The sequence below is a fragment of the Streptomyces sp. NPDC020731 genome, from assembly GCF_044334705.1.
In the GTDB taxonomy this organism is placed as follows: Bacteria; Actinomycetota; Actinomycetes; order Streptomycetales; family Streptomycetaceae; genus Streptomyces.
The window spans coordinates 113,108-168,878 of sequence record NZ_JBIRTN010000018.1 but is presented as its reverse complement, the minus strand read 5'-3'; the positions used below and the strand labels follow the sequence as shown (position 1 = coordinate 168,878).

General features: G+C 72.6%; 53 protein-coding genes (1 of these 53 only partly in view). 27 read left to right on the top strand and 26 right to left on the bottom strand.

The genetic code is table 11. The features are described 5' to 3' along the window. Positions 1–630, top strand: partial view of an AzlC family ABC transporter permease gene (locus ACH4VX_RS26595; protein WP_398370696.1) — the 3' portion only. It extends 120 nt beyond the left edge of the window; only the last 630 of its 750 coding nucleotides appear in the window; its start codon lies off the left edge, out of view; its stop codon occupies positions 628–630. After that, positions 627–935, top strand: coding sequence for an AzlD domain-containing protein (locus ACH4VX_RS26590; RefSeq protein WP_398370694.1), 309 nt, complete (start codon positions 627–629; stop codon positions 933–935). Before ACH4VX_RS26595 ends, ACH4VX_RS26590 begins: the two co-directional genes overlap by 4 nt. A 228-nt stretch (positions 936–1,163) precedes the next feature. On the opposite strand, the gene ACH4VX_RS26585 is transcribed toward ACH4VX_RS26590, so the two are convergent. After that, entirely contained in the window at positions 1,164–2,108 is a 945-nt protein-coding gene (locus tag ACH4VX_RS26585; RefSeq protein WP_398370692.1) for a hypothetical protein, read from the bottom strand. Between the two features lie 78 nt (positions 2,109–2,186). Between ACH4VX_RS26585 and ACH4VX_RS26580 the strand changes: the two genes are divergently transcribed. The 4 genes from ACH4VX_RS26580 (at position 2,187) to recX (ending at position 5,851) form a co-directional block, all read left to right on the top strand. Further along, entirely contained in the window at positions 2,187–2,381 is a 195-nt protein-coding gene (locus tag ACH4VX_RS26580) for a DUF3046 domain-containing protein (RefSeq protein WP_398370691.1), read from the top strand. Between the two features lie 59 nt (positions 2,382–2,440). Further along, on the top strand, positions 2,441–3,703 hold the full coding sequence (locus ACH4VX_RS26575) for an AI-2E family transporter (protein ID WP_398370689.1): 1,263 nt from the start codon (positions 2,441–2,443) through the stop codon (positions 3,701–3,703). 240 nt (positions 3,704–3,943) lie between these two features. Further along, positions 3,944–5,062, top strand: coding sequence for a recombinase RecA (recA, locus tag ACH4VX_RS26570; RefSeq protein ID WP_398370687.1), 1,119 nt, complete (start codon positions 3,944–3,946; stop codon positions 5,060–5,062). Positions 5,063–5,065: 3 nt separating this feature from the next. Continuing rightward, a complete protein-coding gene (recX, locus tag ACH4VX_RS26565; protein WP_398370685.1) occupies positions 5,066–5,851 on the top strand; it encodes a recombination regulator RecX in 786 nt (261 codons plus the stop codon). Positions 5,852–6,134: 283 nt separating this feature from the next. Here the strand turns inward: recX and ACH4VX_RS26560 are convergent, their stop codons facing one another. From ACH4VX_RS26560 to ACH4VX_RS26525, 8 genes are all read right to left on the bottom strand, one after another. Next, on the bottom strand, positions 6,135–6,554 hold the full coding sequence (locus ACH4VX_RS26560) for a rhodanese-like domain-containing protein (RefSeq protein WP_398370683.1): 420 nt from the start codon (positions 6,552–6,554) through the stop codon (positions 6,135–6,137). Further along, a complete protein-coding gene (locus ACH4VX_RS26555; RefSeq protein WP_398370682.1) occupies positions 6,551–7,078 on the bottom strand; it encodes a cysteine dioxygenase in 528 nt (175 codons plus the stop codon). The genes ACH4VX_RS26560 and ACH4VX_RS26555 overlap by 4 nt, the downstream gene beginning before the upstream one ends. A gap of 88 nt (positions 7,079–7,166) precedes the next feature. Then, positions 7,167–7,367, bottom strand: a complete 201-nt coding sequence (locus ACH4VX_RS26550; RefSeq protein WP_398370680.1) for a putative leader peptide — start codon at positions 7,365–7,367, stop codon at positions 7,167–7,169. Further along, positions 7,345–8,958 (bottom strand): FAD-dependent monooxygenase, encoded by a 1,614-nt coding sequence (locus ACH4VX_RS26545; RefSeq protein ID WP_398370678.1) that lies wholly within the window; start codon positions 8,956–8,958, stop codon positions 7,345–7,347. The genes ACH4VX_RS26550 and ACH4VX_RS26545 overlap by 23 nt, the downstream gene beginning before the upstream one ends. Positions 8,959–9,251: 293 nt before the next feature. Beyond that, the gene (locus tag ACH4VX_RS26540; protein ID WP_398370677.1) at positions 9,252–10,154 is read right to left on the bottom strand and encodes an amino acid ABC transporter permease; all 903 of its coding nucleotides are present in this window, start codon (positions 10,152–10,154) and stop codon (positions 9,252–9,254) included. Beyond that, complete coding sequence (locus ACH4VX_RS26535; protein ID WP_365896195.1) at positions 10,151–10,828, bottom strand: amino acid ABC transporter permease; 678 nt, start codon at positions 10,826–10,828, stop codon at positions 10,151–10,153. The genes ACH4VX_RS26540 and ACH4VX_RS26535 overlap by 4 nt, the downstream gene beginning before the upstream one ends. Positions 10,829–10,960: 132 nt before the next feature. Then, positions 10,961–11,806: a glutamate ABC transporter substrate-binding protein gene (locus tag ACH4VX_RS26530; protein ID WP_398370675.1), complete on the bottom strand. Its 846-nt coding sequence runs from the start codon at positions 11,804–11,806 to the stop codon at positions 10,961–10,963. Between the two features lie 80 nt (positions 11,807–11,886). Next, on the bottom strand, positions 11,887–12,663 hold the full coding sequence (locus ACH4VX_RS26525) for an amino acid ABC transporter ATP-binding protein (RefSeq protein ID WP_398370673.1): 777 nt from the start codon (positions 12,661–12,663) through the stop codon (positions 11,887–11,889). Between the two features lie 285 nt (positions 12,664–12,948). On the opposite strand from ACH4VX_RS26525, the gene ACH4VX_RS26520 reads away from it, so the two are divergent. Continuing rightward, positions 12,949–13,635 (top strand): response regulator transcription factor, encoded by a 687-nt coding sequence (locus ACH4VX_RS26520; protein ID WP_398370672.1) that lies wholly within the window; start codon positions 12,949–12,951, stop codon positions 13,633–13,635. 9 nt (positions 13,636–13,644) lie between these two features. Then, a complete protein-coding gene (locus ACH4VX_RS26515; RefSeq protein ID WP_398370670.1) occupies positions 13,645–15,078 on the top strand; it encodes a sensor histidine kinase in 1,434 nt (477 codons plus the stop codon). On the opposite strand, the gene ACH4VX_RS26510 is transcribed toward ACH4VX_RS26515, so the two are convergent. Next, complete coding sequence (locus ACH4VX_RS26510; RefSeq protein WP_398370668.1) at positions 15,057–16,052, bottom strand: TAXI family TRAP transporter solute-binding subunit; 996 nt, start codon at positions 16,050–16,052, stop codon at positions 15,057–15,059. The genes ACH4VX_RS26515 and ACH4VX_RS26510 overlap by 22 nt on opposite strands. Before the next feature lie 85 nt (positions 16,053–16,137). Here ACH4VX_RS26510 and ACH4VX_RS26505 point away from each other — a divergent pair, with 85 nt between their 5' ends. Then, entirely contained in the window at positions 16,138–16,545 is a 408-nt protein-coding gene (locus tag ACH4VX_RS26505; RefSeq protein WP_398370667.1) for a hypothetical protein, read from the top strand. Between the two features lie 182 nt (positions 16,546–16,727). Here the strand turns inward: ACH4VX_RS26505 and ACH4VX_RS26500 are convergent, their stop codons facing one another. After that, positions 16,728–18,008, bottom strand: a complete 1,281-nt coding sequence (locus tag ACH4VX_RS26500; protein ID WP_398370665.1) for an FAD-dependent monooxygenase — start codon at positions 18,006–18,008, stop codon at positions 16,728–16,730. Between the two features lie 299 nt (positions 18,009–18,307). On the opposite strand from ACH4VX_RS26500, the gene ACH4VX_RS26495 reads away from it, so the two are divergent. The 3 genes from ACH4VX_RS26495 to ACH4VX_RS26485 all read left to right on the top strand — a co-directional run bounded on the left by ACH4VX_RS26495 (position 18,308) and on the right by ACH4VX_RS26485 (position 20,769). Continuing rightward, complete coding sequence (locus ACH4VX_RS26495) at positions 18,308–19,306, top strand: ABC transporter ATP-binding protein (RefSeq protein ID WP_398370663.1); 999 nt, start codon at positions 18,308–18,310, stop codon at positions 19,304–19,306. Next, positions 19,303–20,136, top strand: coding sequence for an ABC transporter permease (locus ACH4VX_RS26490; RefSeq protein WP_398370661.1), 834 nt, complete (start codon positions 19,303–19,305; stop codon positions 20,134–20,136). The genes ACH4VX_RS26495 and ACH4VX_RS26490 overlap by 4 nt, the downstream gene beginning before the upstream one ends. 108 nt (positions 20,137–20,244) lie before the next feature. Then, positions 20,245–20,769 carry a YceI family protein gene (locus tag ACH4VX_RS26485; RefSeq protein ID WP_398370659.1) on the top strand — a complete coding sequence of 175 codons (525 nt, stop codon included), beginning with the start codon at positions 20,245–20,247 and terminating at the stop codon, positions 20,767–20,769. A gap of 87 nt (positions 20,770–20,856) precedes the next feature. Here the strand turns inward: ACH4VX_RS26485 and ACH4VX_RS26480 are convergent, their stop codons facing one another. Genes ACH4VX_RS26480 through ACH4VX_RS26455 form a run of 6 tightly spaced genes read right to left on the bottom strand, consistent with a single transcriptional unit; the run spans position 20,857 to position 30,846 of the window. Then, positions 20,857–21,786 (bottom strand): thiopeptide-type bacteriocin biosynthesis protein, encoded by a 930-nt coding sequence (locus ACH4VX_RS26480; RefSeq protein WP_398370657.1) that lies wholly within the window; start codon positions 21,784–21,786, stop codon positions 20,857–20,859. 44 nt (positions 21,787–21,830) lie between these two features. Then, positions 21,831–23,333 (bottom strand): nitroreductase family protein, encoded by a 1,503-nt coding sequence (locus ACH4VX_RS26475; RefSeq protein WP_398370656.1) that lies wholly within the window; start codon positions 23,331–23,333, stop codon positions 21,831–21,833. Further along, the gene (locus ACH4VX_RS26470) at positions 23,330–25,249 is read right to left on the bottom strand and encodes a TOMM precursor leader peptide-binding protein (protein WP_398370654.1); all 1,920 of its coding nucleotides are present in this window, start codon (positions 25,247–25,249) and stop codon (positions 23,330–23,332) included. The genes ACH4VX_RS26475 and ACH4VX_RS26470 overlap by 4 nt, the downstream gene beginning before the upstream one ends. Beyond that, on the bottom strand, positions 25,236–27,164 hold the full coding sequence (locus tag ACH4VX_RS26465) for a hypothetical protein (protein WP_398370652.1): 1,929 nt from the start codon (positions 27,162–27,164) through the stop codon (positions 25,236–25,238). The genes ACH4VX_RS26470 and ACH4VX_RS26465 overlap by 14 nt, the downstream gene beginning before the upstream one ends. Next, the gene (locus ACH4VX_RS26460; RefSeq protein ID WP_398370650.1) at positions 27,161–29,770 is read right to left on the bottom strand and encodes a hypothetical protein; all 2,610 of its coding nucleotides are present in this window, start codon (positions 29,768–29,770) and stop codon (positions 27,161–27,163) included. The genes ACH4VX_RS26465 and ACH4VX_RS26460 overlap by 4 nt, the downstream gene beginning before the upstream one ends. Beyond that, on the bottom strand, positions 29,767–30,846 hold the full coding sequence (locus ACH4VX_RS26455; RefSeq protein ID WP_398370648.1) for a hypothetical protein: 1,080 nt from the start codon (positions 30,844–30,846) through the stop codon (positions 29,767–29,769). Before ACH4VX_RS26455 ends, ACH4VX_RS26460 begins: the two co-directional genes overlap by 4 nt. A gap of 355 nt (positions 30,847–31,201) precedes the next feature. Here ACH4VX_RS26455 and ACH4VX_RS26450 point away from each other — a divergent pair, with 355 nt between their 5' ends. Then, entirely contained in the window at positions 31,202–31,798 is a 597-nt protein-coding gene (locus tag ACH4VX_RS26450) for a DUF7010 family protein (protein ID WP_398370647.1), read from the top strand. Between the two features lie 102 nt (positions 31,799–31,900). Here the strand turns inward: ACH4VX_RS26450 and ACH4VX_RS26445 are convergent, their stop codons facing one another. The 3 genes from ACH4VX_RS26445 to ACH4VX_RS26435 form a co-directional block, all read right to left on the bottom strand. Beyond that, positions 31,901–32,071: a thiazolylpeptide-type bacteriocin gene (locus ACH4VX_RS26445; protein WP_366483035.1), complete on the bottom strand. Its 171-nt coding sequence runs from the start codon at positions 32,069–32,071 to the stop codon at positions 31,901–31,903. 34 nt (positions 32,072–32,105) lie between these two features. After that, positions 32,106–32,276 (bottom strand): thiazolylpeptide-type bacteriocin, encoded by a 171-nt coding sequence (locus ACH4VX_RS26440; protein WP_366483035.1) that lies wholly within the window; start codon positions 32,274–32,276, stop codon positions 32,106–32,108. Between the two features lie 174 nt (positions 32,277–32,450). Beyond that, positions 32,451–34,007, bottom strand: a complete 1,557-nt coding sequence (locus ACH4VX_RS26435) for a SagB family peptide dehydrogenase (RefSeq protein WP_398370646.1) — start codon at positions 34,005–34,007, stop codon at positions 32,451–32,453. Positions 34,008–34,251: 244 nt separating this feature from the next. Here ACH4VX_RS26435 and ACH4VX_RS26430 point away from each other — a divergent pair, with 244 nt between their 5' ends. The 4 genes from ACH4VX_RS26430 (at position 34,252) to ACH4VX_RS26415 (ending at position 39,527) form a co-directional block, all read left to right on the top strand. Next, on the top strand, positions 34,252–35,727 hold the full coding sequence (locus tag ACH4VX_RS26430) for a multicopper oxidase family protein (RefSeq protein WP_398370644.1): 1,476 nt from the start codon (positions 34,252–34,254) through the stop codon (positions 35,725–35,727). A gap of 71 nt (positions 35,728–35,798) precedes the next feature. Further along, complete coding sequence (locus ACH4VX_RS26425; protein WP_398370642.1) at positions 35,799–37,469, top strand: class I adenylate-forming enzyme family protein; 1,671 nt, start codon at positions 35,799–35,801, stop codon at positions 37,467–37,469. Beyond that, on the top strand, positions 37,466–38,440 hold the full coding sequence (locus ACH4VX_RS26420) for a 2-amino-3,7-dideoxy-D-threo-hept-6-ulosonate synthase (RefSeq protein WP_398370641.1): 975 nt from the start codon (positions 37,466–37,468) through the stop codon (positions 38,438–38,440). The genes ACH4VX_RS26425 and ACH4VX_RS26420 overlap by 4 nt, the downstream gene beginning before the upstream one ends. Further along, complete coding sequence (locus ACH4VX_RS26415; protein ID WP_398370639.1) at positions 38,412–39,527, top strand: 3-dehydroquinate synthase II family protein; 1,116 nt, start codon at positions 38,412–38,414, stop codon at positions 39,525–39,527. Before ACH4VX_RS26420 ends, ACH4VX_RS26415 begins: the two co-directional genes overlap by 29 nt. A gap of 113 nt (positions 39,528–39,640) precedes the next feature. Here ACH4VX_RS26415 and ACH4VX_RS26410 read toward each other — a convergent pair whose 3' ends face one another. Together ACH4VX_RS26410 and ACH4VX_RS26405 are read right to left on the bottom strand one after the other, a co-directional pair. Continuing rightward, positions 39,641–40,246: a response regulator transcription factor gene (locus tag ACH4VX_RS26410; RefSeq protein WP_398370637.1), complete on the bottom strand. Its 606-nt coding sequence runs from the start codon at positions 40,244–40,246 to the stop codon at positions 39,641–39,643. Between the two features lie 80 nt (positions 40,247–40,326). Continuing rightward, positions 40,327–40,842, bottom strand: a complete 516-nt coding sequence (locus tag ACH4VX_RS26405; RefSeq protein WP_398370635.1) for a hypothetical protein — start codon at positions 40,840–40,842, stop codon at positions 40,327–40,329. A 151-nt stretch (positions 40,843–40,993) separates the two neighbouring features. Here ACH4VX_RS26405 and ACH4VX_RS26400 point away from each other — a divergent pair, with 151 nt between their 5' ends. Then, complete coding sequence (locus ACH4VX_RS26400) at positions 40,994–41,980, top strand: LuxR C-terminal-related transcriptional regulator (protein WP_398370633.1); 987 nt, start codon at positions 40,994–40,996, stop codon at positions 41,978–41,980. 34 nt (positions 41,981–42,014) lie between these two features. Here the strand turns inward: ACH4VX_RS26400 and ACH4VX_RS26395 are convergent, their stop codons facing one another. Beyond that, the gene (locus ACH4VX_RS26395; protein WP_398370631.1) at positions 42,015–42,293 is read right to left on the bottom strand and encodes a hypothetical protein; all 279 of its coding nucleotides are present in this window, start codon (positions 42,291–42,293) and stop codon (positions 42,015–42,017) included. Between the two features lie 228 nt (positions 42,294–42,521). Between ACH4VX_RS26395 and miaB the strand changes: the two genes are divergently transcribed. The 3 genes from miaB to ACH4VX_RS26380 are packed head-to-tail and all read left to right on the top strand — an operon-like array spanning position 42,522 to position 45,081. Further along, positions 42,522–44,039, top strand: coding sequence for a tRNA (N6-isopentenyl adenosine(37)-C2)-methylthiotransferase MiaB (gene miaB / locus ACH4VX_RS26390; protein WP_398370629.1), 1,518 nt, complete (start codon positions 42,522–42,524; stop codon positions 44,037–44,039). 22 nt (positions 44,040–44,061) lie between these two features. Next, positions 44,062–44,322, top strand: a complete 261-nt coding sequence (locus ACH4VX_RS26385; RefSeq protein ID WP_398370627.1) for a hypothetical protein — start codon at positions 44,062–44,064, stop codon at positions 44,320–44,322. A 42-nt stretch (positions 44,323–44,364) separates the two neighbouring features. Continuing rightward, on the top strand, positions 44,365–45,081 hold the full coding sequence (locus ACH4VX_RS26380; protein WP_398370625.1) for a class III extradiol dioxygenase subunit B-like domain-containing protein: 717 nt from the start codon (positions 44,365–44,367) through the stop codon (positions 45,079–45,081). Between the two features lie 75 nt (positions 45,082–45,156). Here ACH4VX_RS26380 and ACH4VX_RS26375 read toward each other — a convergent pair whose 3' ends face one another. Continuing rightward, entirely contained in the window at positions 45,157–45,429 is a 273-nt protein-coding gene (locus ACH4VX_RS26375; RefSeq protein WP_398370623.1) for an antitoxin, read from the bottom strand. Positions 45,430–45,452: 23 nt separating this feature from the next. Continuing rightward, complete coding sequence (locus ACH4VX_RS26370) at positions 45,453–45,722, bottom strand: hypothetical protein (RefSeq protein WP_398370622.1); 270 nt, start codon at positions 45,720–45,722, stop codon at positions 45,453–45,455. A 182-nt stretch (positions 45,723–45,904) separates the two neighbouring features. On the opposite strand from ACH4VX_RS26370, the gene miaA reads away from it, so the two are divergent. The 6 genes from miaA to hflX all read left to right on the top strand — a co-directional run bounded on the left by miaA (position 45,905) and on the right by hflX (position 54,396). Further along, entirely contained in the window at positions 45,905–46,843 is a 939-nt protein-coding gene (gene miaA / locus ACH4VX_RS26365; protein WP_398370621.1) for a tRNA (adenosine(37)-N6)-dimethylallyltransferase MiaA, read from the top strand. Between the two features lie 108 nt (positions 46,844–46,951). Continuing rightward, entirely contained in the window at positions 46,952–47,458 is a 507-nt protein-coding gene (locus tag ACH4VX_RS26360; protein ID WP_398370727.1) for a hypothetical protein, read from the top strand. A 153-nt stretch (positions 47,459–47,611) separates the two neighbouring features. Beyond that, complete coding sequence (dapF, locus tag ACH4VX_RS26355) at positions 47,612–48,481, top strand: diaminopimelate epimerase (protein WP_398370619.1); 870 nt, start codon at positions 47,612–47,614, stop codon at positions 48,479–48,481. Between the two features lie 298 nt (positions 48,482–48,779). After that, positions 48,780–50,942 carry a RelA/SpoT family protein gene (locus tag ACH4VX_RS26350; protein WP_398370617.1) on the top strand — a complete coding sequence of 721 codons (2,163 nt, stop codon included), beginning with the start codon at positions 48,780–48,782 and terminating at the stop codon, positions 50,940–50,942. Between the two features lie 100 nt (positions 50,943–51,042). Then, positions 51,043–52,743 carry a M1 family metallopeptidase gene (locus ACH4VX_RS26345; RefSeq protein ID WP_398370615.1) on the top strand — a complete coding sequence of 567 codons (1,701 nt, stop codon included), beginning with the start codon at positions 51,043–51,045 and terminating at the stop codon, positions 52,741–52,743. A 159-nt stretch (positions 52,744–52,902) separates the two neighbouring features. Continuing rightward, positions 52,903–54,396 carry a GTPase HflX gene (hflX, locus tag ACH4VX_RS26340; protein WP_398370613.1) on the top strand — a complete coding sequence of 498 codons (1,494 nt, stop codon included), beginning with the start codon at positions 52,903–52,905 and terminating at the stop codon, positions 54,394–54,396. A 63-nt stretch (positions 54,397–54,459) separates the two neighbouring features. Here hflX and ACH4VX_RS26335 read toward each other — a convergent pair whose 3' ends face one another. Further along, entirely contained in the window at positions 54,460–55,668 is a 1,209-nt protein-coding gene (locus ACH4VX_RS26335; protein ID WP_398370612.1) for a trypsin-like serine peptidase, read from the bottom strand. Between the last annotated feature and the right edge of the window lie 103 nt (positions 55,669–55,771).

Below are 55,771 nucleotides of genomic sequence, written 5' to 3'. Positions count from 1 at the left end.
GCCTTCGGCGTGACCTCGGCGGGCAGTGGGCTCACCCTGCTCCAGACCTGTGCGCTCAGCCTCCTGGTGTTCACCGGCGCCTCCCAGTTCGCGCTGGTGGGGGCGCTGGCGGTCGGCGGGAGTCCGTTCACCGCGGCCGCGGGGGCGTTCTTTCTGGGGGTGCGCAACGCGTTCTACGGGCTGCGGCTGTCACAGTTGCTCGCGCTGCCCCGCGCGGTGCGGCCGTTCGCCGCCCAGTGGGTGATCGACGAGACGACCGCCGTCTCGCTCGCCCAACCCACTCGGCGCGGCGCGCGCATCGGGTTCCTGGTGACCGGGCTCAGCCTGTACCTCCTGTGGAACCTCACCACGCTGCTCGGCGCACTGGGCGCCGACGCGATCGGGGACACCGACGCGTGGGGGCTGGACGCGGCCGGCCCCGCGGTCTTTCTGGCGCTCCTCGCGCCGATGCTGCGCACCGGTACCGAGCGGACCGTCGCCGGGCTCGCCGTTCTCCTGGGGCTGGGTCTGCTGCCCGTGCTGCCGGCCGGTGTGCCGGTCCTGGTGGCCGCGCTCGCGGCACCGGCCGTCCTGTGGGCGCAGGGCCGGAAGAGCGCCTCGCGCGGTGACATGGCGGAGGAGGACCGTTGAACATCTGGATCGCGATCGGTGTGACCGCCCTCGGCTGCTACGCCGTCAAGCTCGTGGGGCTGCTGGTGCCCGCCGGGGTCCTGGAACGGCCCCTCGTCCGGCGTCTCGCCGCGCTCCTCCCGGTCGCCCTGCTCGCCGCCCTGACCGCCCAGCAGACCTTCTCCGAAGGCCAGGCCCTGGCCTTCGACGCACGGGCGGCCGGCGTGGCGGCGGCCGCCGTGGCGCTGGTTCTGCGCGCCCCGTTCCTGCTCGTCGTCGGAGCGGCCGTCGTGGTGACGGCGGGGGTGCGGGCACTGGGTGGGTGAGGCGCCGGGCACGGTGCCCGGCGGTGCCACAGTTCCGTCTCCGTGCCCGGAGAACGGCTGCCGTCCACGAAACGGGATGCGATGCGGCCACCTGGGCGGCGTGACCGCTGACCGGGGGTGGGTTTCGCTCGCTCGCCCGCGCTCGCGGGGTGCCGCTGCGCCCACCCGTGCCACCCCAGCGGCACGATTGCCCGCAGCTACCGCAGCAGCGGTCGTCACGCAGTTTGCTCAGTCGACGGTGCGGCCGTACGCCGTCAGGGTGTGGAGGGCCTCGATCGTCACCATGGGGCGGGCCTCCAGGGAAGGGCCCGGGGCCCACTGGCGCCGGCGGACGGGCCAGCCGCCGTCCTCCTGTTGCTCGGCCGCGAGGAAGTCCAGGGAGCGCGCCGTCTCCTCGTCCGTGAACCACGCGCGCGCCAGGGAGTGCGGCGTCCGCGCGTAGTCGTGCGGGAAGTGGTGCTCGCCCGGGGCGTAGCCGGGGGCGACCGGGTACGCGGCGAGGTCCTCCGGATCGAGCGCCGCCAGCCGCTGCCCGCGTACCAGACGGCCCAGCCGGTCCGCGGCGGCCTCCGCGCGGGGACGGTCGGGGGCGTGGTCCAGGAAGGCCACGGCGGCCTGGACCTCGTAGGGGTGGGACTTCTCCAGCGACTCCGCGGCCTGCCAGCAGAAGTCGGTCGCACGGAACAACCACGCGTGCCACACCTCGTTGCGGTGCAGCAGGCCCGCCACCGGTCCGGTGGCCGACAGCTCGCCGGGCGGGTCGTCCACGACCGGTACGAAGGGTGCCGCCGGGTAACCGCGCTGGCCGGGCGAGATCCCCGGAAGCGCGCCCTCCACCGTGGAGACGGACGTCAGATAGCGGCACACGTCCTCCGCGCGGCGGCCGCCGCAACGCCCCACGGCGTCCAGCACGCGCAGGGCGCGGGTGGTGTGCAGCGGCTGGCTGACCGGACCCCGCAGATCGGGTTCCAGCGCGTGACCGTAACCGCCGTCGTCGTTGCGGTAGGCGTTCAGTGCCGCCTCCACCGGACCGGCGCCGCCGCCCCGGAAGCGGTGGGCGAAGAGGTGCTGTTCGAGCACCCGCGCGGTGAGCCAGACGAACCGCTCCGCCCGCGCGAGCGGGCCCTGGGACAGGGATGTCGGGGGCGGTGGGGCAGCTCCGGTGTCGGCCATGGGTCCGACCGTAGGCGGAAGGCGGTGCCGGCGGGCGGCCCGGCTCGGGGCCACCCCCGCAGGCGGGATACTGGGTGCATGCGGTTGACGGTTTTCTGGGAGCGGATGGCGGAGCACTTCGGCGCGGGCCATGCCGAGACCTTCGCGCACGACCATGTCATGTCCGAGCTCGGCGGGCGCACCGTGCACGAGGCGCTGGCAGCCGGCTGGAACGCCAAGGACGTCTGGCAGGTGGTCTGCGCGGTGATGGACGTCCCCGCGGAAAAGCGTTGATCGTCACAGAGACCGTCGTGGGGTGCGTGGCTGCCGCCGACGTGGGCGAGACTTGATCCGTGGCACCCACTGACGAGACCGGGCAGGCAGCCCAGCATCCCACCACGCCCGGCGCGCCGCCGCCCGCCGGGCCCCCGGTGGCCCCCATGTCCGGGCCGGGCGCCCGCATGCCGCGCTGGCTGCCGCGCGCCATGGTGCTCGCCCTCGCGTTGTTCGCCGTGTTCCAGTTGGGCAGCTGGGCCTTCCACCAGCTCATCGGCCTGCTGGTCAACATCCTCATCGCGTTCTTCCTGGCACTCGCCATCGAGCCCGCGGTGAGCTGGATGGCCGCGCGCGGGGTGCGTCGGGGCCTGAGCACCTTCCTCGTCTTCCTGGGCGTGCTGATCGTGGCGGCGGGCTTCGTCACGCTGCTCGGGTCGATGCTGGCGGGACAGATCATCAAGATCGTCGAGGACTTTCCGGACTACCTCGACTCCGTGATCAACTGGATCAACACGCACTTCAAGACGGAGCTGCGGCGGGTGGACATCCAGGAGGGCCTGCTGCGCTCCGACTGGCTGCGCAACTACGTCCAGAACAGCGCCACCGGTGTCCTGGACGTCTCCGCGCAGGTCCTCGGCGGTCTCTTCCAGTTGCTGACCGTCGGTCTGTTCTCGTTCTACTTCGCCGCCGACGGCCCGCGGCTGCGGCGCACCGTCTGCTCCCTGCTGCCGCCCGCCCGGCAGGCCGAGGTGCTGCGCGCGTGGGAGATCGCGGTGAACAAGACGGGCGGCTACATCTACTCGCGCGGGCTGATGGCCCTGGTCTCCGGCCTGGCGCACTACGTCCTGCTGGAGTTCCTCGAGGTGCCCTACGCGCCCGTCCTCGCCGTGTGGGTGGGCCTGGTGTCGCAGTTCATCCCCACCATCGGCACCTATCTCGCGGGCGCCCTGCCCATGCTGATCGCCTTCACGGTCGACCCCTGGTACGCGCTGTGGGTGCTGATCTTCGTGGTGATCTACCAGCAGTTCGAGAACTACGTGCTGCAGCCCAAGCTGACCTCCAAGACCGTCGACATCCATCCGGCGGTCGCCTTCGGCTCGGTCGTCGCGGGCACCGCCCTGCTCGGTGCCGTGGGCGCACTGATCGCCATCCCCGCCGTCGCCACCCTCCAGGCGTTCCTGGGTGCGTACGTGCGGCGGTACGACGTCACGGACGACCCCCGTGTGCTCGGGCACCGCGGCCCAGGCGGCGGGCCGGGCGCCCTCACCCGCGTCCGTCGTCTGTGGGCCCGCCGGCCGGGTGCGGAGCGGCCCCGCGGCGGAGACACCGGGGCCTCCTGAGGGCGGGCGTCCCGCGCGACACACAGGGCTGTGGTGCCGTGTGTGTCGCTTGACACAAAAATCGAACATCCATTCTTATGGAAGTGCCGGTGAGGCTCGACGGCAGGTGCTATGTCCCGGTTCGGGTAGGAATGCACCCGCGTTATCCACAGGCCGGAGGTGCGTCGGGGCGCGTTGTCAGTGGCAGGCGTTAGCGTCTTTGACGTGAAGCGATCGACTCAAGCAAATCGGGTGGAACCCATGGCAGGAACCGACCGCGAGAAGGCGCTCGACGCCGCGCTCGCACAAATTGAACGGCAATTCGGCAAGGGCGCGGTCATGCGCATGGGCGACCGCTCGAAGGAACCCATCGAGGTCATCCCGACCGGGTCGACCGCGCTCGACGTGGCCCTCGGCGTCGGCGGCCTGCCGCGCGGCCGTGTCATCGAGGTCTACGGCCCCGAGTCCTCGGGCAAGACGACCCTGACCCTGCACGCGGTGGCGAACGCGCAGAAGGCCGGCGGCCAGGTCGCGTTCGTGGACGCGGAGCACGCCCTCGACCCCGAGTACGCGCAGAAGCTCGGCGTCGACATCGACAACCTGATCCTCTCCCAGCCGGACAACGGTGAGCAGGCCCTGGAGATCGTGGACATGCTGGTCCGCTCCGGCGCCCTCGACCTCATCGTCATCGACTCCGTCGCCGCGCTCGTCCCGCGCGCGGAGATCGAGGGCGAGATGGGTGACAGCCACGTCGGTCTGCAGGCCCGCCTGATGAGCCAGGCCCTGCGGAAGATCACCAGCGCGCTCAACCAGTCCAAGACCACCGCGATCTTCATCAACCAGCTCCGCGAGAAGATCGGCGTGATGTTCGGCTCCCCGGAGACCACGACCGGTGGCCGGGCGCTGAAGTTCTACGCCTCGGTGCGACTCGACATCCGACGCATCGAGACGCTGAAGGACGGCACCGACGCGGTCGGCAACCGTACCCGTGTCAAGGTCGTCAAGAACAAGGTCGCGCCGCCCTTCAAGCAGGCCGAGTTCGACATCCTCTACGGCCAGGGCATCAGCCGCGAGGGCGGCCTGATCGACATGGGCGTGGAGCACGGCTTCGTCCGCAAGGCCGGCGCCTGGTACACGTACGAGGGCGACCAGCTCGGCCAGGGCAAGGAGAACGCCCGCAACTTCCTGAAGGACAACCCCGACCTCGCCAACGAGATCGAGAAGAAGATCAAGGAGAAGCTGGGCGTCGGCGTACGACCGGAGGAGCCCGCCGCCGAGCCGGGCGCGGACGCCACGAGCACCGCTCCGGCCGAGCCGGCCGCAGTACCGGCCCCGGTGGCCAAGGCCACCAAGTCCAAGGCCGCGGCGGCCAAGAGCTGACCCGTGACGCGACGAACCGACTGGGCCGAGTACGAGTTCGCCGCCTCCGGTGCCCCACGGGGGAGGGGCACCGGAGGCGACGACGGCTCAGCCGTGGACGGTGACGCGGTGTACGACGACATCACCGGCGGGGACGGCCCCCGCGACGGGGGTGGCGCACGGGCGGGCGGCTCGCGTGACGGCGGGCCGCGCGGTGGACGCGGGCGCAGACGCCGGATCTTCGGCGAGGCGGCCGCGGAGGACGGGGGCGCCTCCTCCTCGTCGAGGGCCGAGCGGGAGGAACCTCCGGCGGACCCGGTCGAGCGGGCGCGGGCGATCTGCCTGCGCCTGCTCACCGGGACCCCGCGCACCCGGAAGCAGCTCGCCGACGCCCTCCGCAAGCGGGAGATCCCGGACGAGGTCGCCGAGGAGGTGTTGTCCCGGTTCGAAGAGGTCGGACTGATCAACGACAGCGCCTTCGCGGACGCCTGGGTGGAGTCCCGGCACCACGGCCGGGGACTCGCCCGGCGTGCGCTCGCCCGGGAGTTGCGCACCAAGGGGGTCGACCCCACACTGATCGACGCCGCCGTCTCCCGGCTCGACTCCGAGCAGGAGGAGGAGACCGCCCGGGAGCTGGTGGCCCGCAAGCTGCGCGCCACCCGCGGACTCGACCGCGACAAGCGGCTCCGCCGCCTCGCGGGCATGCTCGCTCGCAAGGGCTACCCCGAGGGCCTCGCCCTGCGGGTCGTCCGGCAGGCGCTGGAGGAGGAGGGCGAGGACACGGAGTTCCTCGGCGACGAGGGGTTCTGAGCCGACGGGGAGACGCCGCCCCGCCCCGGCTGCTCCCGGTACCACGCCCTGCGCGGGCGTCGGCGTCACCGGCAGCCCCCGGCCTCCCGCAGGCCCGGAAACCGCTCACCCGGATCCGTGGCCCGGCGGGGCCCCGGCACCCGGTCGCCGCCCGCGCGACGCCTGTGCGGCCGTGGGCGCCACCGGCGGTCCAGCGTTTCGCCAGGCCTGGAAGCCGCCGATCAGGGCGGTGGCCCCGCCCGTCTCGACGGCGGCACCGGACGGACCGCTCCCGGCGCGATGTCTACGCGGGCGCGGACACCACCGGCAGGCCCGCCGTCCGCCAGGCCTGGAAGCCGCCGATCAGATCGGTGGCCCGGTGCAGGCCCAGGCGGTGGAGGGACTCCGCCGCCAGGCTGGAGGCGTAGCCCTCGTCGCAGATCACCACGACCCGCAGGTCGTGACCCGTGGCCTCCGGGAGGCGGTGGCTGCCCCGCGGGTCCAGGCGCCACTCCAGTTCGTTGCGTTCGACCACGAGGGCCCCCGGAACGAGCCCGTCCCGGTCCCGCAGTGCGGCGTAGCGGATGTCCACCAGCAGCGCCCCACCGGTCCGTGCGGCCTCGTACGCGTCCCGGGGGCCGACGCGCTCGTAACCGGCGCGCACCCGCTCCAGCAGCCCGTCGATGCCCACGGCACCACCGGCCGGTTCGTTCGTCCCGCTCATTGCCAGTCCTCGGGGCGTTCGACCTGCTCCAGCCGGAGAATGCGGCCGCTGCGGCTGTAGCGGCGGATCCGCGGCAACGGCGGATAGTAGGCGTGCACGGAGATCGCGTGCCGGTCCGGGGACTCGTTGAGCACCTCGTGGACGTGGTGCCGCCCGAAGGCACGCCCCTGCCCGGCCCCCAGCCGCCGTTCCCGGTCCACGCCGTCCGTGAGTTCCAGGGTCTTCCAGCCGTCGGTGGGCAGCCGCGCGGCGAGCGAGTTCTCCTTCAGCTCGCCCGACGCGGTCATGAAGGCACCGACGGAGTCGGCGTGGTCGTGCCAGCCGGTACTGGTGCCGGGCGGCCAGCCGATCAGCCAGGCCTCGCTGCCACCGGGCCCGTCGAGCCGCACCCAGGTGCGTCCCTCGGGATCGAGCGGAAGGGAGGAGACCAGTGCGGCGTCGGCGACGGCACGCCGTACGAAGTCGAGAAGGTCCGCCTGCGTGGGTGCGGAGACGGGAGCCGGAACGGGGGAGGAGACAGACATGTGCACCGTCCTGGAGAAGGTTCGCGGAGACGCGCGGCCACTCGGACGAGACGGCGGGCGGCGCGCGGGGAAGGGTGAGGGACGCGAATCAGCAGGACGGGCGACACACGCAGCCCGCATAGCGGACGAGGTCCATGTGGACCCTCCGCCACAGGTGCACGCAGGTGTCGGTCACGAGCGGAGTACACCACGGGGCCGTACACCGATTCAACTCGTCGTCACCATGCGGACCGCAGGATGACGACGACTCGACGGGACCGGGGCTTTCAGCGCGACCCGGCCCCCGCATCGGCCCTGGCCTCCGCCTCCACCGCGGCGGGCCCGCCGAGCGCCGCTTCCGCCGCCGCGTACAGATCCGCCGGGCGGACCCCGCTCAGCGCCGTCACCAGGTGACCGTCGGGGCGCACCAGCAGCACGGTGTGGGCGGCCGCTCCCGGATAGCTCTCGGCGACCAGCAGTTCGGCCCGGTGCGGCAGCGCGGAGACGGCCGCCGCCAGCCGGGGCATGATCCCGGCGGACATCCAGTGCCGGCGCTCCCACACACCCGTACCGGGCGCGATCAGCACCACCAGCAGCGCGCCCCGGCCGAGCCGGTCCCGCAGCCGGACGAAGGTGCCGTCCTCCGCCGTGACCCGTACGTCCGTCACCGCCGACCCGGGGGCCGTACGGAGGGGCGCCTCGCCCTCGAGGGGGCCGGGCGTGAGCGGTGAGTCGACGTACGTCCCCGGCGCGCCCAGCGCGCCCCGCCCCAGATGACCGTCCATCAGCAGCGTGTCGTGCCCCCGCGCGGCCCCGGGAACGTAGGAACGCAGCCCTCCGCCGCTGCGCACCAGCGGCAGCGCCTGGTCGGCGGCGCGCAGCCGGGCGGCGACGATCGCCCGGCGCTCGGTCTGGTAGCTGTCGAGCAGCGCCTCGTGCGGGCCGTGGTGCCAGGCCAGTGCCAGCTTCCAGGCGAGGTTGTCGGCGTCGCGGAGCCCTTCCTCCAGCCCGTGCGTGCCCAGCGCGCCGAGCAGGTGGGCGGCGTCCCCGGCGAGGAACACCCGGTCGGCCCGCCAGCGCCGGGCCAGCCGGTGGTGGACGGTGTGCACCCCGGTGTCCAGCAGTTCGTAGGGCGGGGTCGGACCGTCGGTCCAGCCGGCCAGGGTCTCCCGGACCCGGCCCAGCAGCAGTTCGGGCGTGACCAGGTCCTTGCCCGGCGGCAGCAGCCAGTCCAGGCGCCACACCCCGTCCGGCAGCGGGCGCGCGGTGATCTCCCCGGCCGAGGGGCCGGACGTACGCCACGGCGGCGTGCGGTGCAGCAGCGCCTCGTCGTGCCAGGGGAGTTCGGTGCGCAGCGCGGCCACGGCGTGACGTTCCACCGCGGTGCGGCCGGGGAAGCGGATGTCCTGGAGCTTGCGCACGGTCGAGCGCGGACCGTCGCAGCCGACCAGGTAGCTGCCGCGCCACCAGGTGCCGGTGTCGCCGCGGGTATGGGCGGTGACGCCCGAGGGCTCCTGCTCCATGGCGTCCAGCCGGCTGTTCACGGCGACCTTGACGAGCCGTTCGCCGGCGAGGGCCGCGCGCAGGACACCCGTCAGGACGTGCTGGGCGATGTGCAGGGGTGCGGGCTCGGCGTCGCCGAAGGCGATCTCGGCCGTCACCTGCTTGCGCCGCATCGACCGCCATCCGGCCCAACGGACACCGGCGTGGGCGAGCGGCACGCCGGTCAGTCGCTCCATGAGCGCGGCGGTGTCCTCGCGCAGGACGACGGTGCGCGCCGGGCGGGGTTCGTCCTTGCCCGGTCCTTCGTCGAGGACCACGCACGGTACTTCCTGGCGTGCCAGCGCCAGTGCGAGCGTGAGCCCGACGGGTCCCGCTCCGACGATGATCACCGGGTCCACGGCGCGGCGCCCCCTGCCCGAAGTGACGTCTGAAGGGACGTGGAGGAACAGGAAGATGGAGCAGGGTGCACGATCACAGAACGTATGCAACCTATTGCCGGTGCTTGCGTCAAGTGACCGAAGGGCAGTGGCGATCATGAAGTGGGGAGGGGCCGGTCACACCACTTGACTGTTCATCACACGAGTCCGGGGCGTACGACTCCTCCGCACCGCCGACGGCAGTCGGCAACTCGACATGACTGTGGCCCGCCGGAATCCGGCGGGCCACAGTCATGTCGTACGTCAGGCCGGTGTCACTTCTCCGCACCGGTCCCGAACGTGCCACCGATCTCGGCCGCGTTGAGGTCGTCGACGTCCTCCGGGCCGAGCACCGCGCCCGTACTGCGCTTGCTGCGGCGCAGGCGTCCCTCGAGCCAGGAGGCGAACGAGGTGAGGAGGAAGTTGAGGACGATGAAGATGACCGCCACCACGATGAAGCTCGGGATGACGTTGGCGTAGTTGGCCGCCAGCGTGCCGCGCGAGTTCAGCAGCTCGGTGAAGCCGAGCATCACGCCGCCCAGTGCGGTGTCCTTCACGATGACGACCAGCTGGCTGACGATCGCCGGGAGCATCACCGTGACCGCCTGCGGCAGCAGGATGCTGCTCATCGTCTGGCTCTTGCGCAGGCCGATCGCCTGGGCCGCCTCCGACTGTCCCTTGGGCAGGGCGAGGATGCCGGCCCGGACCACCTCGGCGAGGACGGAGGCGTTGTAGAGCACCAGGCCCGTGACGACCGCGTACAGCGGCCGGTCGGAACTGGCGACGCCCGTGGAACGGGCGAAGAACTCGTTGGCGAACAGCATCAGCAGCAGCACCGGGATGGCGCGGAAGAACTCCACCACCGCACCGGCCGGGACACGCACCCAGCGGTGGTCGGACATGCGTGCGATGCCGAGGACCGCGCCCAGCGGGAGGGCGATGACCATGGCCAGCGCCGCCGCCTTCAGGGTGTCGGCGAGGCCCGGCAGCAGGTACGTCGTCCAGGCGTCGGCCGTGGTGAAGGGCTTCCACAGGGACCATTCGAGCTGGCCCTTGTCGTCCAGTACCTGCCAGACCCACCACAGCAGCAGGGCGAGCAGGGCGACGAAGACGACCGAGAAGACCAGGTTGCGCCGCTTGGCCTTCGGGCCGGGGGCGTCGTAGAGAACAGAAGTCATCGCTTCACCGCCAGGCGCTTGCTCAGCCAGTTGAGGAACAGGCCGGTGGGCAGGGTCAGTACCACGAACCCGAAGGCGAAGACCGCGCCGATGAGCAGCGTCTGTGCCTCGTTCTCGATCATTTCCTTCATCAGGAAAGCGGCCTCCGCGACACCGATGGTGGCCGCCACGGTGGTGTTCTTGGTCAGTGCGATCAGCACGTTGGCCAGCGGGCCGATCACCGAGCGGAACGCCTGCGGCAGCACCACGAGCCTGAGCACCTGGCTGAAGCTGAGCCCGAGGGCCCGAGCCGCCTCCGCCTGCCCGACGGGCACCGTGTTGATGCCGGAGCGGATCGCCTCGCACACGAAGGCCGCCGTGTAGGCGACGAGACCGAGGACGGCGAGCCGGAAGTACTTGAGTTCGAAGTCGTCCGGCGCGCCCATCGTCACGCCGAAGATGTCGGCGAGGCCGAGCGACGTGAAGACGATGATGACGGTCAGGGGAATGTTCCGGACGATGTTCACATAAGCGGTGCCGAAGCCGCGCATCAGAGGCACAGGGCTGACCCGCATGGCTGCCAGCAGGGTGCCCCAGATCAGCGATCCGATGGCCGAGAAGACGGTGAGCTGCACCGTGACCCAGAAGGCGCCCAGCAGGGACGGGTCGTCATAGTTTGAAAGAAAGTCGAACACGATCTCCCGCGCTTCCGGGTGTGTGACGTACGTGGCGGACGTGACGCGCCGCCGCCGGAGAGATGGTGGGCGGCGGCACGCCGGCGGATCCCCGCGGAGACCGCGGGGATCCTGCGTCGGCGGAGTCCCGCGTTACTTGACGAGCTGGCCGATCTTCGGGGCCGGCTCGTTCTTGTAGTTCGCCGGGCCGAAGTTGTCGTCGACGGCCTTCTGCCACGCACCGTCGCTGACCATCTTCTCCAGCGCGTCGTTGACCTTGTTCACGGTCTCGGTGTCGCCCTTCTTGACACCGATGCCGTAGTTCTCGTTGCTCAGCTTCAGGCCGGCGAGCTTGAACTTGCCCTTGTACGCGTCCTGCGCCGCGTAACCGGCGAGGATCGAGTCATCGGTGGTCAGCGCGTCGACCTGGCCGTTCTGCAGAGCGGAGAGGCACTCCGAGTAGCCGCCGCGGTTGCTCAGCTGGGCCTTCGGCGCGAAGTCCTTCTTCACGTTCTGCGCGGAGGTGGAGCCGGTCACGGAGCAGAGCTTCTTGTCGTTCAGGTCCGTGGCCTCGCTGATGTCCGCGTCGGACTTGATCAGCAGGTCCTGGTGGGCCAGCAGGTACGGGCCCGCGAAGTCGACCTTCTGCTTGCGCTCGTCGGTGATCGAGTACGTCGCGGCGATGAGCTTCACGTCGCCGCGGGCGAGGGCGGTCTCGCGGTCGGCGCTCTTGGTCTCGACCCACTCGATCTGGTTCGGCTCGTAACCGAGCTCCTTGGCGACGTAGGTCGCCACGTCCACGTCGAAACCGGTGAAGGAACCGTCCGGCGTCTTCAGGCCGAGACCGGGCTGGTCGTACTTGATGCCGATCTTGATCTTCTCGCCACCGCCCGAGGAGGACGAGCCGTTGTCCTTGCTGTCGTCGCCGCCACAGGCGGTCGCGGTCAGGGCAAGAGCGAACACGACGGCCGAGGCGGCGGTGACCTTGCGGAGCTTCATGGTGCACATCCTTTGACTGGTGAAGTGATGCGGCCCGGCCGGTGTCCGGTGACGCAAGTCGTCAGGGCGCGAGGTGCGCCTCAGTGGTGAAGGATCTTCGACAGGAAGTCCTTGGCGCGATCGCTGCGCGGATTGCTGAAGAACTGGTCCGGCGCAGCTTCTTCGACGATTCGACCGTCTGCCATGAACACCACGCGATTTGCGGCCGAACGGGCGAATCCCATCTCGTGGGTGACGACGATCATGGTCATGCCGTCGCGGGCGAGCTGCTGCATGACCTCCAGCACCTCGTTGATCATCTCCGGGTCGAGAGCCGACGTCGGCTCGTCGAAGAGCATGACCTTGGGTTCCATCGCCAGGGCCCGCGCGATGGCGACACGCTGCTGCTGGCCACCGGAGAGCTGCGCGGGGTACTTCTCGGCCTGCGCGCCCACGCCGACCCGGTCGAGCAGGGCACGGGCCCGCTCCTCGGCCTTCTTCTTGTCGGCCTTGCGGACCTTGACCTGGCCCAGCATCACGTTCTCGAGCACGGTCTTGTGCGCGAAGAGGTTGAAGGACTGGAAGACCATCCCGACGTCGGCCCGCAGCCGGGCGAGCTCCTTGCCCTCGTGGGGCAGGGGCTTGCCGTCGATCGAGATCGACCCGGAGTCGATCGTCTCCAGACGGTTGATGGTGCGGCACAGGGTGGACTTCCCGGACCCGGAGGGTCCGATGACCACGACGACTTCGCCGCGGGCGATCGTCAGGTCGATGTCCTGGAGTACGTGCAACGCGCCGAAGTGCTTGTTGACGCTCTTCAGGACGACCAGATCGCCGGTCGCGGCCACATCTTCCTTGGCCACCGATACTTCGGTCATCGCTCTCAGGCTCCGTCCTCCTCGGTTTCGGAGGACAGTAGTAATCCTTCAGACCTGCGTCATTACATCTGAGGGGAATCTGAGCATCACGATCCGATAGCAATCGGACACCTGTCGTAGCACTTGTGAGCAGGGGTGATTTCGGCCGGGTAACGGTACGAAAGAGCAACCGGAACCCTCTTGACGCCGTCCTCGTTCATCGGCGTCACTGCAAGGTGCACGCGCGCGTGCACGCGTTTTTGTACACATGGAGAGCGTACGGCCGATGAACCGAAGGGGGCCCTGGTGAGACTGCTTCTCGTCGAGGACGACAACCACGTGGCCGCCGCCCTGTCGGCGATCCTGGTGCGGCACGGGTTCGACGTCACCCACGCGCGCAGCGGCGAGGAGGCGCTCCAGGCACTCGTCCCCGAGGGCGACGGCTTCGGCGTCGTCCTGCTCGACCTGGGGCTGCCCGACCAGGACGGCTACGAGGTCTGCGGCAAGATCCGCAAGCGCACCAGCACGCCGGTGATCATGGTCACCGCGCGGTCCGACGTGCGCTCCCGCATCCACGGCCTCAACCTCGGCGCCGACGACTACGTGGTCAAGCCGTACGACACGGGGGAACTGCTCGCGCGGATCCACGCCGTCAGCCGGCGCACCGTCCACGAGGAGGCCACGGGCAGTACGGAGACCGAGCTGCGGCTCGGCCCGGTCCGCATCGAGCTGCCGACCCGCCAGGTCAGCGTGAACGGTTCGGTCGTCCAGCTGACCCGCAAGGAGTTCGATCTGCTCGCCCTGCTCGCCCAGCGGCCGGGGGTCGTCTTCCGCCGGGAACAGATCATCAGCGAGGTGTGGCGGACCAGCTGGGAGGGGACCGGGCGCACCCTGGAAGTGCACGTCGCCTCCCTGCGCGCCAAGCTCCGCATGCCCGCCCTCATCGAGACCGTGCGCGGCGTCGGCTACCGGCTCGTCGCGCCCGCGGCGTAGCGGGGCCGGGTGCACACGCGTCTGCTTCCGCTGCTCATCGTCCTGATGGCGGCCGTCCTGCTCGCGCTCGGCGTCCCGCTGGCCGTCAGCCTGGCCGGCGCGGAGCAGCAGCGGGTCGTCGTCGACCGGATCGACGACACCGCGCGCTTCGCGGCCCTCGCCCAGTTCGTCACCGAGCCCACCGACCCGGCCGGCGCGGACATCAACGAACGCCGCGAGACGCTCCGCAGTGAGCTCCGCAGCTACCACACGGTCTACGGCATCCGCGCGGGCGTCTTCTACCGCAATGACTCGCCCATGGCGCACGCCCCGGACGACTGGTTCCTGCCCCGCGCGGGCGAGGTGCGCGACGCCTTCGAGGAGGCGCTGCTCAGCCGCCGCAGCCACGACCCCGAGCAGGTGTGGCCGTGGCAGCGGCACAGCCTGGTGGTGGCCTCGCCGGTCATCCGGGACGGCGACGTCGTCGCGGTCGTGGTCACCGACTCGCCGACCGGACAGATGCGCTCCCGCATCCTCCAGGGCTGGCTGGTCATCGCCGCGGGCGAGGCGGCCGCGATGCTGCTCGCGGTCGGCGCGGCCCTGCGGCTGACCGGCTGGGTGCTCAGGCCCGTACGGATCCTGGACGCCACCACCCACGACATCGCCACCGGACGGCTGAAGTCCCGGGTCGCGGCGGCCGGCGGGCCGCCGGAACTCAGACGGCTCGCCCGGTCGTTCAACGAGATGGCCGACAACGTCGAGAGCGTGCTGGAGCAGCAGCGCGCCTTCGTCGCCGACGCCTCGCACCAGCTGCGCAACCCGCTCTCGGCGTTGCTGCTGCGCATCGAGCTGCTCGCCCTGGAGCTGCCCGAGGGCAACGAGGAGATCGCCTCCGTGCAGGCGGAGGGCAAGCGTCTGGCGCAGGTCCTGGACGACCTGCTCGGCCTGGCGCTCGCCGAGCACAGCGAGGCCGACCTCCAGGTCGCCGACATCGGCGCCCTGGCCGCCGAACGCGTGGCGGCCTGGTCGCCCACCGCCGAGGCCAAGGGGGTCCGGCTGACCGGCAGCTGTCCGCCGACCACCGCGTGGGCCGACCCCGTGGCGCTGTCCAGCGCCCTGGACGCGGTCATCGACAACGCGGTGAAGTTCACGCCCGAGGACGAGACCGTCGAGGTCACCGTCGCCTCCAACGGCGACACCTCCACCGTCGTCGTCACCGACAACGGTCCGGGCCTGACCGACGAGGAGCTGACCCGTGTCGGCGACCGCTTCTGGCGCAGCGGCCGGCACCAGAACGTCAAGGGCTCGGGCCTCGGCCTGTCCATCTCCCGGGCGCTGCTCGCGGCGGGCGGCGGCTCGATCGCGTACGAGCGTCACGAGCCGCACGGGCTGCGGGTGACCGTGACGGTGCCGAGGAACGCCCCCACGGGTGAGGCGACGGGTCAGGGCTTGACGGACCTGTAGTACCGGCGGGCGCCCTCGTGCAGCCGGAGCGGGTCGGTGTAGATCGCGGTGCGTACGTCGACCAGCTGCGCGGAGTGGACGTGCGCGCCGATGCCGTCCCTGCTCTTGAGCACGATGCGGGTGAGCCACTCGGTGAGGCGGGGGTCGGCGTCAGCCCGGGTGATCAGGAGGTTGGACACCGCCATCGTCGGGACGGCCGAGCCGAGCTGACTGCCCGGGTACGCCGACTCCGGCATGTTGGTGGCGCGGTAGTAGCGCGTGGCGCCGCCCTGTTTGTGCAGCTCGGAGACGAGGTCGGCGCCGATCGGCACGAACCGAAGCGCGGACCGCTCGGCGAGCGTCTTCAGGCCGTCCGTGGGCAGTCCGCCCGACCAGAAGAAGGCGTCCAGACCGTGTCCGAGCCGCTCCGGGCCGGTGTCGATGCCGTCGGAGGAGGGCCTGATGTCCGTCTCCGGGTCGATGCCGGCCGCCCGGAGCACGCGGTTGGCGATGAGCCGGACGCCCGACTTGGGCGGCCCTATGGCGACCCGCCTGCCCCGCAGGTCCGCGACGGAGCGGATGCCCGAGTCGGGTGCGACGGCGAGCTGCACGTAGTCGTCGTACAGGCGTGCCACCCCGCGCAGCCGGTCGGCGCCCGGCCGGTCGCTCAGCCGGTACGTCTCCACCGCGTCGGCCGCGGCGATCGCGAAGTCGGCCTCCCCGGTCGCCACGCGGCGCACGTTCTCCTGCGACCCGTCACTCGTCTCCAGGCGTACGTCGAGGTCGGGCATGTACTTGCCGAGCGAGCTGCGCAGGAGCACGCCGTACTTCTGGTAGACCCCCGCGCGGGTGCCCGTGCTCAGCGTGATCGTCCCGCCCGGCGGCTCCTCCTCCCAGGGCGCCAGCCACCACAGCAGCAGTCCGAGCACCACGAAACCGGCGGCCGTGCCCCGCAGGGCCCGTCGCCTGCCGATCCGGGACAGCGTGTGGGACATGCGCGCGATCCTGCCAGTCGGGGTGCCCGCTGACCAGGGCGGAGCTCACAACGGGGATGTCTGGGGTGGCCGCTACAGTCACGGCATGAGTGCTTCGCCCGCCGACCTGGTCCGTGACTTCCACCGTGCCTTCGGGCTGGACGCCTGCGACATACCGTCCGAGGTCTCGCCGGAACTCGCCGCGCACCGCGGTGAGCTGCTGGCCGAGGAGGCACGGGAGGTGGGCGAGGTGTCGGTGACGGGGCCGCTCGACCGGCTCGCGCACGAGCTGGCGGATGTGGTGTACGTCGCGTACGGGACGGCGCTGGTCCACGGGATCGACCTCGATGCGGTGATCGCGGAGATCCATCGGTCCAACATGACGAAGCTGGGGCCCGAGGGGCAGGTCAGTCGTCGCGCCGACGGCAAGGTGCTCAAGGGGGAGCACTACGAGGCGCCGGATGTGGCGGGGGTGCTGCGGCGGCAGGGGTGGAAGCGGGATACGGAGGCCTGAGCAGCGCGGGGCGGCGTGACTGCCGGCCGGGGGTGGGTCGCGCTGCCCGGCGCCGACCGGGTGCCTCCCCCAGAGGGGGTACCCCCAGCCCACCCGTGCCGCCCTGGGGGCGCCACCCGGGCCCTTGAGGCACTGGGGGTGGCACGACTGCCCGCAGTGGCGGCGGCACGGCTGGAGTGGGGTCAGCCGATCCTGGCCGGTTCCGGGGCCGGGTGTGCGACGACGTTGCGGCCTGTTTCGTGGGCGTAGAGGGGCGTGCGGTCGTGGAGGGCGGCGTGGACCGCCATGTGGGCGTCCCTGCGACGCTGGGCGGGGCCGTCCGGGAGGTGGAGGATGCCCGCGTTGCCCCGTGAGCCGCGCTGGATCTCGGCGGTGCGCGGGACGCGCAGGGACTCGTAGCGGGCCAGGCGCTGCGGGATCGCGGGAGCGGGAGTGTCCGCCAGACACGCGGCCAGGTCCATCGCGTCCTCGATCGCCTGGTTGGCGCCCTGCGCCATGAACGGCAGCATCGGGTGCGCCGCGTCCCCGAGGAGCGTGATGCGGTTCGTGGACCAGGTGCGCAGCGGCGGACGGTCGTACAGGGCCCACAGGTGGGTCGAGTCGACCGCCGCGACGACGTCCGCGACGAGCCCCGTCCAGCCGCCGAAGACCGCGCGCAGCGCGTCCGGGTCGCCCGGCCGGGACCAGGACTCGCGCGGCGGGGCGCCGGTGGTCAGCGGCACGGTCGCGGCGTAGCTGAGATACGCGCCGGACGCCACGGGATAGCACACGAAGTGCCCGCCCGGCCCGAGCCACAGCCGTACCAGCCGCTCGCGGGCCCCCGCCGGCAGCGCCTCCGCCGGGACCAGGCCGCGGTAGATGCCCAGCCCCGAGAAGACCGGCGCGTCGGTGCGCAGGGTCTCGCGGACCGTGGAGTGGATGCCGTCCGCGCCGATCACCACGTCCGCCTCGCGGACCGTGCCGTCGTCGAAGGTGAGCCGTACGCCCGTTTCGTCCGGGTGTTCCTCCGCCGCCCGCAGCCGTTCGCCGAGACGCAGGCGGTCCCGGTCGGTCAGGGAGAGCAGCGCCTCGTGCAGATGCGCCCGGTGGATCGTCAGATACGGCGCCGCGAACATGCGCTCGCACTCCGCGCCGAGCGGTGTGCGCGCGATGGGCCGTCCGTTCCAGCCGCGCACCTCCATCGCCTCGACGCGCACCCCGTGCTCGTCCAGCGCGGGGCCGAGGCCCAGGCGCTGCAGCGGGCGGACCGCGTTGGGCGAGAGCTGCACGCCCGCGCCCACCTCGGACAGCACGCGGGTCTGCTCGTGGACCACGTACGGCGTGCCGTTCGCGGCCAGCGCGCCGGCCAGGGCCAGTCCGCCGATTCCGGCGCCGACGACGGCGACCCGTGGCCGCTCCCGGTCCGCGGCGCTTCCGGAGTCGCCGGGCCGTCGCTGCGCTCCGTTCTTGCTCCCCAACCGCACGTCTGGGACCGCCTTCCGCGTCGTCGCTGCACGCCCGTTCACCGTCGCGATGGGTGCGCGGCGTGAGCGCACTGTCATCGGTCGTGTGCCGAGCATGTGCAGCGCCGCACGGCGCGGCAACGGTCCGCCGGTCCGTCACTGACAACTGTCGCCGCTTGCGTGACGGACGTCATCGGTTCCCCCGCCATCCCTGCTGCAGCACCCCCGGCCGGCCCTAACGTCCTGGAGGAGACAGCCGGTTACGCACGACACCCTTGGAGGCACGCGGTGACAGGTGAACGACGACGGGAGCGACCGCGGTGACCGCGGTGGCCGTTGACGGCCTGCTCAAGAGGTACGGGGACCACGAGGCCGTCCGGGGCGTGGACTTCGCCGTCGAGGAGGGCGAGATCTTCGCGCTCCTCGGACCGAACGGCGCCGGGAAGACCACCACCATGGAGATCCTGGAGGGCTTCCGGCAGCGGGACGGCGGCAGCGTGCGCGTCCTCGGCCGCGACCCCGGCGACAAGGCCGACGGACGGTGGTTGCGCGGGCACATCGGGCTCGTGCTCCAGGACATCGCCGTGGAGCCGTACCTGTCGGTGCGCGAGACCGTCGCCCGCAACGCGGGCTACTACCCCGCCCCGCGCGACACCGACGAGGTCATCGACCTGGTGGGGCTCCGGGAGAAGGAGGGCGCGAAGGTCAAGGACCTGTCCGGAGGGCAGAAGCGGCGGCTCGACCTCGCCCTGGGCGTGATCGGGGACCCGAAGCTGCTGTTCCTGGACGAGCCGACCACCGGCTTCGATCCCAATGCCCGCCGCGGCGCCTGGGAGGTCGTACGCAACCTGCGCGACGCCGGTACGACCATCATGCTGACCACGCACTACATGGACGAGGCGCAGGCGCTCGCCGACTCGGTCGCCGTCATCGCCGGCGGGCGGATCGTCGCCTCCGGCACACCGGACACCCTGGGCGGCCGGGACAGCGCGCTGGCCCGGATCAGGTTCGCGCTGCCGGCCGGTGCCGCCATCGGGGACCTGCCGATCCCGGTCAGCGACGCCGAGGACGGCCTGGTCACGGCGGAGGCGGAGGAGCCGACGGCGGTCCTGCACCGGCTCACCTCCTGGGCGCTGGAGCGCGGCACGCCGCTGGAGCGGCTGACCGTGGAACAGCCCACCCTGGAGGACGTCTACCTGGGGCTGACCAGCTCGTACGCCCAGCAGGACGCCTCGTCCCCGTCCGCCGAACGGAGCCAGGCCCCGGCCCCGGCGGCCCGCGGGCGCCAGGGGCGCCGACCCGGACGGAGCAGCCGATGACCAGTACCCTCCCTCCTACGACCAGCACACCCGGCCGGCGCTCCGCGCGCCCCGGTGCCGAACGGCCGGACGAACGGGGCGCGTTCGCCCTGCTCGCCCACCAGATCCGCTACGAACAGCTGTCGTTCTGGCGCAACCCGCAGTCGATGGTGTTCACCTTCGTCCTGCCCGTCGTGATCATCGCGATCTTCGGCGCCGTGTTCGGCGGCGGCCAGGGCGAGGACTTCTTCTTCGGCATGAGCGGCATGCAGTACTACACGCCGACCATCGCCGCCGTGTCCGTACTGGGCGCCTGCTACGGTCAGTTGGCGATCGTGCTCGCCATGCGCAGGCAGACCGGCGTCCTCAAGCGGCTGCACGCCACCCCGCTGCCCGCCTGGGTGTACTTCGCGGGCCTGCTGGTGCACTGCGTCGTCGTGAGCATCGTCGACGTCGCTCTCGTCATCGGCATCGGCCGCCTGTACGGGGTGCCGTGGCCCGTCCACTGGGCCGCGCTCGCGGTCACCCTGCTGTTCGGCGCGGCCAGCTTCTGCGCGCTCGGTGTCGGGGTCGCCTCGCTCATCCGCAACTCCGAGGCGGCGCCCGCGGTCGTGCAGTTCATCCAGTTCCCGCTGGTGTTCATCTCCGGCAGCTACTTCCCCATCCACTCCGGCGTCCTCAACGAGATCTCCGGGCTGCTTCCGGTGAAGCCCTTCAACGACGCCATGCTGGCGTCCTTCGCGCACGGCGCCGGCTTCCAGTGGAAGGAACTCGCGGTGCTCGCGGCCTGGGGCGTCGTCGGCGCTCTGATCGCGGTGCGGCGCTTCCGCTGGGACCCGCGCCCCGAGTAGACCGGACGACCCGTCCGGAACCACCACATCGAGGGGGCCTCGCGGAGGCCCCCTCGCGGTTCTCCCGCCCCACCGGAAAACCCCCACGGCACCGAAAGGACCCCCACCATGTCCACGAACCACACCGCCCACCCGCAGACCGTCGACGCCCCGGCCGGCAGCTGGGACCTCGAACCCGTCGGCTCCACCGTGGAGTTCACCGGCCGCCACTTCTTCTTCCTGCCCGTACGGGGCTCACTGCCCGTGCGTTCCGGCCGCGCCGAGATCGCCGCCGACGGCACCCTGGCCGGCCTGGACGCCGCGGTGGGCGTCGCGGGTTTCGAGAGCGGCGACCCGCGGCGGGACACGGCGGTGCGCGGCCCGCGGTTCCTCGACGCGGAGCGCTTCCCGGAACTGCGCTTCACCGGCGAGCGTCTCACCGTCGGCCCGAGCGTCACCGGACTGCTGGAGGTCAAGGGCCGCAGGACGCCGGTGACGTTCACGGCCGAGGAGCTGACCGTCGACGGCGAGCGGGTCACCGTACGGGCCACCGCGCGCGTCGACCGGCACGCGTGCGGTGTCGGCGCGCTGCGCGGCCTGGTCGGAGCGGAGCTCCTGGTGAGGGTGCGGGCCGTCTTCGTACGGCGGTCATGAGCCGCCCGGCGGACGCACGCGGAACGAGGCCCGGCCGGAGGGGGAATCCGGCCGGGCCTCTGCGTCGGCACCCACAGGGTGCGGGGGTCACCCCGCGGGTGCCGGGTCGGGTGCCGGCTCGCGCACCGGGAAGACGTGGGACAGCCAGGCGTAGGTGCGCAGCTCCTCCAGCAGGCTCAGGCCCAGCCGGTTGTGCAGCATGTGGGCGTGGGAGAAGAGGATCATGCCGGGGTGGGTCGGCGCGTGCCGCCGGACGGCGTCGGCGTGGGCCGCCAGCTCCTCGTACCAGCCGGTGAACGGGCCGTGTGCCTCGGGCGTGACCCGCACCGCGTCCGGGTCCTGGCCGACGTGGGTGATCCGGTCGAGCAGGGCGTCGGGACGGCCCGCGTCGGACGCCCAGGCCCGCCAGGCGCCCAGGCCCCGCGCGAAGTAGTGGGCACGCTCGACGGGACCGCCGAGGGCGACGGCGGCGGACAGGGTGCCGCGCAGCGCCAGCCGGGCGCGCCGCGCCTCCCCGGTGATGCCCGGGGCGAGCCGCAGCACGAGTTCGCTGGACAGGTGGAACAGGGACTCGGCGGCCGGCATGAGGGCGTGACCGCCGTAGCGTTCGAACTCGGGGTCGTAGTCGGCACGGTGCACACCGGGCGGCAGCAGCGCCCGGACGGAGGAGTTGACGCCGGTCTCCCCGGCGGCGGCGAGCCGGGCCGCGCCCTCCTGGTAGGCGTCGGCGGCCAGCGGTTCCTCCCCGGGTGCGAGCCGGCCCGCCCCGGCGAGCCGGTCGCGCAGGGCGTGCGCGACGCGCGCGCGGGCGTCCGGGGCGAGGTCCGCGATCCGCAGCCGCAGATGAGGACCCGACTGCCAGTAGCGGATGAAGAACCACTCGGTGCCGGGCGGCAGTTCGCGGACCGTGGGCCCGATGACGTCGGTGAGGACGCGGTCGTGGGCGCTGCGGGCAGTGGTGGCGAGGTGGAGGTGCCAGGCGCTCCAGCGATGCGGTGTGGTGGCGGGTGTGGGCATGGGCGGGCTTCCTTGTCGTCCGGGCGGCGTGCGGAGAAGTGGGTTCAGGTGCGCAGGTCGAGCTGGTCGCCCCCGGTCTCGCGCGGTACCCCCACCACCGCCGACAGGACGATCGTCTCGTCCTCGGCCAGGCCGATGACCTCCTTCGTGGGGATCTCCTTGAACGCCCGGACGGGCCGCGCGAAGAGACCGGCCGCCGCCGCCGCCAGGCACAGTCCGTGGACGGCCCAGCCGCAGGCGAGCTGCGCGGCGCCCCAGCCGGTGGGGCCGAAGCGGGCGAACAGCTCGCGGGGGCGTACCGAGAAGAAGACGGTGAGCGGGGCCTTGGCGATGCCGCAGCCGTTGACGGGTGACAACCCGTAGCCGTAGTTCGCCTCAAGACCCGCGGGGGCGGTCGGATCGGCCTTCCGCAGGTGCGCCGCGCCCCGCTCGAAGCGGTGCACCCCGGCCGGGTACCCCTCGACGTGCTGCACCACGGCGGTGACCGTGACCGCGTCGAAGGCGGCGGCGAGCACCGGGTGCGGTGGCGGGACACCGAGCCAGGCGAGGGCGGCGGCCAGGTGCCGGGCCGGGACCGGGGCGGGGCGCGGTGCCGAGTCCATGCCGTGCAGGGCGCGGGGCATACGGCCGGAGTGGCGCCGCCACAGCAGCTCCGCCCAGTCGGGCACGACCGGGCCGTCCGGCAGGCCGGCCGGGACGGCGGTGGTGAGCGGTGCCGGGCCCGCCGGGTACGTCTGCTCCCGGTCGACGCGTACGACGTGCGTCAGCGAGGGGTCGCCCGCGGGCACCGGCGCGTCTCGCCCGGCCCTCGCCACGGGACCGGGCCCGGCCACGTCGACGAACCAGGGCAGCGACCACTCCCAGGTCCGCTCAAGACCCAGCTCGCGCAGCGGCCCCGCCCCGCCGCCGGAGGGCGGGGTGAGTGTCGCCGGCACCCCGAACAGTTCGAGACCGAGGCTCAACGCCCGCAGCACCATGCCGAGTTCGATGGAGACGAGCGACCCGCGGAACCACTGGTACGCCACCGGGATCGCGGTGTAGCGGCCGGTGAGCGCGATGCGGGTGGGCGCTTCGGTGTCCGGTCCTGTGAGAGCGTGGCGGGCCGGCTCCAGCAGCCGCCACGCCGCCCCGTCGCCCACGAAGGCGTGGACGGGGAAGAGGCAGCGCGGCGAGGCGTACGGGCGGTGCTCGTTGTACGGGTTCTCCGGTTCACGGCGCACGGGACCGAACGTCGCCGCCAGGGCGTGCAGCAGGGCGTCCGGCGCCGCCGGTCCGGCGGCCGGGACCCGCGGATACGCGAGCGCCGACAACCGGTCGGTGGTGCCCGTCGGCAGCACCCTGCTCGGCCCCGCGGGGCGCGGCGGCCCCGGCGGTACGTGGCTGTCGGGCGGGGGCGTGCTCGCCCAGGTCCAGGGCGGCGGCTCCGGGCGGTCGTCACCCCGGCCGTAGGCGTACCAGAGCGACTCGCGCGCGATGCTGTTGTCGCCCTCGGGGCCCGGCAGGTCGACCGGGGCGCGCCGGGTCCACTCCGGGGCGGGGGCGGTCACGGGAACGGGTGGGGGTCGTAGGGGACCGTCCGGTGCTCCTGGTCCGTGCCGCGCAGGGCGGCCCGGAGCCGGGGCAGTCCGTCCAGGCGCTGCTGGGCGTGGCCGAAGCACATCGGCAGGATGCCGGGGACGACCGCGCGGGCGACCGCGACACCGGCGTCCGCGTGCTCCCGGCTGGTCTGGTCGACGACGACGACGCGGTCCAGACCCGCGTCGGCGAACAGCGAGGCGACGTACTCGAGCGTGCCGCGCACATCGCCGTCCGCGGCGCGTTCGAGCCGGCCGGGCCAGTCGGGGAACGCCTCCTCGAGGGTGACGGCCGGGCCGCCGAGCCCCGCCAGGGCGCGGTCGCGGGTCTCGGGGATCGAGGAGAACCGGACATGGTCCTCCAGCTCCTCCACCAGCCACGGGTCCTCGGCCATCCGCTCGGCCTGCTCGCGGGTCCAGTCGACCGGGTTGGTGACCAGTTGGGCCACCTCGCGCAGCGCGCCCCGGACCGCCGACTCCGGGTCCGCCCCCGAACCGGCGGAGGAGAAGGTGGCGGGGAACGGGTTCTTCTCGTTGACGGCGACGACCCACACCACCGGAAGGCCGATGTCACGGGTGGCGACCAGCAGATGGACGTCGAAGCCGCGGGCCCGGATCAACTCGACCATGGCCCGGCTGGTCGGGTCGGCGAGGGTGGCGACGGGGATGTGCGGGAGCGGCGCCGCCCGGTACCAGGACGTCAGGAACGCGTCCCGCTCGGCGAGTTCGAACAGCGAGTGCAGGGCGGCCTCCTCGTAGTTGGCGCCGACCGCGCAGCCGCTGGAGCAGTCGAAGAAGTAGTGCCGCCGGTTCGCCGCGCCGGCCACGCGCGCCGCCCGGCGGTCCCGGCGGAACGCGTACTCGTACTGGTAGAAGGCGTGGTCGGCCGGGACCAGCAGCGGACGGCCGTCGGCGAGGTCGTGTCCCCAGGCCCAGTCCATCGGGGTGTCGGCCGTGAACGGCGTCGCCCTGCTGGTCGGGTGGGCGAGCTGCTCGGCGGTGTAGCGGCCGAGGGTGTCCGGGTCGACGGCGTGGTCGGCGACCTCCCGGTAGGAGCGCCGGGTCACCAGGGGGATGTCGTAGGGGTATCCGCCGAGCCGTTCGTAGGCCTCCAGGACGGCGACCGGTTCGGTCTCGGCGAACGTACGGGCCCGGCCGTGGCCCATCGCCGGGGCGTCGGTGACGACGGCCATGCTCATCGCGAACGGGGCGTGGGACTCCCGCAGGATCGCCCGGACCGGCCCGAAGCGGTCGTCGGCCAGGCGGTCGCGCAGGAAGCCGGGCTCGACGAGCCGACTCGCCGCGGTGCGGGTGGCGTCACCGGGGACGGCCGGGCGCGAGCGGAGGGTACGGGGTGCCGGGGTCCCGGTGCTGACCAGGTCCTCGGGGGCGGGGCCGCACGCCGGGCAGTGGAAGCTGCGCGCGATGCGGTGGCGGCGGGTGCCGCGCACGGTCACCGAGTAGGCCTCGCCGGGTGCGAGGGGACGGTCCGCCAGGTGTTCCAGACCGGTGCGCAGGAGCTCGGGCAGCAGCGGTGCGGGGGCGGCGGGAACCCGCGTCGCCCGGGTGAGGTCGCCGACGAGCGGGTGGTCGAGGACGGTGCGTTCGCGCACCTCGGCGCAGGCGGCGCAGCCGGAAGCGGTGCCCGGCACCCACAACGGGCCGACCATGACCTCGTCGTCGTACAGGCGTACGGAGAGGTGGGGGCCGTCCGCCGCGTCGACCGGGCCGCGTTCCCAGGCGAGGTCCCAGCCGAGGTTGACGGAGACGGTCGCTCCGGTGGTGCGGGCCAGTCCGGCGAGGGCGGGCAGCCAGTCGTCGTGTGCCGTCGCGGGCAGCGCGGGGCCTGCCTGGACCGGGTTCTCGGTGATCGGGTCAGTGGTCGGCATCGGTGGGCTCCTGGGCCGTCCGGGCGGTCACCGGGCCATGCCAGAAGGGGAGTTCGCCCAGCACGGGGTCCGTGCGGCGGGCCTGTCCCCGGATCGTGGCGAGCGCGGTGAGCTGCTTCCTCAGTGCGGTGCGGGTGGTGTCGTCGACGGTGAGCAGGGCGTCGGTGGACAGGGCGGCGACGGTGCCGTCGGCCTGGGCGGCGGCGAGCGCCGTGCACAGCGCGGCGTACGTCGCGTCGGCGGCCGTGGGCCCCCAGCCGGCGCCGAGCGACCGGCCGTCGGCGGTGACCTCGGCCAGCGGCCAGTCGACTCCGGAGGCCCGGGCCAGGGCGAGTACGGGAACGGCCGGCCCGAGCTGCGCGCGCAGGGCGGCGAGGATGCGCTCGCCCTCGACGTGCAGCGGGGGAGCGGTGCCGGTGAGGTGCTCGAACCGGTCCCGGCGCTCGGCGAGCCACCGCAACGCGCCGTCCAGCAGCCAGTGTTCACGGGTGAGTCCGGCGGCGCCGGCGGCGCGGTCGCGCAGGGCGGCCAGGGCGGCGGCGACGGTCGCCGTCTCCTGGTGCGCCGCCCAGGCGGTGACCGTGTCCGTGCGGTCCGTGCGGTGCTCCGCCGCGCGCAGGGCGAGGGGCATCTGCGGCAGGTGCTCGCCCTGCGCGGAGGCGAAGAGTCCGGTCCAGCGGGCGGTGAGGACGGCGGTCTCCTCCAGTGCGGCCGCCGGTTCGGGGAGGGGTTCGGCGGGGGCGTCGTCGAGCCCGGCGACGACCGCTTCGGTCACGGGGCCGCCCGTGACGGTGACGCGGTCGGCGGTGAGATCGGGGCCGTGCACGACATGGGCCTCGCCGGGCTCCGCGACACCCGTGAGGGTGTCGGCCAGGAGCTGGGCGGCGAGGGCTCCCGCGAGGGAGTGGGCGACGGGTCCGGCCGGGGGCTCGACGCCCTCGGCGCCGGCCCAGACACGGGCCCGGTCCCGGAACGCCGCCCAGACGGCGGGAGACGTCCCGACCGGTCCGACGAGGACCGGCCCCGGGCCGAGCAGCACGGGCACGTGGAGCGTCCCGTGCCGCTCGGTCCAGGTCTCGTCGCCGGTGAGGAACTCGATGACGGCACGGGGCGGACCACCGGCCCCCGGGAGGTCCACCGCCGGGTCGCCGGCGGGAATCGGTGCCTGGTCCCTGCGCGCCGCCGGGTCGCCGGCGGGGGTCGTGGTGCCGGCCCCGTCCGCCACCGGGTCGCCGGTGGGGGTGAGGGTTTTGGGCTTGCGCACCGCCGGGCCGCCGGCGGGAGTCGAGGGTTCGCGCACCGCCGGGCCGCCGGCGGGAATCGGAACCAGGAGGGAGGGGTCCGCGTACATGGCCGGGTCGCAGACCGGGACGAGGGCCGGTGAAGGTGTGGTCCTCCCGTCGGTCGGGGTCACCTGGGTCATGCCGGTACGCAGCAGCCCGCGCCGGGCCGGGGCCGTCGCCGTGTCCGGGCCCCGCAGTTCCACCCGGGCCCGGCGCAGACGGGCGAACGCCGCGTACGGATCGTCGAGGCGGGCAGCCAGACGGGCCAGGGCGTCGGCGTGGCGGGCGCGCACCTCGGCCGGGGGCTCCGGCTCGGTGAAGGCGGCCGGGTCGAGCAGCAGGCCGTTCTCCCGCAGTTGGGCGACGAGATGCCGTACGGCCGGACGGGCACGCTCCGTGCCGAACCCGGCGACCAGGGCGTCCTCCGTCGTCCCCGTCTCCAGCAGCGGTACGCAACCGTCCGCCACCGCGTGCATGAGCTCCGAGCCGCTCAGCACGAACTGCCCGCGCGTACCGCTGAAGTACACGCCCCCGGGCACCGGCGCGTAGTGCAGCCCGGGCCGGGCCCTCAACGGGGTGTCCGTCCCCGGAGCCGGTGTGGCCGGGGCCCTGTCCAGATCGGTCACCGTCACGACCGAGCTCCTTCCGCTTCCATGTGGTCGGCCGGGTCGTACACGAACCGTCCGCCGGCCGTGCGCCCGACTTCGAGCACCCATTCCGTCGCGTGCGTGCCGTCGGTGACACCGGGCAGTGCCTCCTCCAGGTAGCTCGCGCCCGCCCCGCGGCGCTCCAGCATCCGAGGCAGGACCCGCACCGCGAGGGCGCTCGACAGGTCGACGTACTGCGGTTTCTGCTGGAGGCGCTTGGACTGGACGTCCGGGGCGCCGACCGACAGCGGGCCCTCGTCCTCGGGCGCCGACTTGATGACGACCTCGTCGGGGACCCCGTGCCGGACCCGCCAGGCCGTCAGCGCGAGCAGCCGCTCGTGCTCGTCGGGCCCGGCGGCGACCGCCGTGTCCAGCTCGGCCCCGCCGTACCAGCGGCGGCGGCCGATGAGGACGTCGCCGACCGCCATGCGCGGCGCGGTGCGGGTGTGCTCGCCGTCCCACGGGGTGGCCGCGTGCCAGGAGTTCGGCAGGCTGTTGAAGAGCCGGCCGCTGATCGCAAGGCCGGAGGCCACCGACAGCGGGGGCGGGAACAGGCCCGGATGGCCGGTGCCCAGCGGCAGCACCCGCAGGGGCGTGCCGTCCGCGTCCTCGACCCGCAGCGAGTCCGTCTCCGGGTCGTGGGCCAGCCGCAGCGTGAACCAGTCCTCCGGGGTGAGACCGCCCGGCAGCACCGGCGCGTGGGCGTTGACGTTGAGGCGGTGCAGACCGAGGTCCTCGGTGACCCGGGCACCGTCGTGACCGTAGAAGCGCCGCAGGCGGTCGGCGAGCCGGGGCAGCGCCCGGCCGCCCTGGCGGCGGTCGGCCTCCAGGAAACGCGCGTACAGCATGCCGTGGCCCGGCAGGCCGTCGTTGAGGACGAGCCTGTCGCCGGCCTGCTGGAGCAGCACGCCGTAGATCAGCGGGTCCCGGCGGAAGCGGTCGGGCAGCGGCCGGGTCAGCCCGGCGACGTCCGCCGCGGTGAGGTCCAGGGTGTCCTCGCCGGCCCGGGCGGTCTTGGTGAGGAGCGCGTGCACCTCCTCGGACAGCTCGCGGCGCAGCAGGTACATGCGTTCCAGCGAGCCGTCCGCCGGGCCGATGCCGGTCAGCGCGGCCGGCTCGCCCGAACCCTGCGGCCCGTACACGGCGGCCATCGCGGCGGCCCGCCGGGAGACCTCCCCGACGACGAACGGCGCGTGCTCGGCCAGCGGCACGTTCGCCCCGGCCCCGAACCGCTCCGTGAACGCGGCGGTCATCAGGGCTCGTACGTCGTGCAGCCAGTCGAAGACCGACAGCAGCTCCACGGCGGGCCCGAGGTCGGTCAGCGGGGCGTGCCAGTCGGAGGCGGCCACCTTCAGCGGCGGCATGACGTAGTCCTCCTCGACCGTGATGTGCGCCGGGCGGCCCACGGCCTGGCTGAACCGGCCGAGGTCCCCGCGCAGTCCGGCCAGCACGGCGCCCCGTTCGCCGGCGGTCGCCCCGGCCACCCGGGGCAGTCCGGAGCGGACCCGGTCCGCCAGCTCCCCGACGGTGCCGGCCGAGGCGGGGGAGAGCAGGTCGTCATAGCCGGCGGCCCCCGCGTGGTCCTCCGGCTGGGTGAAGGTGCACAGCACGCCCTGCTGGAGTGCCTGCCGCACGCGCCGGTCGGCGTCCCCGTCGGAGCAGCCGGCCCGCGCGGCGACGTGCGCGACCACGGCCGGGAACCGGCGCGGCCCCATGGAGAGCGCGTCGAGCAGGTCGGCGACGGGACCGTCGAGCGGCAGCGCGAGCCGGTGCATGCCCTGCTCGGAGAACTTCAGGAAGAACAGCTTGCCGCTCTCCGGGTCGGGTGCCGAGGTGGGCGGCAGCCCCACCCACAGGTCGGTGGGACCGGCCCCGTCGGCGGTGGGCAGGCCGCCGAGCACGTAGTGCAGCATGACCCGGTCCAGGCCCGGTACGGCCAGCGCGCCGGTGAAGGGCACGCCGCCGGGGCGTACGGCCTCCGGGTCGCCGGCGGGGGCGGGTTCGGCGATGCCCACCGCGGTGAACCGGGAGAGCGGGCTGGTGCGCACCATGGACCGGGTGACGTACTGGATCAGTCCGCGTTCCGACTTGCGGGTGCGGGCGTTGACCTTGCCGGGTCCCTCGACCGCCGTCCGGTAGCGCTCGGCCTCCTGGTGCACCTCGGGTGCCACGAGGGCGAGCGAGCGCAGCAGGTCGTCGTCGCCGAGCAGGCCCGCCAGGACGGTCCGTTCGCGGTCGGCGGCGGCCGGGTAGCCCTCGGTGATCGTGGCGCGCAGCCGCTCCCGCCCGGCCTGGAGGGCCAGCCAGCGGGTCACCGAGGGGATGGCGGCGATACGGCCCTCGGGAGCCTTCCGGGGCGCGCGGCCGTTGTGGATCGCCCGGCGCAGCGCGATCAGCTCGCGGCGCTCGGCGTCCGACTCCGCGGCACCGATCCGCTCGTACAGCTCCTGCGAGCAGACCTCGGCGACCTCGGCCAGTCCGGCCTCGGCGGTGGCCAGTTCGGCGAGCAGCCGGCGCAGCTCCGGGTCGGCGAGGCGGGTCCTGCGCAGCGGGTTGACGCGCAGGAACCACTGGGGTTCGGGGCTGGTCATCGCGGGGCTCCCGTCGGCTTCGTGGTGCGGGCGGTGTGCGGGCGCTCCAGACGCTCGCGCCAGCTGCTGCCGAGTACGTCGTCGACCGTTCCGGCGATCGCGAAACACATGTAGTAGCGCTGCATCGGCGACACGGTGAGCAGGGGAAGCTGCTGGTAGAAGAGGTTGGTCAGCAGGCGGAACGCGGCGAAGAACGGCGAGGGCGTGCTGATCGCCCCGGACCCGTGCACGGTGCGGTGGAAGTCGGTGTCCGGCTGCTCACCGCGCGGCACCGTGGTCACGGCCCCGGGCGGTCCCATTTGCCCCCGGTCGACGCCGTCGGTAACGGAGTCGAGCAGGCCGGCGGTGAGGGCGCCCGAGGCGACCGCGCTGTCCAGCACACCGGCGCCGTAGGCGAACGCCGTGCGCCACCGGGCCGCCGCGGGCGACACCTCACCGCTCAGCCGCTGTTCGACCACCGCGCGGAGCAGCGGCGCCTCCTTGGCGAGCCGCTCCCGGAAGAGGGGCCGCATGTCCTTGCGGGGAGCCGCCCAGGCGAGGAACGCCTCCGCGTGCGACCGGGGGGAGAACACCCCGTAGCCCGGGCCGAGGGCGTGGGTGTCGGCGAGCGCGGCGAACGCCTCCGCGAGCAGGACCGTGCCGTTGCCGGGCTCCTCGGCCAGGCCTTCGATCATCGACAGCACCGGTACGGCGAGCGCGCCGTTCACGACGGTGCGCAGCGGATCGAGGCGCGGCTCGCGGGAGCGCAGGGCCGGGTCACCGGGAGCGACGGGCAGGACCGCGCCGTGGTCGCGCAGCGGCAGGTACGGGGGCTCCACCGCTTCGAGCCGGCCGAACTCGCGGGCCTGCTCCAGATAGGCATCCTCGGTCAGCGCCCGCGCCGGGTCGAGGGGGCCCGCGTCGAGCCCGGCCGCGACCGCCGGCCAGTCGGCGGCGCCGGCGGCCGGGGCGAGCAGGTCGATGTGGGGTCCGTGCAGCCAGCCGCGGCGGACCTGGACGCCGGGCACGCCCCCCTCGCTCAGTTCGCGGGCGACCGGTACGACGTACCGGGCCAGCCAGGCCGGTGTGACCGGCATCCGAGTGTGGAGTCGTACCCCCGTCAGGTCGGCGGAATCCGGCCTCACGGCAATACGCTCCGGAGCGTCAACCACCATGTCCTTCGCACCTTCCGAGACGAACGGGAAATGAATCAGGGAATGAATCAGAGAATGTGCTCCACATCATTGGCGCCCGGAATGCGCGGCGGAAGTGGAGAAGGGGTGGCGGCTTACATACGTCACGGTTCTCGTGACATCGCACGTCCTTTTCCGAGGAAGACCGGGAGGCGTGCTCTTCGTGGCGAAGTCTCGGAATGATCAATTCCGCTTGAGTCGGCCGGCGGACTGGCCGGAAAACGTCTGGCGGTCGCGATGATCGTTGTACTCTCCGCCAATGACGCCTACTCCCCCCACCGCCGGCCCGACCCCGTCCGCCACGGACGCCGAGTGCCTGGAACTCACCCGGAAACTGCGACGCCGAGGAACCCTCGTGCTCTCCTTGTTCGCCCTGGTGTGGGCCTTCGCCGGGGCCTCCGGAACCGGTTCGGCGACGGATGTCGTGCCGGTGTCCATAGAAGTGGCGGCCCTCGTGGTCACCGCGGCGGCGCTCTACCTGGGGCACCGCAAGGACGCCGCGCCCTCGCCCCGGATGGTGAGCCTCCCGGAGAACTGGGCGCGCGGGGTGGGTGTCGTCAACGGCATCGAGGTGCTGGCCGTCTTCGCCGTCATCGCCGGCTCCAACGCCTCCGGCCGCCCCGAGCTCATCCCGGTCGGCATCGCCCTCGTGGTGGGGCTGCACTTCTTCCCGCTCGCGCGCCTGTACGACCAGTGGCAGTACCGGTGGACGGCCGGACTGATGACCGCCGTGGCGGTCGTGGGTGCCGTGCTGGTCGTGGCCGGTATGTCGGACGAGAGCGTGCTGGTCGTGGTGGGCCTGGCCTGTGCGGCGGTGCTCTGGGCCTCCGCGTACCACCTGGCCGTACGGGGCTGACGGACCGCCCCGGAAACGAACGCAAGGATGTGCCGACCGGCCCGGGGCCGGTTGGCGCATCCTTGTGCGTTCACACGGTCGTGCTCAGGCGCTCACGCGCCTTCAGCAGGCCGAGCAGGTGCTGGACGAGGAGGACGAGGTGCCGATCGAGCCGCTGGAGGCGCCCATCTCGGGGAGCGCCACGCCGTCGGCGACCTCGAGGGTCTCCAGCTCGTCGGCGTCGAAGCCCTCGAACGCGGTGTCGGCGTCGTTCTTGATGTCCTTGGCGGTCATGTCGTGGTCCTTCCGGGATCCGTGGGTGAGTGGTTCAGCAGGCCGAGCAGGTGCTGGAGGACGAGGAGGAGGTGCCGATCGAGCCGCTGGAGGCGCCCATCTCGGGGAGCGCCACGCCGTCGGCGACCTCGAGGGTCTCCAGCTCGTCGGCGTCGAAGCCCTCGAACGCGGTGTCGGCGTCGTTCTTGATGTCCTTGGCGGTCATGTCGTGGTCCTTCCGTCGATTCAGGAGCTCCTGGATGGAATTCCCGAGGATTCATACTCCGGGATTACTCCCGGATACCTTCCGGAATGTTTTTCTTTTCCGTCGGGCTGTGGCATCCATATTGCTCGGCCACTCACCCCTGCGCCAGCCCCTGCGGGTGTCGGCTGACATTTATCACGGCCCGGATGACGTTTTCCCGGTGCCCGGCTTTTCGTCGAGGGCCACCGGAAGTGCCCATTCGGGGCTGTTCACCATGTGCCATTCATCGCCCGGCTCGGCGGGCAGCGCGGAACCGGGCGCCGGCGTGCCCAGCAGGAAGTCGCCGACCGAGGACTCCCGCAGGTAGTCCAGGCCCAGCACACGGGCGGACAGGTCGGCGTCGCCGTTGCCCAGCCCGCAGGGCGCCAGCCCCATCGCCGTCGCGACCAGGTACATGGTCTGGTAGAGCACACCGGTGTGCCGCAGCGTCGTCGCGTACGCCATGGCCCGGTACTTCCACGCCATGCGCTGGAACCGCGAGGTCACCGTGAGGAGCACGGCCGGACGCACGTCGAACCCGACGGACCGGGACGCCACGCCCAGCAGCGCCCGCCGGTCCTCCTCCGCCTCGCTGACGAGGACCAGGCGGTGTGCGTACGAGTCGTAGTGGTAGACGCCCGGTGCGACTCCCTCACAGCGCAGCACCGTGACGTACAGCTCCAGTTCGTGGAGCGAGCCCCCGGCCGGATAGGGCCGCGAGACCACCTCGTCCTCGCCGGGGCCGGGCGTGCGATGGACGCGCACCCGCTGCACCCGGTACAGGAACTCGCCCAGCTCGCGCGCCGTCAGCGCCCGTTCGCCGAAGACGCGGTGGGACCGACGCCCCTCGACGGCGGCGGTCAGGGACGGGTCACGGGCGTCGATGTCCTCACGCGCCGGGCGGTACAGCTCCGTCACGGGGCCGTCCGGCGCCGGTTTCACGGCAGGCAGCGGGTCGATCTGGCCCCGGTAGGGGTAGGCCGCGCCGAAGCTCTCGTCGAAACGGCCGGACCGGACGCGTGAGTGGAACAGCAGGTCGTGGAAGTCCCACTGGCGCAGCACCGGCTCGGTGTCGGACGCGAAGGTGCCGTCCGGGGCGGCGAGTTCGACGAAGCCGGTGCCGACGAGATGGGCCAGGACCGTGAGCGTCTCCGCCCCGCTCAGCCCGGTGTCCTCACCGGCCCGGACCGCCGGACCCGGCTGCCCCAGCGCGGCGACGAGCTCACGGGCGGCACGGTCGGCGAGCACGGCACGGAACTTCACCAGCGGGGACTCCAGCACGAGCACGCCCCCGCGCGTACGGCAGAGGGCGAACCGCGACAGGCGGACCCGGGCGTCGGCGGGCACGGCCGCCGTACGGTGCCCGGCGTCCCGGGCCGTCGGCTCCAGCCGCACCAACTCCCGCCGCAGCGGCGGCTCGTCGTGCGTGAGCACGCTGTACGCCAGCAGGTGGCCGGCCCGCACCAACACGGCGTCGGCCCGCTCCCGCGCGGTGCCGTCGAACCCCTCGTACAACTCCTCGTACGGCACCGGGCCCTCGGCCAGCCGGCGCAGTACGGTGCGCAGCCCGCCGCGCACCGGGCGCAGCACGAGTGAGGTGTCGGGGCCGCGCAGCACCGCCGTGTCCGCGGTGTCGTCGAACGTGATCCGCACGTCCGTACGCAGCGCGCGGGCCGCGAGCTCGGGCGGTTTCTCCGTGGACACGGAAATCATCAGGGCCTCCGTCTGGGGATTCTCTGGAAGAACTCGGCGAAACCCACTCTGACGCCCGCTACACCCTCTCCGCCCCGGCCGGCCGCACCGCATGACAGTCACCATTCCCGTTCGTGACCGAGGTCATGGAATACGTGACACATGACAGGGACGGACCGTCTCCGCTCGGACAATCGACGCCCCGAGCGCATGCTCGGAACAGGAATTCAACGACCGCCGTCCCCAACGACAGAAGGACATTTCCGTGCTCACTCGTCGACATGCGATACGTCTCGGTATGACCACCGGCGCCGTCGGGGCGGTCGGCGCGGCGGGCGGGCTGTTCAAGACGCTCACCGCGGGCGGGCCGGCCACCGTCCCGGTCGCCGCGACGGCGGCCCCGGCGGTCGAGCCGTTCGCGGTGCCGTTGACCGTGCCGCCGGTGTTGGCCCCGTACCGCAGAACCAGACACGCCGACTACTACGACATCACCATGCGCCGTGCGAGCGCGGAGATCCTGCCCGGCACCCGTACCGACGTCCTGACGTACAACGGCTCCTTCACCGGCCCCACCATCCGCGCCCGCACCGGCCGCAGGACGGTGGTCCGGCACGTCAACGCGCTGGACATGCCGACGTCGGTGCACCTCCACGGCGGCAACAACCCGGTGGAGCACGACGGCGGGATGATGGACACGATCGCGCCGGGGCGCAGGCGTACCTACGTGTACGAGAACCGGCAGCCCGGCGCCACCCTGTGGATGCACGACCACGCGCACCACATGGAGTCCGAGCACGTCTACCGGGGACTGTCCGGGCTGTACCTGCTGCGCGACCCCGAGGAGGACCGGCTCGGGCTGCCGTCCGGGAAGTACGACATCCCCCTGGTGCTGAGGGACGCGGACCTCGACGGCAACGCCGCCATGGTCCACACGATGGACGACGCGCAGAACCGCACGACGATCCTGGTCAACGGCCGGCCCTGGCCGTACCTGGAGGTCGAGGCCCGCAAGTACCGCTTCCGGCTGGTCAACTCGTGCAACCTGCGCATCTTCGTCCTGGCGCTGTCGGACGGTTCCGCCACGCAACACCCCGTGCAGCAGATCGGCACGGACGGCGGGCTGCTCGCCGCCCCCGCCGAGACACCGGTGCTGGTCCTGTCGCCCGGCGAACGCATCGACTTCGTCGCCGACTTCTCGAAGTACGCGCCCGGAACCCGGCTCACCCTCGCCAACATGCTGGGCCCCGGCCCCACCGAACTCGTCGGTCAGGTCATGCGGTTCGACATCGGTGGGCGGACCCCCGACCGCAGCCGGGTCCCGGACACCCTCGCCACGCTGCCGGCCCTGCCGAAGGCCACCGTGGAGCGCGCCTTCGAACTGAACATGGACGAGCCGGGCACCGGAGGCCACCAGGCGTACATCAACGGGAAGACCTTCGACCCGGACCGCATCGACACGCACGTCGAGTGGGGCAGCACCGAGGTGTGGACGGTCACCAACAAGAGCACCAGCGTTCCGCACAATTTCCACACGCATCTGGTGCAGTTCAGAATCCTCGAACGTGACGGGCAGCCGCCGTATCCGGCCGAGACCGGATGGAAGGACACCGTGCTGCTCTTTCCCGGACAGACGGCGAAACTCCAGCTGACCTTCGATTCGCACCGCGGTGTCTATCCGTATCACTGCCACATGATCGACCACAGCGCGATGGGAATGATGGCGCAGATGAAGATCTCCTGACCTTCCTGGCGATTTCCCGACGTGTTCCCGACGCGTTTCCGACGAATTCCCGACGAAAAGAGAGGAGGACCATGACCACCGGAACCCTTGCGCGCCCCTACGCCCGCCGGCTGCTCGCCGCGCTGGAACGCGACCCCACCCGGGTCGTCGTGCACCGGCCCGACGCGGCCGTGACGGCGGGGGAGCTGCGCGCGTCCCTCCTGGGCAGCGCCGCCCTGCTGCGCTCCCTGCGGGTCGGCCCCGGCACCACGGTGGCGATCCTGACCGGCCCCAACCACCCGCTGATGCTCAGCGCCCGCTACGCCGTGCACCTGCTCGGCGCGACCTCGGTGTACGTCCGCTCGATGAACCCGCGCACGGACACCGAGACCTTCTCCCTCGCCACCCAGACCGAACTGCTGCGGGACCTCGCGGTGCCGCTGCTGCTGGTGGACGAGGCGGACGAGGAGAGCGCGGCCCGCGGCAGATGGCTGGCCCGACGGCGGCCCGGACTCACCGTGCGGGCGATCCCTCGCACGGCGGACGGGCACGACACCGTGCCACCGGCGCCGCCGCCCCGGCCCGAGGACCTGTCCGTCGTCGACTTCACCAGCGGCAGCACCGGCCGGCCGAAGATGGTGGCGCAGCGCCACGGCACCCGTGAACACCTCGTCGAACGCCTCGCCGACGGCCTCGATCCACGGGGCCCGGCCACGCTGCTCTCCGTCACCCCGGTCAGCCACACGACCGCGCCGATGGCCGACGCCGTGCTGTGCGGGGGCGGCACGGTGGTGCTCCACGACGAGTTCGACGCCGACGCCACCCTGGCGGCCATCGCCGAACACCGGGTCACCGACGCCTACCTGGCCGTTCCGCACCTGTACCGGCTGCTCGACCATCCGCTGGTCACGTCGTACGACCTGTCGTCGCTGCGCCGCATCACCTACAGCGGCACACCGGCCGCCCCCGAACGGGTCCGCGACGCGGTGCGGATCTTCGGGGACGTACTGATCCAGGTGTACGGCACCACGGAGGCCGGCGGCATCAGCTGTCTCACCCCGCTGGACCACCGGGAGCCCGAACTGCTCGGCTCGGTCGGCCGGCCCTTCCCCTGGGTGCGGGTGGAGATCCGCACGCCCGGCACCGGCACCCCGCTGGGGCGCGGGCGGAGCGGCGAGATCTGGATCGACTCGCCGACGGTGTCCGCCGGTTACCTGGACGACGAGGAGCTGACCGCCGACACGTACCGCGACGGCTGGCTGCGCACCGGCGACCTCGGGCACTGGGACGCGTACGGCTATCTGCGGCTGGACGGCCGGGTGGGCGACGTCATCAAGCACGGCGGCCTCAAGCTCGACCCGGCCGCCATCGAGGCGGCGCTGCTCCGGCACCCCCAGGTGCGCCAGGCCGCGGTGTTCGGCGTCCGGGACGAGGACCTCGTGGAGCAGGTGCACGCCGCCGTCGAACTGTACTCGGGCGCCGGGCACACCTCCTGCGACCTGCGGGGCTACGTCGCGGCGACGCTCACCCCGGAGCACGCCCCGGTCAGCGTCTCCGTCTGGCCCGAACTGCCGCTCACGCCGTCCGGCAAACCCGACCGGACGCGGTTGCGCGGCGCGACCGCACCGGTGCGCGCGGTACCCCCGCCCGCCGCCGAGGCGCGCGGCACCGGCCCACCCGACACCGGCGCCGAGGTGGACGGCCCGCCCGGACACCACGCCCGCCGGCGCACCGATCCGCGCAACAGAAAGGGCACTCCATGACCGGATTCGGCCACTTCGCCAGGTCACTGCGGCTGCGGCGGCTCTACCGCCACAGCACGGCCGGCCTGATGATCACCCCTCTCGACCACTCGATCAGCGACGGGCCCGTGGTGCCCCGGGGCACGACCCTCGACCAGCTCGCCGGACAGCTCGCCGCCGGCGGCGCGGACGCGGTCGTCGTGCACAAGGGCAGCGTCCGCCACATCAGCCCGGAGCGGTTCGCCGCGATGTCTCTGATCATCCATCTCAACGCGTCCACCGGCCAGGCGCACGACCCCGACGCCAAGTACGTGGTGACCGAGGTCGAGGAGGCGCTCCGGCTCGGCGCGGACGCGGTGAGCGTCCACGTCAACGTCGGTTCGGACGACGAGCGGCAGCAGATCGGCGACCTCGGACGGATCGCCGACGCCTGCGACCGGTGGAACCTGCCGCTGCTCGCCATGGTGTACCCGCGCGGTCCGCGGGTCACCGATCCGCGCGACCCGCAGCTGGTGGCGCACGCCGTCACCGTCGCCTCCGACCTGGGCGCGGACCTGGTCAAGACCGTCTTCCTCGGCTCGACCGCGGAGATGCTCGACCTGACCGCCGCCTGTCCGGTGCCCGTGCTGGTCGCGGGCGGTCCCGCGATGCCCACCGAGGAGGACGTCCTCGCCTATGTCCGCGACGCCCTGGCCGGCGGCGCGGGCGGGGTGGCGATGGGCCGCAACATCTTCCGGGCCGCCGATCCCCGCAGGCTCGCCTCCAAGGTGGCCCGGCTGGTCCACCACTTCCCGGAGCAGCACTTCGGCGCGGTCGCCCTCCCCGCCCGGGCCGGCGCCCACCGGGACGAACGGCTGACCCCCGACCATCTGGACGACCCGGCGCCCCTGGCGGCGTCCGGCGCCTTCCCCGAGAACACCCACCACCTCTCCGACCTTTCACATCCGACAGGAGGTCCGCACCATGACGGACGTAAAACTGTGCTGGCTTGACATCCGAGGCGCCGGCAACGCCACCGAAGCCGTCCTCGAAGAGGCCCTGCACCAGCGCATCGACGGCATCGTCGCCGCAGACCCGGCCGTCTTCGCCGGTCTGCCCCCCACCGTCCGCAAGATCCTGCTCTTCGAGGACGGCACCGACGCCGTCCCCGCCGACCTCGGCGCCGCCGACCTGGTGGTCGTGCCGGGCCCCCGGGAGGGGCGCGCCGAGCTCCAGGAGGCCCACCCGGACGCCGAGTTCGGGCGGTACGTGGAGATCGTCGACGCCGACACGCTCGAGGACGCCTGCCTCGCGGCGCGTCTGGAGCCGTGGAGCGTCCTCGACTTCCGCGATCCCACCAAGATCCCGCTCGAGATCGTGATCGCGGCGGCCACCGGCGCGCCCGGCTCGATCATCACCACCGCCTCCAACACCGAGGAGGCCGAGATCGTCTACGGCGTCCTCGAACTCGGCTCCGACGGCGTGCTCATGCGGGCCAACACGGTCGGTGACGCCACCGCGCTGCGCACCGCCGCCAGCGCCCGCGGCGGCGAGATCGGCCTGGTGGAGCTGACCGTCACCCGCACCACCCACATCGGCATGGGCGAGCGGGCCTGCGTCGACACCACGACCCACTTCCGCAAGGACGAGGGCATCCTGGTCGGTTCGCACTCCAAGGGCATGGTGCTGTGCGTCAGCGAGACCCACCCGCTGCCGTACATGCCGACCCGCCCGTTCCGGGTCAACGCCGGTGCCCTGCACTCGTACACCGTCTCGCAGGGCGGCCGCACCCACTACCTGAGCGAACTCCACGCCGGCAGCAAGGTGCTGGCCGTCGACACCAAGGGCCGCACCCGTCCGGTCAGCGTCGGCCGGGTCAAGATAGAGACCCGCCCGCTCATCTCCATCGACGCGGTGGCCCCGAGCGGGCAGACGGTCAACCTGATCCTGCAGGACGACTGGCACGTACGGGTCCTCGGCCCGGGCGCGGCGGTCCTCAACTCCACCGAACTCAAGCCGGGCGACACGATCCTCGGGCACCTGCCGACGGCGGACCGCCACGTCGGGTACCCGATCGACGAGTTCTGCCTGGAGAAGTGAGTCCGGCCCGGCCCCGCACACCCGTCGCGCCCGTGCCCGCACGAGCGTGACGAGCAGGCGCACCATCCCGCCCCGCCCCGGCACCCACCGTGCCGGGGCAGGCGCGCGTCCGCTCACAACAGCCCGTGTTCCCCGGCGATGCGCGCCGCGTCGAACCGGTTGCGTCCCCCGAGCTTCTTGATGGCCGCCGACGTCAGATTGCGTACGGTGCCCGCCGCCAGGTACAGCTCTCCCGCGATCTCCTTCACGGTCGCCCCGCCGGCCGTCAGCCGCAGCACGTCCACCTCCCGCACGCTCAGCATCGTCTCCCCGACCGCCACCGGCCGCAGCAGCGACGGGTCGACGGTCAGACAGCCGCCCGCCACCCCCATCAGCGTCGTCACCAGCTGGGGCAGCCGGGCGTTCTTCGGTACGACACCGAGCGCGCCGGCCGCCACGGCCCGGTCCACCACCGACGGCGTGGCCGCTCCCACCACCAGCGCGACCCCGCACTTGGGATGGTGACTGCGTACGTCGGTGGCGACGCGCAGCGCCTTGCCGGCCATCGTGGACTCGCCGAGCAGCAGGACGGTGGGCCGGTGCCGCTCCACCGCCGGCAGCACGGCGTCGCACGCCGTGGCCAGCCCGACCACCTCCAGTCCGTCGACGCCGTTGAGCGTCTCGGCGAAGGCCTCCAGGACGAGTTGGTGATCACCTGCGACGACTACCCGTATCGACATGCTGAACCCCCGTGCGGACGAACGGTGAGAAGACTCGTGGAAATCGGGCCCGGGGCCCGCGTGCCGTGTGCGGCGGACCGTCAGTGGCTCTCGTGCGAGCGGGTGAACCGCTCGATCAGCCGGTCCGCGACCGACTGGACCGCCCGCCCGTGACCGGCGTCGTAGTGCTCCGTGTCGATCTCGATGTGCTCGGCCCCGGCCGGCAGGGACGCCGCGACGACGGCCGAGACGGCGCGGAAGTCCCGGGCCAGGCCACCGCTGCCGGGACCCGGCGGGACGACCACGACGCACGCGGCCACCGGGCCGAGATCGCCGGCGATCTGGCGGGGCAGGGCGCGCAGTGTCTCCGGCCGCGTGACATCCACCTGATAGGGGAGCGCGACCAGTCCGATGTCGGCCAGTTCCTTGCAGAGGAACGCCGCGTTGGTGGCCGCGTCGTCGTCGCGTCCCGGATGCCCCGCGCCGACCACCGCCACCGCCGCGCCCGCCGCGCTCAGCCGGGTGGCCACACTGCGGCCGGCCCCGGTGGTCGCGTCTATGACGAGCACGACACAGCCGTTCAACGGAGGGACGACAAACGCGACTGTGTGCGACACCGGAACTCCTGAGCAGGTAGCGTGGCGAGAACGTGAAGGATCTACGGGGGATGCTTCGCCGGGCGCGCGGTGCCTCCCCCGTGCCGTGCCGCAGACGTCCGACTCGGCGCGGTGCCCGGTCCGGACATGTGGTTCAAGGGGGAAACACCACGTGGAAGACGTATCTCCACTCGGTCAGCGAACGCTTGCCGTCTACCGCGCGATCCTGTTCCACAAGGAACACGATCCGGACAGACTCGCCGCCCTCCTCGGCATCGCCGCCGACGAGGTGGAGGAGGCACTCGCCCAGCTGTCCGAGCTGTCCCTCCTCGCCCCGTCCCGGGACTCGCCCGGAGCGCTGCGCGCGGTGAACCCGTCGCTGGGCCTGAAGGTCCTGCTCCAGCGGGAACAGGACGAACTGGCCTACCGGCAGCAGCGCATCGAGCAGAACCGGGCCGCGCTGGCGGCGCTCGCCGCCGAGTACACGGCGTCGAGCCGGTCCGGTCCCGACGGCATCGAGGAGCTCGACGACGTCGACGACATCCGCATCCGTCTGGAGGCCCTGGCCGAGGGGTGCCGGCACGAGGTCCTGGCGTTCCACCCCGTGGGCGGACTGACCGCGGAGTCGATCGAGGCGGCCCGCCCGCTGAACGAACGGGCGCTCGCCCGCGGGGTCCGGTTCCGTTCGATCTACCTCGACAGCATCACCAACGACCGGGTGACCAGGGAACACGCCCAGTGGATGGCCGACCACGACAGCGAGATCCGTACGTCCCCGACCCTGCCGATGCGCCTGCTGATCGTCGACACGACCACCGCGGTGGTGGCGGGACTGCCCGGTCAGACGGGTCCCTCGGCGCTGCTGTTCGGCAGCCCGCCCGTGGTGCTCGCCATGCGGGCGCTGTTCGAGGCGTACTGGGAGCACGCGACCCCGTTCCATCAGGACGCCTCCGTCAAGGACGACGCCCACGGGCTCACCCCGCAGGAGCGCAAACTGCTCCAGCTCCTGGCCACCGGCCTCACCGACGAGGCGGTCGCCCGGACGCTCGGGATCGGGGTGCGCACGGAGCGGCGGATCATGGCCGAGCTGATGGAGCGGCTCGGCGCCTCCAGCAGGTTCGAGGCGGGCGTGCAGGCGGCTCGCCGGCAGTGGGTCTGAGACGCGGCGTCCGGCGCCCCGCCCGGCAGAGCGGTCACGGCCGGACCGGCGGCGCGGGCCAGACGAAGTCGTCCGGCCGGGGCGCGGGCGGCGCGGGCCACGTGAAGTCGTCCGGGTGGGGCACGGGCGGGGCCGGCCACGTGAAGTCGTCGGGCCGGTGGGCCGGCGGGGCGGGCCACACGAAGTCCTGAGTGGTGGCCGCCGACCCCCGCTCGGCCGCGCCGGCGGCCTGGGCGGGCACCGCCCAGGCGACGGCCGCCAGGACGGCGGTGGCGAGGACGGTGGCCGCGGTACAACGGTCGGTACGGATCATGCTGGTCTCCATTCCATGCGTGAGTCATGCCGTTGCGACGATGCGCATGGAGCCAGTGGTGCTTTCAGCTCCCCCGGGCCGGTCCGCGTTCCCCGTGCTTTCCGGCCGCTGCTAAGAGAGAACCATCACGCCACCCCCGCTGTCCGCATCCGGCCAGGCCAGGAAGCTGCCTGGCAGGGAGTTGCCCACGCGGCGGGGCGTTCCGCGGCACCGCCTACCCTTAGGGGCATGAGCAGCATCGACCGGAGCCAGTCAGTGGGCGGCACGCGCACCTATGAAGTACGCACCTACGGGTGCCAGATGAACGTCCACGACTCCGAGCGATTGTCCGGGCTGCTGGAGGACGCGGGCTACGTCCGCGCCCCAGAGGGCGCCGACGGCGACGCGGACGTCGTCGTCTTCAACACCTGCGCCGTCCGCGAGAACGCCGACAACAAGCTGTACGGCAATCTCGGCCACCTCGCCCCGAAGAAGGCGAGCCGCCCCGGCATGCAGATCGCGGTCGGCGGCTGCCTCGCGCAGAAGGACCGTGACACCATCGTCAAGCGGGCGCCCTGGGTCGACGTCGTCTTCGGCACGCACAACATCGGCAAGCTGCCCGTCCTCCTGGAGCGCGCCCGCGTGCAGGAGGAGGCGCAGGTCGAGATCGCCGAATCGCTGGAGGCGTTCCCCTCCACGCTGCCCACCCGGCGCGAGAGCGCCTACGCGGCCTGGGTCTCCATCTCCGTCGGCTGCAACAACACCTGTACCTTCTGCATCGTCCCCGCGCTGCGCGGCAAGGAGAAGGACCGCCGCCCCGGCGACATCCTCGCCGAGATCGAGGCCCTGGTCGCCGAGGGCGTCTCCGAGATCACCCTGCTCGGCCAGAACGTCAACGCGTACGGGTCCGACATCGGCGACCGCGAGGCGTTCAGCAAGCTGCTGCGGGCCTGCGGGAAGATCGACGGCCTGGAGCGCGTCCGGTTCACCTCGCCGCACCCGCGCGACTTCACCGACGACGTCATCGCCGCCATGGCCGAGACGCCCAACGTGATGCCGCAGCTGCACATGCCCCTGCAGTCCGGCTCCGACCCGGTGCTGAAGGCGATGCGCCGCTCCTACCGGCAGGAGCGCTACCTCGGGATCATCGAGAAGGTCCGCGCCGCCATCCCGCACGCGGCGATCAGCACCGACATCATCGTGGGCTTCCCCGGCGAGACCGAGGAGGACTTCGAGCAGACCCTGCACGTCGTCCGCGAGGCCCGCTTCGCGCAGGCGTTCACCTTCCAGTACTCCAAGCGTCCCGGCACCCCGGCCGCAGAGATGGACGGCCAGATCCCCAAGAAGGTCGTCCAGGAGCGGTACGAGCGTCTCGTCGCCCTCCAGGAGGAGATCTCCTGGGAGGAGAACAAGAAGCAGATCGGCCGCACCCTGGAGCTGATGGTCGCCGAGGGCGAGGGCCGCAAGGACGGCGCCACCCACCGCCTCTCCGGCCGCGCCCCCGACAGCCGCCTGGTGCACTTCACCAAGCCGGAGCAGGAGGTGCGCCCCGGCGACGTGGTCACCGTGGAGATCACGTACGCCGCCCCGCACCACCTCCTCGCCGAGGGCGCGGTGCTCGGCGTGCGCCGCACCCGCGCGGGGGACGCCTGGGAGAAGCGGAACACCGAGAAGGCGGCGCAGCCCGCGGGCGTGCTGCTCGGCCTGCCCAAGGTGGGCGTGCCCGAGCCACTGCCGGCGGCCACCGGGGGCTGCGCCGTCGACTGACCGAACCGGGGCAGGGGGACACATGGCTCACTGGGGCGTCGTGGAGGAGCTGCACGACAGGCCCCAGCCGGTCGCACATTCCGGAGGCACGCGCGAGGAGGCACGCCGCAGGCTGTACGAGACGGCGTGCACGCACCGGTTCACCGGAGGGCTGATGCAACGGCGCCGAGAGGCGTACCGCGTGGACGACGACGCGTACTACGTGGAGATCAAGGGCGGACCGGGCACCCACCACCTGCGATACAGCCTCGCAGAGCGCGTCCGGAGCACGGACGGCCCGTGAGGCGGCGATGCCGTTCCGGGCCGCCGCAGTAGGCTGTTGATCATGCTTGTCGCCGCCGCAGTCTGCCCGTGCCCGCCGCTGCTCGTGCCGGAGGTCGCCACAGGGGCCGCCCCCGAGCTGGACACCGCGCGGGCCGCGTGCACGGACGCGCTGGGTGTGCTCGCCGCCGCCCGGCCCGATCTGCTCGTGGTCGTCGGGCCGGGGGACGGTGCCGGGCCCGAGACCTACCCGGAGGGCGCCCCGGGATCCTTCCGGGGCTTCGGCGTCGGCCTGGACGTACGGCTGGGTCCGGACAGGGGCGCGCCGACCGGGCGGGAGCTGCCGTACGGACTGGCCGTGGGCGCCTGGCTGCTGGGCCGCACCGGGTGGGCGGGCGCCCCTGTGGAGGGAGTGGCCGTGGGGGAGGCCCTCACGGCCGAGCGGTGCGCCGAGGTGGGGGAGGCCGTCGCCGGCCGGGCGGAGCGGGTCGCGCTGCTGGTGATGGGCGACGCCGCCGCGTGCCGCACGCTCAAGGCGCCCGGCTACCTCGACGAGCGCGCGGCCCCCTTCGACGCGGAACTCGTGCGCGCGTTGGGCGCGGCCGACACCGGGGCCCTGCGCGCACTGGACACCGGACTGGCGCGCGAGCTGAAGGTGTCCGGCCGGGCCCCCTGGCAGGTACTCGCCGGCGCGGCGGCCGGAAACCCGGACCTGGAAGGCGCGCTGCTCTACGAGGACGCCCCCTACGGGGTCGGCTACCTCGTGGCCACCTGGTCGTAGGCGCCACCGCGGGGAGAACACGGCGGACGGCCGGGAGCCCTCGGCGTGCTCCGCGGCCGTCCGTCGGTGTGCCGCTCAGGAAGTGGGCGGCGGCCCGGCCGGCGGCGTGGTCGTGCCGCCCGCGCCCGAGCCGGGGTCGTTCTTGTGCGCGAGTCGGTCCACGGCACCCTTGGCCTTGCCCGTACCCGTCTGGATCCGGTCGCTGTACTTGCCCTTGGTCCGCTCGTCGACGGTCCGCGCGGCCTTGTCGAGGCCGTGCTGGATCTTGTCCTCGTGCTGGTGCGCGAGGTCGGAGACCTTGCCCTTGGCCGGGCCGAGTCTGGCCTTCAGGTTGTCCAGGAGCCCCATGATGTACCTTCCCTCGCGGCCGTCTACGTGCGGGCGCCCTCACCGGTCTCGCTGCCGGCCGCCTTGGCGGACTGCTGCTTCGGGATCTCGACGGTGTCGGTGACGGTGACCTCGCCGGCCTCCTCGTCCGCCGGCCCGGTGGTCTCCGGCGCCCCGGCCGACCCCTTCGGCTCCGCGGCCCCGGCCGTGCTCTCCGTGCCGGCCCCGGCCGCCGCTTCGTCGGTCCGGACCTCGGTGGTCCGCGTCTCCTCCGTGGCCTTCGACCTCCGAAAAAGCCGTGCAAAAACGCCCATATCAACTCCATACGTTACTCGTGCGGGCGAAATCCCGCGTTGCCCGGTGCGTCCGTTCGTGTGACCCGAGCCGCCGCCCCTGTGATCCGGCGGCAGGAACCTCGCAACGGGCAACGACCCGGCGACCGCCGCGTCACGTAACCCGTTCGAGGGCCGGGCGGGAGGTTTGCGAGACTGGATCAGTGAGCAGCGCACCCCTCGCCCCCCGCGTCATCGCCGTCGTCGGACCCACCGCGGCCGGAAAGTCCGATCTGGGCGTATTCCTGGCCCAGCGGCTCGGCGGCGAAGTCGTCAACGCCGACTCCATGCAGCTCTACCGGGGGATGGACATCGGCACCGCCAAACTGACGCCCGAGGAGCGCGGCGGCGTTCCGCACCACCTGCTCGACATCTGGGACGTCACCGTCGCCGCGTCCGTCGCCGAGTACCAGCGGCTGGCCCGGGAGCGGATCGACGCGCTGCTCGCCGAGGGCCGCTGGCCCGTCCTCGTCGGCGGTTCCGGCCTCTACGTCCGCGGCGCCGTCGACAACCTGGAGTTCCCGGGCACCGACCCCGAGGTCAGGGCCCGCCTGGAGGAGGAGCTCACGCTGCGCGGCCCGGGCGCCCTGCACGCCCGTCTCGCCGTGGCGGACCCCGAGGCCGCGCGGGTGATCCTGCCGGGCAACGGCCGCCGCATCGTCCGCGCGCTCGAGGTCATCGAGATCACCGGAAGACCTTTCACGGCCAACCTCCCGGGCCACGACTCGGTCTACGACACCCTCCAGATCGGCGTCGACGTGGCCCGTCCCGAGCTGGACGAGCGGATCGCCCGCCGGGTCGACCGGATGTGGGAGGCCGGTCTCGTGGAGGAAGTGCGCGCACTCCAGGCGCGGGGGTTGCGCCAGGGGCGTACGGCGTCGCGCGCGCTCGGCTACCAGCAGGTGCTCGCGGCGCTCGCCGGGGAGTGCACCCTCGAGGAGGCGCGGTACGAGACCGTTCGTGCCACCAAGCGCTTCGCGCGCCGTCAGGATTCATGGTTCAGGCGCGATCCCCGGGTGCACTGGTTGAGTGGGGCCGCGGTGGACCTGACGGAACTTCCGCAGCTCGCGTTGTCGTTGGTCGAACGACCGGTTACAGCCTGATCACGTCATGGCATCGGGACGCCCAGGCCGTCATCCGGGCCTGTGACGTCGTGCCATCATCGAGCTTCGATCGACCAAGTGGAGTCCTAGTTGGGAGGGCGCGTGGCGATGGAGGCCGGCCCTCGCGACACCGCACACGGCACCGAGCACCTCACCACCGAGCGGGGTGCACCGGAGCAGGAGACGACCGACCGCCTCAGTCCGGACGGACCGGACGAGACGCCGGGCGGCGTGACCGACGACGGCCCCGAGCCGGACGAGATGTTCGCGGGCGGTGAAGAGGTCGAGGTCGAGCTGCGCCCACAGCGCCGGCTGCGCATCTGGCAGCTCGCACCCATCGTCGGGCTGGCCGCGGTCGGCTCCCTGATGTTCGCCTTCCCGCTCGCCTTCGACTTCGGCGACAGCGGCGCCGTGATCGCCATGCTGGGGCTGCTGATCTGCTCCTGCGCGGCCGGCTGGGGCATGATGGCCGCCCGCAGGGTGGGCTCCACCTGGCCGGGCCTGCCGCCCCGGGGCTCCGGACGCAGACCCGACTGGCGGGTCGTGACCGCCTACGCCGTGATGCTCGCCGCCGTGGTGGCCCTGGCGGTCTGGAGAGTGGCCAGGCTCCGCTGAAAGCAGACGGCAAGGGCAGCGCCCCGAAGGAGCGCGGGGCCGTGCCGTTACGCGGCTCCGCCGCGCGGGCGCGACAACTCCCACCGGCCCGCACGGGACGACCACCGCACCACCCCTCAGCGCCCCGGCGGAGTGTTCTCGTACGATCGGGGAATGAGCACGCGGATCACCTTCCTCAAGGGCCACGGCACGGAGAACGACTTCGTGATCCTCCCGGACCCCGAGAACGCCATCGACCTCCCCCCGGCCGCCGTCGCCGCCCTGTGCGATCGCCGCGCGGGCATCGGCGGCGACGGGCTGCTGCACGTGGTGCGGTCCGCGGCGCACCCGGAGGCCGAGGCCATGGCGGCCGAGGCCGAGTGGTTCATGGACTACCGCAACGGCGACGGCTCGGTCGCGGAAATGTGCGGCAACGGAGTGCGTGTGTTCGCGCGCTATCTCCAGCGCGCCGGACATGTGGCCGAGGGTGACATCGCGGTCGCCACGCGTGGGGGCGTGAAGACCGTGCACATCGCCAAGGAGGGGGGCATCACCGTCGGCATGGGCCGGGCGCTGCTCCCCGAGGGCGACGTCACCGTGAGCGTCGGCGGGCGCAGCTGGCCGGCGCGGAACGTGAACATGGGCAACCCGCACGCCGTGGCCTTCGTGGACGACCTCGCCCACGCGGGCGATCTCTTCACCCCGCCCCCGTTCGACCCGGCCGCCGCCTACCCGGACGGCGTGAACGTGGAGTTCGTCGTCGACCGCGGCCCGCGGCACGTGGCGCTGCGGGTGCACGAGCGCGGATCCGGCGAGACCCGATCCTGCGGCACGGGCGCGTGCGCGGTCGCCGTGGCCACCGCCCGCCGCGACGGCGCCGACCCGAATGTCACCGGCACCCCGGCGACGTACACCGTGGATGTGCCCGGCGGCACCCTCGTGATCACCGAACGACCCGACGGCGAGATCGAGATGACCGGCCCGGCGGTGATCGTCGCCGAGGGCGTGATCGAGCCCGAGTGGCTGGAGAACGCCCTGCGCTGATCGGGGCGAGGGCTCAGTATCGCGGCTTCCGGCCTGTCTGATGATCGCATCCGAAGGGTCGGAAGGGCGTTCACCTTCGAGATCATGCCGACCCGCCGACCCGATGGCGTGAAAGGGGCCCCGGTCGACCTTCGCTCGAAGGGGTGATCCGTTTCACGCTCGGCCGGAGGCGGTCGGCCCGAGGGGGTCCGGCTCGGTAGCATCAAGCACCGGCCCGGACGGGGGACGAACACCGTCTCCTGAGCCCGAGTCCGCCCTGGGGCGCGCCGTCCGCCGGTCCACGCAGCCGGAGGTGCCCATGAATGCGGAGGCCGCGAATCCTGCGACCCCAGGCTCTGTGACCTCTGGTCACGTCACACCGACGGGGTCGCGCAGGAAGGCCCGCCCCCGGCTCGACCTGCGCCGACTGGGCCGTGCCGCGCTGCTCGGCCCCGCCGCCCGCGACCGGCTCCCCGACGCCATCGGACACGTGGTCGACGCCCACCGCGCCCACCACCCCGACGCCGACCTCGAACCCCTGCGCCACGCCTACGTCTTGGCCGAGTCCTCCCATCGCGGCCAGATGCGCAAGAGCGGTGAGCCGTACATCACGCACCCGCTCGCGGTGACCCTGATCCTCGCCGAACTCGGCGCCGAGACCACGACGTTGACCGCCTCCCTGCTCCACGACACCGTCGAGGACACGGACGTGACGCTGGATCAGGTGGGTGAACAGTTCGGCGAGGAGGTCCGCTACCTCGTCGACGGCGTCACCAAACTGGAGAAGGTCGACTACGGCGCCGCCGCCGAGCCCGAGACCTTCCGCAAGATGCTCGTCGCCACCGGTAACGACGTCCGCGTGATGTCGATCAAACTCGCCGACCGGCTGCACAACATGCGCACCCTCGGCGTGATGCGTCCCGAGAAACAGGAACGCATCGCCAAAGTGACACGTGACGTCCTGATCCCGCTCGCCGAACGGCTCGGCGTCCAGGCGCTCAAGACCGAACTGGAGGACCTGGTCTTCGCGATCCTCCACCCCCAGGAGTACGAGCACACGCGCGAGTTGATCATCCGCAACGCCGCCCGCGCGGACGACCCGCTCGCCGAAGTCGCCGGCGACGTGCGCAAGGTGCTCCGCGAGGCCGACATCACCGCCGAAGTCCTCATCCGTCCGCGCCACTTCGTCTCCGTGCACCGCGTGTCCCGCAGACGCGGGGCACTGCGCGGCGCCGACTTCGGCCGTCTGCTGGTGCTGGTGAACGAGGACGCCGACTGCTACGGCGTCCTGGGCGAGCTGCACACCTGCATGACGCCCGTGGTCTCGGAGTTCAAGGACTTCATCGCCGTACCGAAGTTCAACCTGTACCAGTCGCTGCACACCGCCGTGGCCGGTGCGGACGGACAGGTCGTCGAGGTCCTCATCCGCACCCACCGGATGCACAAGGCCGCCGAGGCCGGAGTCGTCGCCCTCGGCAACCCCTACACCGCCCCGCCGGAGGAGCAGTCCGCGAGCGACGGTGAACGCGTCGACCCCACCCGGCCCGGCTGGCTCTCCCGGCTCCTGGACTGGCAGCGGGCCGCACCCGACCCCGACACCTTCTGGTCCACCCTGCGCGAGGACCTCGCCCAGGACCGTGAGATCACCGTCTTCCGCCCCGACGGGGGCACGCTGGGCCTGCCGGAGGGGGCGACCTGCGTGGACGCCGCCTACGCACAGTACGGCGAGGACGCCCACGCGTGCATCGGGGCCAGGGTCAACGGCCGGCTGGCGACACTGAGCACCGTCCTCAAGGACGGTGACACCGTGCAGTTGCTGATGGGCCAGGACGCGGCCTCCGAGCCCTCCAGGGAGTGGCTGGAGCACGCCCACACCCCCGCCGCGCGGATCGCCATCCAGCGGTGGCTGGCCGCCCATCCCGCACAGGGCGAGGCACCCGGGACCGAACCGGAGGAGGCCGCCCGGCCGCTCGCCGGCGACCCCGCCCGGTCACCGGCTCCGGATGCTCCGGACGCCGGCCGTCCCACCGCCGCCCAGGTCCTGGCCGACCGGGCCGGCGCGACCGTACGGCTCGCCGGCTGCTGTACGCCCGTACCGCCCGACGAGGTGACCGGCTTCGCCGTGCGCGGGGGAGCGGTCACCGTGCACCGGGTCGAGTGCGCCGCGGTGGCGCGCATGAAGAGCGCGGGGCGCGCGGAGGTCGGCGTGCGCTGGGGGGAGGGTGCCGAGTGCCGGGTCACGCTGGTCGCGGAGTCCTTCGTCCGCCCGCACCTGCTCGCGGACCTCACCGAGGCCATGGCCCTCGAAGGCGCCGAGATCGTCTCCGCGACCGTCGAACCCCCGGACCGGCAGCAGGTGCGGCACACCTACACCGTGCAGCTGCCGGACGCCGCCCACCTGCCCGTCCTCATGCGCGCGATGCGCAATGTGGCCGGTGTGTACGACGTGAGCCGGGCCCAGCCGCAGACCCCTGGCGTCTGACCGGAGCGTGGAGCGTCCAAGCGGCGGTGTGATTACCCGATCGGGTGGGTCGGAAGCGCGCCGTCACCGCAGCACGCGCGCACGCTGATAGCCGTGGGGAATGCCGCTCACCCCTCACGGCCGCTCCCCGCACGGCGCCGGCCCCCGCGCCCAGGTGCCCGCCGGTGCCGCGTCACAGGCCCGGACCTCGGACACCCCCGTCCCGCGCGGCCGGTCGCCGCACGGTCACGGCCCCCAGGCCCGGACGCTGCCCCACAGCCACGCCGCCCGGCACCGGGACGCCCGCACCGGGACCGGTCGCGCACGTCACCGCCGGACGGCCACGGTGCTGCTCGCCTCCGCCGTCTCCGTCTGCCTGGTCGCCGCGAGCGCCCCGGCCGTCCCGCTCGGCATCGGCGACCGCCTCTTCCCGTACCTGGGCAACCCCGGATACGACGTGCTGTCGTACGACATCGCCCTCGACTACCCCGGCCGCAACGACCGGCCGCTCGAAGCCGTCACCACGATCGACGCCCGCCTCACCGCCGACCTGGACCGGATCAACCTCGACTTCGCCCACAACACGGTCCACTCCGTCGAGGTCGACGGCGGTCCGGCCGGCTTCACCGGTGCCGGAGAGGACCTGGTGATCACACCGGCGGACGACCTGGACAAGGGCGAGCGGACCCGGATCACCGTCCGGCACACCAGCGACCCCGCGGCCGCCGAGGACCGAGAGGGCGGCTGGGTGCGCACCGCGGACGGCCTCGCCATGGCCAACCAGGCCGATGCCGCCCACCTGGTGTTCCCGTGCAACGACCACCCCTTTGACAAGGCGGTGTTCACCTTCCGGATCACCGCCCCCGACGGCCACACGGCCGTCGCGAACGGTCTGCCCGCCGCCGTCGAGCGCACGCGCGGGGCCGCCACCTGGACGTACCGGACCCGTCACCCCATGGCCACCGAACTCGCACAGGTCTCCGTCGGCCGTTCCGCCGTCCTGCACCGCACGGGCCCGCACGGGCTGCCCCTGCGGGACGTCGTGCCCACCGCGCACCGCGCGGAGCTCGAACCATGGCTGGCGAAGACCCCCGCCCAGATCTCCTGGATGGAGGAGAAGGCCGGCCGCTACCCGTTCGAGACCTACGGTCTGCTCCTCGCCGACGCCTCCACCGGCTTCGCGCTGGAGACCCAGACCCTCTCCCTCTTCGAACGCGACCTGTTCACCGATTCCGCCCTCCCCGCCTGGTACGTCGAGTCGATCATGGTGCACGAGCTGGCCCACCAGTGGTTCGGCGACAGCGTCAGCCCCCGCACCTGGTCCGACCTGTGGCTCAACGAAGGCCATGCCACCTGGTACGAGGCGCTGTACGCGCAGGAGCGGGGCGGCAGGTCCCTGGACGCACGAATGGAGGCCGCCTACGAGGCGTCCGACGGCTGGCGCGCGGCCGGCGGACCGCCCGCCGCGCCCGAGCCCCCGGAACCCGGCCGGAAGATCGACATCTTCCGGCCGAACGTCTACTCCGGTGCCGCGCTCGTGCTGTACGCCCTGCGCGAGGAGATCGGCCGCACCGCCTTCGGGCGCCTGGAGCGCGACTGGGTCACCCGCCACCGGGACGGCACCGCCTCCACCGCCGACTTCGTCCGGCTGGCGTCCCGCGTCGCCGGACGCGACCTGACCGGCTTCCTGCACCCCTGGCTGTACGGAGCCACGACCCCGCCGATGCCGGGCCATCCCGAATGGAAGTCCGCGGCCCGGTCCGCGACGCCCGCCCGGCGGCCGCTCACGCCCGCGCATCGACCCGGTGCGAGCCGGGAATAACACGATGACGAGACGGGCCGTACCGTGCGACCATCGTCAGGTCCGCACAGCACGGGACGCGGGAATCTCCCGGGCCTCCCGGACGTTGTGGACAGTGACGGAGGGTCCCACGGACCGGCTCCGTCGCCGCAGAAGGCTCACCGACGACGTAAGGACCCAATGACCTCCTCTTCTTCCCCTTCCCAGGACACCAAGCGCTTCGCGTACACCCATCCCGAAGGTCTTCGGGCCGATGCCCTGATGGAAGAGGACGTCGCCTGGAGCCTCGAGATCGACGGAGAGCGGGACGGCGACCAGTTCGACCGCTCCGAGCGTGCGGCCCTGCGCCGCGTCGTGGGCCTCTCCACCGAGCTCGAGGACGTCACCGAGGTCGAGTACCGACAGCTCCGCCTGGAGCGGGTCGTGCTCGTCGGGGTGTGGACCTCGGGAACCGTGCAGGACGCGGAGAACTCCCTCGCGGAGCTCGCCGCCCTCGCGGAAACGGCGGGCGCCCTCGTGCTCGACGGCGTGACCCAGCGCCGCGACAAGCCCGACGCGGCGACGTTCATCGGCTCCGGCAAGGCGCAGGAGCTGCGGGACATCGTGCTCGAGACGGGCGCGGACACCGTCATCTGCGACGGTGAGCTCAGCCCCGGGCAGTTGATCCAGCTCGAGGACGTCGTCAAGGTCAAGGTCATCGACCGTACGGCCCTGATCCTGGACATCTTCGCCCAGCACGCCAAGTCCCGAGAGGGCAAGGCGCAGGTCGCGCTCGCGCAGATGCAGTACATGCTGCCGCGACTGCGCGGCTGGGGTCAGTCGCTGTCCCGGCAGATGGGCGGCGGCAAGGGCGGCGGCCTCGCCACCCGTGGTCCCGGTGAGACCAAGATCGAGACCGACCGGCGTCGCATCCGCGAGAAGATGGCGAAGATGCGCCGTGAGATCGCGGAGATGAAGACCGGCCGCGAGATCAAGCGCCAGGAGCGCAGGCGCAACAAGGTGCCGTCCGTGGCCATCGCGGGCTACACCAACGCCGGCAAGTCCTCACTGCTCAACCGCCTCACGGGCGCGGGCGTCCTGGTCGAGAACGCGCTGTTCGCGACCCTGGACCCGACCGTGCGCCGGGCCGAGACCCCGAGCGGCCGGCTGCACACGCTGACCGACACGGTCGGCTTCGTCCGGCACCTGCCGCATCATCTGGTCGAGGCGTTCCGCTCCACGATGGAGGAGGTCGGCGACGCCGACCTGATCCTGCACGTGGTGGACGGTTCGCACCCGGTCCCGGAGGAGCAGCTGGCCGCCGTGCGCGAGGTGATCAGGGACGTCGGCGCCACCGGCGTACCCGAGATCGTGGTGATCAACAAGGCCGACGCGGCCGACCCGCTGACGCTCCAGCGGCTGCTGCGGACGGAGAAGCGCTCCATCGCGGTCTCGGCCCGCACCGGCCGGGGCATCCCGGAGCTGCTCGCGCTGATCGACAGCGAGCTGCCCCACCCGTCCGTGGAGATCGAGGCGCTCGTGCCCTACACCCACGGCAAGCTGGTCGCCCGCGCCCATGACGAGGGCGAGGTGATCTCCGAGGAGCACACCCCGGAGGGCACCCTGCTCAAGGTGCGGGTGCACGAGGAACTGGCGGCGGAACTCACGCCGTACGTTCCCACCCCGGCCGGCTGAGCCACTCACGACGGAGTGAAGGCCTGCCCCTGCTCACGGGGGCAGGCCTTCACTCCGTGCGGATCACTGACCGCCGTAGGTCTTGCTCATGTTCTGGTACAGCGCCTCGGCGTCCTCGCCGAGCTGCGGGCCCGCCAGCCAGGTGTTGTCCATCGGGCCGATCGAGGTGTTGGAGACCAGCACCGTCTCGCCGTTCAGCACCCGGAACCAGCCGCCGCCGGACGAGCCGCCGGTCATGGAGCAGCCGATGCGGTACATCGTCGGCAGGCTCGAGCCGAGCGAGAACCGGCCCGGAGCGTCGAGGCACTTGAACATCTGCAGGCCGTTGTAGGGCGGCGCGGCCGGGTAGCCCCAGGCGCCCATCTCGCCCGCCTCCGCTGTGGACGGCGCGGAGAAGTCCACGTCCAGCGCGGCGCCGACCGTCTCCTCCAGGGACTTGGCGCCCTGCTCCGGCTTCACGTGCAGCACGGCGTAGTCGTACGCCGCTCCGTCGCCGCCGGACGCCGAGCCGCCCTGGATCCAGCCGTTGGAGGTCGAGGCCCAGTCCGCCCACCAGTTGCCGTAGGGGGCGGTCTCGGTGGCGCTCGCGTTGCCCAGGTCCGCCTCGGACCTGCCGAGGTCGTTGTAGGCCGGGACGAAGGTGAGGTTGCGGTACCAGCCGCCGTTGCCGCCGGCGTGCACACAGTGCCCGGCCGTCCAGACGAGGTTGGACCTGCCCGGGTGGTTCACGTCCTTGACGACCGTTCCGGAACACACGGCGGGGCCCTCGGGGGAGTCGAAGAACACCTTGCCGACCGGCGCCGCGTTCTCGTGGTACGGCGTCTTCTCGGCCTCCGCCCGGACCTGGGCCGGCTCCGGGTCGCTGACGCCCTGGGCCGCCGACGCGTCCTTGGTCGAGACGGTCTTGTCGGCCTCCTCCGCGGACCGCATCCGGTCGGGCTCCCACAGGCCCTCGATCACCGGGTTGACGAAGTCCTCGGCCTCACTGAGCCACTTGTCCTTGTCCCAGTCCTCCCAGCCACCGTTCTTCCACTTGTCGACGTCGATCCCGTGCTCCCTGAGCTTGTCCGCGATGTCGGACGGGATCCTCACCTCGCCGCCGTCGCTGCCGGCGGCCTGCGAGGTGGTGGCGTCGGGCTTGTCGTTCGCCTCGTCCTTCCCGGAACCGCCGCACGCGGTCGCGGTGAGCGCCAGGGCGGCGACGAGCCCGGCGGCGGTGAGAACGGTGCGACGGCCACGCCCGAGTGGCGCGGACGTACGTGTGGAACGCATGGTGCATGACCCCCGTGGAAGCGAATGAATGCCCTGCCGCGTGTGCGTGTTCCGTTCGGGATCCGGGACCGGGCGCCGTCACCCCGCCCGGTCCCGCGCGCGC

Bases quoted from the DNA above. Each gene is read 5' to 3' on its own strand.
- ACH4VX_RS26425 (WP_398370642.1), top strand. From the start codon at position 35,799: ATGACCACCGGAACCCTTGCGCGCCCCTACGCCCGCCGGCTGCTCGCC.
- ACH4VX_RS26350 (WP_398370617.1), top strand. From the start codon at position 48,780: ATGAATGCGGAGGCCGCGAATCCTGCGACCCCAGGCTCTGTGACCTCT.
- ACH4VX_RS26415 (WP_398370639.1), top strand. From the start codon at position 38,412: ATGACGGACGTAAAACTGTGCTGGCTTGACATCCGAGGCGCCGGCAAC.
- ACH4VX_RS26550 (WP_398370680.1), bottom strand. From the start codon at position 7,367: ATGCGGGGGCCGGGTCGCGCTGAAAGCCCCGGTCCCGTCGAGTCGTCG.
- ACH4VX_RS26335 (WP_398370612.1), bottom strand. From the start codon at position 55,668: ATGCGTTCCACACGTACGTCCGCGCCACTCGGGCGTGGCCGTCGCACC.
- ACH4VX_RS26450 (WP_398370647.1), top strand. From the start codon at position 31,202: ATGACGCCTACTCCCCCCACCGCCGGCCCGACCCCGTCCGCCACGGAC.
- ACH4VX_RS26380 (WP_398370625.1), top strand. From the start codon at position 44,365: ATGCTTGTCGCCGCCGCAGTCTGCCCGTGCCCGCCGCTGCTCGTGCCG.
- ACH4VX_RS26345 (WP_398370615.1), top strand. From the start codon at position 51,043: ATGCCGCTCACCCCTCACGGCCGCTCCCCGCACGGCGCCGGCCCCCGC.
- ACH4VX_RS26385 (WP_398370627.1), top strand. From the start codon at position 44,062: ATGGCTCACTGGGGCGTCGTGGAGGAGCTGCACGACAGGCCCCAGCCG.
- ACH4VX_RS26505 (WP_398370667.1), top strand. From the start codon at position 16,138: ATGAGTGCTTCGCCCGCCGACCTGGTCCGTGACTTCCACCGTGCCTTC.
- ACH4VX_RS26560 (WP_398370683.1), bottom strand. From the start codon at position 6,554: ATGAGCGGGACGAACGAACCGGCCGGTGGTGCCGTGGGCATCGACGGG.
- ACH4VX_RS26370 (WP_398370622.1), bottom strand. From the start codon at position 45,722: ATGGGCGTTTTTGCACGGCTTTTTCGGAGGTCGAAGGCCACGGAGGAG.
- ACH4VX_RS26585 (WP_398370692.1), bottom strand. From the start codon at position 2,108: ATGGCCGACACCGGAGCTGCCCCACCGCCCCCGACATCCCTGTCCCAG.
- ACH4VX_RS26435 (WP_398370646.1), bottom strand. From the start codon at position 34,007: ATGATTTCCGTGTCCACGGAGAAACCGCCCGAGCTCGCGGCCCGCGCG.
- ACH4VX_RS26440 (WP_366483035.1), bottom strand. From the start codon at position 32,276: ATGACCGCCAAGGACATCAAGAACGACGCCGACACCGCGTTCGAGGGC.
- ACH4VX_RS26510 (WP_398370668.1), bottom strand. From the start codon at position 16,052: ATGTCCCACACGCTGTCCCGGATCGGCAGGCGACGGGCCCTGCGGGGC.
- ACH4VX_RS26395 (WP_398370631.1), bottom strand. From the start codon at position 42,293: ATGATCCGTACCGACCGTTGTACCGCGGCCACCGTCCTCGCCACCGCC.
- ACH4VX_RS26445 (WP_366483035.1), bottom strand. From the start codon at position 32,071: ATGACCGCCAAGGACATCAAGAACGACGCCGACACCGCGTTCGAGGGC.
- ACH4VX_RS26470 (WP_398370654.1), bottom strand. From the start codon at position 25,249: ATGCCGACCACTGACCCGATCACCGAGAACCCGGTCCAGGCAGGCCCC.
- ACH4VX_RS26410 (WP_398370637.1), bottom strand. From the start codon at position 40,246: ATGTCGATACGGGTAGTCGTCGCAGGTGATCACCAACTCGTCCTGGAG.
- dapF (WP_398370619.1), top strand. From the start codon at position 47,612: ATGAGCACGCGGATCACCTTCCTCAAGGGCCACGGCACGGAGAACGAC.
- hflX (WP_398370613.1), top strand. From the start codon at position 52,903: ATGACCTCCTCTTCTTCCCCTTCCCAGGACACCAAGCGCTTCGCGTAC.
- ACH4VX_RS26540 (WP_398370677.1), bottom strand. From the start codon at position 10,154: ATGACTTCTGTTCTCTACGACGCCCCCGGCCCGAAGGCCAAGCGGCGC.
- ACH4VX_RS26360 (WP_398370727.1), top strand. From the start codon at position 46,952: ATGGAGGCCGGCCCTCGCGACACCGCACACGGCACCGAGCACCTCACC.
- ACH4VX_RS26490 (WP_398370661.1), top strand. From the start codon at position 19,303: ATGACCAGTACCCTCCCTCCTACGACCAGCACACCCGGCCGGCGCTCC.
- ACH4VX_RS26375 (WP_398370623.1), bottom strand. From the start codon at position 45,429: ATGGGGCTCCTGGACAACCTGAAGGCCAGACTCGGCCCGGCCAAGGGC.
- recA (WP_398370687.1), top strand. From the start codon at position 3,944: ATGGCAGGAACCGACCGCGAGAAGGCGCTCGACGCCGCGCTCGCACAA.
- ACH4VX_RS26480 (WP_398370657.1), bottom strand. From the start codon at position 21,786: ATGCCCACACCCGCCACCACACCGCATCGCTGGAGCGCCTGGCACCTC.
- ACH4VX_RS26580 (WP_398370691.1), top strand. From the start codon at position 2,187: ATGCGGTTGACGGTTTTCTGGGAGCGGATGGCGGAGCACTTCGGCGCG.
- ACH4VX_RS26460 (WP_398370650.1), bottom strand. From the start codon at position 29,770: ATGACCAGCCCCGAACCCCAGTGGTTCCTGCGCGTCAACCCGCTGCGC.
- ACH4VX_RS26525 (WP_398370673.1), bottom strand. From the start codon at position 12,663: ATGACCGAAGTATCGGTGGCCAAGGAAGATGTGGCCGCGACCGGCGAT.
- miaB (WP_398370629.1), top strand. From the start codon at position 42,522: ATGAGCAGCATCGACCGGAGCCAGTCAGTGGGCGGCACGCGCACCTAT.
- ACH4VX_RS26420 (WP_398370641.1), top strand. From the start codon at position 37,466: ATGACCGGATTCGGCCACTTCGCCAGGTCACTGCGGCTGCGGCGGCTC.
- ACH4VX_RS26485 (WP_398370659.1), top strand. From the start codon at position 20,245: ATGTCCACGAACCACACCGCCCACCCGCAGACCGTCGACGCCCCGGCC.
- ACH4VX_RS26530 (WP_398370675.1), bottom strand. From the start codon at position 11,806: ATGAAGCTCCGCAAGGTCACCGCCGCCTCGGCCGTCGTGTTCGCTCTT.
- ACH4VX_RS26555 (WP_398370682.1), bottom strand. From the start codon at position 7,078: ATGTCTGTCTCCTCCCCCGTTCCGGCTCCCGTCTCCGCACCCACGCAG.
- ACH4VX_RS26455 (WP_398370648.1), bottom strand. From the start codon at position 30,846: ATGCCGGTCACACCGGCCTGGCTGGCCCGGTACGTCGTACCGGTCGCC.